The sequence below is a fragment of the Shewanella sp. CG12_big_fil_rev_8_21_14_0_65_47_15 genome (assembly GCF_002783505.1).
GTDB lineage: Bacteria > Pseudomonadota > Gammaproteobacteria > Enterobacterales > Shewanellaceae > Shewanella.
Genome location: NZ_PFGL01000045.1, coordinates 1 through 57,671, shown reverse-complemented (window position 1 = coordinate 57,671; position 57,671 = coordinate 1). Strand labels below are relative to the sequence as shown.

Below are 57,671 nucleotides of genomic sequence, written 5' to 3'. Positions count from 1 at the left end.
CGTTAACTGGTCTGGTGGGAGTTCTCGGCCTAAGTATTTTCAAATACGTGGCGTCGGCGAGCAGGAACAATACCAAGGCGCACCTAACTCCTCCGTGGGTTACATCATAGATGATATCGATTTATCCGGTATCGGCATGGTGTCGAGCATGTACGATCTGCAACAAGTCGAAGTGTTGCGTGGCCCGCAGGGCACACGTTATGGTGCGAATGCCTTAGCGGGGTTGATTTACCTAAAGAGCAATGACCCCACCGATGTATTTGAACACGGCGCCGAGGTCTCCCTCGGGGATGATGATTTACGTACCTTTAGTGGTTATAGCTCGGGCCCATTAACGGATTCGGGTAAGCTGCTGTACCGAGTCTCTTTGCAGCAACATCAACAAAATGGTTACCGCGATAATCTGTACCTAGAGCGTGATGACACGAATGGTCGCGATGAGTTTACTGGCCGCGCTAAGCTGCGTTGGTACGCGACGGACGAGCTGCAATTGGATTTAACCCTGCTGCACGCCGATTTTGATAATGGCTATGATGTGTGGAGTCTAACCAATAATCCTAAACAAACTCTCTCGGATGAGCCCGGTGTCGATAGTCAACGCACCACAGGCGCAGGCTTTAAAGCGACCTATTCTGGCGCAGAGCACTTTGAGCTAACGTCGTTAACTTCCTTCGCTAATACCGATCACCATTACAGTTACGATGGCGATTGGGCCAACCCTGATTATTGGGCATCCAAACAATGTGAAGATGAAGGCAGCGTTGCCCCCTGTCAGTACGATTATTTTTGGGATAAAACAGGCCAGCGTAAAACCCTATCCCAAGAGTTTCGTGTAAGTTCCACGGATCAAGGCCGTATTTTTGCCGATAGCACAGACTGGCTCATTGGCGTGTATGCCATGAATTTGAAAGAAGATAACCAATTATATTCCGAGTATAACGCTTGGCCCGATGAGGTTTTAGACTCAGAGTATGAAGCCACCAATTATGCGCTCTTTGGTCAGCTCGATACGGATCTGGGCTCGGATTACGCTTTGTCCGTGGGGCTGCGTGTAGAACAGCGCAATAGCCATTACTCGGATACCAATCAGGATAACTTTGACCCGAGCGAAACCATGTGGGGGGGCCATATTGCGTTGAGTAAAGTGCTGAATGAGTCCCATAATGTGTACGTTAGAGTGGCTCGTGGCTATAAGGCGGGAGGTTTTAACATGACCTTGCCAGTCGAATTGAACGATAAAAAAGAGTTTGATACTGAGACACTATATAACTATGAAATTGGTCTGAAATCCCATTGGCTAGAAGGGCTTATCGATACGAATCTCGCATTGTTTTATATGGATAGGCAAGATCAACAGGTGGCGGCTTCCCAGCAAGATCCTGATAAACCGCAGCGCTTTATCCTCTACACCGAAAATGCCGGTAGCTCGAATAACTATGGTGCGGAACTGGATGCGACTTGGTATGCCACCGACAATCTGCAACTGTACTCCAGCCTAGGTTGGCTAGAAACCGCCTACGGTGACTATCAGTATCAGGATAAATACGGCACAGAGGTGGATCTCACCGGTCGAGATTTGGCCCATTCGCCCCATTTTACCTACAGTCTTGGCGGAACTTTCCGTGGGAACTCGGGTTGGTTTGCTAACCTTAACCTCAGCGGTAAGAGTGAATTCTATTACTCTGATAGCAATGACTCTCGCTCCGAACCCTACACTATCGTCAATGCCCGTGTGGGTTATGAGGCCAATGCTTGGTCCGCTTACCTCTGGGGTCGTAACTTATTCGACGAGCAATACGGTGTGCGTGGCTTCTATTTTGGTAACGAACCCGATAATGGCTGGGCGGAAAAGCAATATATCCGCTACGGCGATCCCCGCCAACTCGGCGTGACTGTCAACGTCAAGTTTATGTAATCGCAACAATCACCTGCGCTGTGGTGCTATAGGCGCCACAGCGTCAATGTTGAGTAGTATAAGGAACCGAAATGAAACTGACCGCAGAAATTAGCATGTACCCCTTTAATGAAAATTACCTCGATCCGATCAAATGGTTTATTGGCCGAGTGGACAGTTATGCCAATATTGAGCGCGTCACTAATGCCATGGCCACCCAAGTGTGTGGTGAATATCAAGACGTGATGGCCATGCTCACCATTGAGATGCAAGCCGCCCATGAAAAGTGGGGCAAGGCGGTGTTTGTGTGTAAGTTTATCGGTGGCGAATTGAATTTAGCCCATAGTGAATAACCCATGACAGATTTATGGTTTACATTGGTCGATAGTGTTTATGCGGCCTTAGGTGAAGTCCATGTGATGACAGCGTGGGAAGCCTTGGCCGTATGCTTGGCTATGGCCTATTTGCTACTGGCGATAAAGGCCAGCGTTTGGTGCTGGGCGGCGGCGTTTGCCAGTACGGCCATTTATACTGTGCTGTTTTGGAAGGTGGCATTGCTGATGGAGTCTGTGCTTAATGTCTATTATATGGCGATGGCGCTCTATGGCTATTGGTTATGGACACAGGGCGGTGATAAGCATCGGGGAGTCAAAGTCACGACTTGGTCGTTGAAAACCCACCTGAAATTGATTGGCATAACAACCTTGATCTCATTATTTATTGGTTATGGTATGGCGACTTACACCCAAGCGGCATTTCCCTATCTGGATGCGGCGACAACCTGCTTTGCGGTGATGACGACCTATTTAGTGGCAAAAAAAGTGCTTGAGAATTGGCTCTATTGGGTGGTAATCGACCTAGTGTCAATCTATCTGTATCTCAGTAAGGGATTGATGCTGACGTCACTGCTCTTTGTGCTCTATGTGGGCCTCGCTGTGGTGGGATATTTCCTATGGCGCACGGCATTAGCCGATGCGCGTGAGGCCAATGCACTAAGCTAATGATCGTAAAACAAGCCCAGCCCACGGATTGAGTATAGGACTTCGCGTATGGAACAAACATTGAGTGAGCCATTTCAAAAACTGTTGCCTATATTAAAAGCTGCTGGGCTGGATAAGATCACTCATATCAGTGAATTATCGGGCGGCTTGAGTAATCACAACTATAAAATTTCAACGCCTACAGCAGATTATGTTTTTCGCCTCAATGCCGATGCGGCGGACAGTTTTTGCTCCAGAGCGCAGGAGCGCTTCTATTGGCGACATTTAGCCAACGCCAGATTGGCTCCCGAGCTGCTGTGGGTGAGTGAAGATGAACGTTATTACCTCAGTGCGTTTATTGAGAGTGATACCATTGAAGGCAACATTATCGACGCTAATATTGACAACTATGGTCAGTCACACAAGCATTCCCTGCCTTGGCAAGCTCTGGAGGGGTTGTGCAGTGCGGCGGATTTTTTACAGGGCCAAGATTCACTTCACCACTTGCCATTAGCACTTGAGCATGACCCTCTAACTGACTCACATCCTAATCAAGCCCATAGGTTGTTACTGACGTTATTGCTGCAATTACGGGATATACCTAAGGGGCCCTATGGGATCAGCATTACCGAGCAGTGGCAGGAATATCACCAGCAGATGTTAACCTTTATGGCGTCATCTCTTATCGAGGGCGAGTTAAGCCAAATCGGGGGCGACTGGCACCGGCGGGTAACTCAATTGCTAGGGATCCAAGCTGATATTCAGCGCTGGACAGGCACCTTGGCGAACTGTTTACTCCAAGCGCAGTTTTGCCATAGAGATCTTAATCCCCATAATTTGCTGCTTAAAGATAAGCGTTTATATTGCATCGATTTTGAGTATGCGACGGCTTCACATCCACTGTGTGAGCTTGCGACTGTGCTGGCCACCCATGCCTTAACCCCTTTGCAGCAACATTTTTTGGTGCAGCAATATCTGGCTAAGCATCCTTATTTAACGGAGGAGGCGATATTTGCCGTGCCCGCTGCCATTGAAATGTATTGGGTATTGGCCTGTTACTGGGCGCTCTTAATGGCGGCGCAGCAAACTGAGCCAAGCTGCCATGGTGAGTATATTGCTTGGTTCGATTTTTTTTGGCCGCAAATCTCATAGCGATTTATTGTCACGCTTATTTACAAAAACAATGGAATATCCCCAAGCTACTTCAAGATACGAGTTTCAGCATCCTGAGATTTTTTGGGTATACTCAAGCAACTTTTATATCAGTGCCAACGTCTTCAGGCTGTTTGGGTATAAATCTAGGATGGATTATTCAATATGAAAAAAAGCCTGTTGTTACTGCTGTTATTGTTAGGGCTAACGGCGTGTTCGACTAAACTCAGTTATCATTTTATCGACTGGGCCATCGGCTGGGAGCAGGAGGACTATGTTACCTTAGACGATCCCCAGCAAGAGGCATTCGATGCGCTGATCGAAAAGTTTGTTCTATGGCATCAATCCAAAGAATTATCCCACTATGTCGTTCAGTTAACTGAAATCGAAACGCTCATTAAAACCAATACCTTAACGCCACCACTATGGGCCGAGCATGTGGATATCGCTAAACGGCATTGGTTTCGATTGTTTGAATTTGCGCTGCCAGAGTTGCTACCTATCGTCATGTCGTTGAGTGATGCTCAGGTGAAGCAAATCCTCACTAAATTGCGTCAAGATGAGCAGGAGTTAATCAAAGAATTTGCGGGTAAATCCCAGCAACAATTGCAACAAGAGGCGGATGAAAACCTTCAAGGACAGTTTAAAGACTGGCTAGGCAGTGTCAGCACAGAACAAAAGGCACTGATCCACCAATATAATCAACAGCGTTTGTCCACCTTAGATATGTGGCTCGAGTATCGCCACGAGTGGCTACGCCAGTTTGAAGTCGCCCTAGGGCAACGCGGCGATAGGGCGCTGTTAACCGAGCGTTTGACATTATTAATGACGCGACCCGATGAGCTTAAGTCTGAGAAACATAGAAGATTATTACGCAAAAATACCGAATCATTCGGGACTCTGATGCTGACGATAAACACCAGTCTATCGGAAAAACAGTCCAAACATTTCTATAAAAAACTCAATCAGCTTATTCAAGATCTCACCGAGTTAAATCAAGAGGCACTCGAAAAAGAATCCTAGGCATTGAAAGATTTATCGATATTAAGGGGTCTTATCTGCAACAAAACAATTTAAGAGGTAACGACCTTGAAAAACACTATGCCGCTCGCCGCCCTCTATCAGAAGCTACTCAATTTAAGCCGCTATTTTGAGGGGGTTGCTCCCTTAGCCCTGAGGCTTTATCTTGCCCCAGTGTTGCTACAAGCTGGGTATAACAAGCTGTCACATTTTGAAGACACAGTCGCCTGGTTTGCCAATCCAGATTGGGGTTTAGGCTTGCCAATGCCCGCGTTAATGGCCGGCCTCGCCGCCGGGACCGAGTTTTTTGGGGCCATCTTATTGCTGCTTGGACTCGCGACTAGGCTGATTGCGATTCCCTTAATGGTCACTATGTTAGTCGCCGCTTTTACTGTGCATTGGCCAAACGGCTGGTTAGCCATAGCCGATGGCAGTTCTTGGCTCGCCAATGAAAGAGTGTTTGAGGCGGGGGATAAACTCGCTAAGGCAAAGGATATTTTGCAAGAGCATGGCAATTACGACTGGTTAACGAGTTCGGGTAATTTGGTGGTTCTCAACAATGGGATCGAGTTTGCTATCACCTATTTTATTATGCTGCTTGCCCTCTTTACCTTGGGTGGTGGCCGTTACACTAGCCTAGATTATGTGATAGCTAAACGCTTTGGCGTTAAATAACGCTAAACGCTGATATAAAGGCGTATTATCCGTCGACTCAAGGCATAGAATCCTACCCAAGCGGTGGGATTTTTTTATACCCCTTTACGCACAATTTGCTATGCTTTATCCCAATTTATATCGAATTAGGATAATAACTTGGACGCTATCGAACTCTTACTCACCCGTCAGTCAACGCCACGACTCACTGCCCCAGCCCCAGATGCAGACCAATTGAAAGTTATCTTAGATGCCGCAATCCGTGTGCCGGATCACGGTGCCTTAGCGCCATGGGAGTTTATTATCGCCACCGGCGAGGGGCTTGAAACCTTAGCCGATATTTTTGTTAATGCGGCAAAAGCGAGTGGCGCCGATGAGGATTTTGTTCATAAAGCCAAGGGAATGCCGATGCGCGCACCTATGGTGATCACTGTGGTGACGAAAACCCAGGCGCACCCTAAAGTACCAGTGCTAGAGCAGCAAATTGCTGCGGGCTGCGCAACGATGGCAATGCAGCAGGCGGCCTTTGCCTTAGGATTGGGCGCGGTGTGGCGCACCGGTGATTTTGCCTTCGATACGAACGTGAATACGGCATTAGGCTTAAAGGCCGAAGATCAAATCGTCGGGTTTTTATATATAGGCACACCAGCCGTTGCGGCGCCTAAAAAACCACAGAGGGATGGCAGTCAGTACGCCCGTTACCTATAAAACCGTTACTCTTTAGTGGAGAAATCCTATGCAAGTTGCCCGCACCCCAAGGTTAATCCTACGGCAGTTAGCGCCAGAGGATGCTTCTTTCATCCTAGTGTTACTCAATAGCCAAGGGTTTATCGATAATATCGGGGATAAAGGTGTCCGTACCTTGAATGATGCTAAGGCATATATCGCCAACGGTCCGATGAACAGCTATGCCGAGCAGGGCTTTGGCTTGTATGCGGTGGTACTTGCGGAGAATGGATTTCAAATAGGGATCTGTGGCTTAATCAAAAGACCCACACTCGAGCATGTGGATTTAGGTTATGCCTTTTTGCCACAATATTGGGGTAAAGGTTACGCCTTCGAGGCGGCGCAGGCGGCCCTCGCGCTGGGTAAGCAATTGGGCATTGAGCCTATTGTTGCTATCGTCAGTTCGCATAATGAGGCATCTAAGGCGCTGTTGAATAAATTAGGGCTCAAATTTGAGTCCCAGTTACAACTGACCCCCGAAGATGCGCCGGTAGAGTTATTTTGCTGATTTAGACGGCAGAGCAGGGCGAGCATTCCCTATAAATAAACAGCCCAGAAGTCTTCTCTGGGCTGTTGCATGATTTGTTACATGTGACCTAATACACGACCTATTGCACGGCCTAGGCTTTGCCGTTAGAAGGTCATTTCTGGCACATGTTCAGGTACGACTAACTTACCTGCGGTTTTGCTAATGATTTCTTCAACGCTCACACCGGGGGCGCGCTCTAAGAGGTGGAAGGCACCGTCTTTAATCTCGATAAAGGCTAAATCTGTCACTACGCGTTTAATGCAGCCATAACCTGTCAAAGGCAATTCGCATACGGGTAGCAGCTTAGAATTACCGTATTTATCGGCGTGCATCATAGTCACGATAATATTCTCGGCGCCGGCCACTAAATCCATCGCGCCGCCCATGCCTTTGATAAGCTTACCTGGGATCATCCATGAGGCGATTGAGCCGTTGACGTCGACTTCAAAGGCGCCCAGAACCGTTAAATCCACGTGACCGCCACGGATCATGGCAAAGCTTTCCGCCGAGGAGAAAAATGACGCCCCTTTAACTGCGGTGACCGTTTGTTTGCCCGCGTTTATTAAATCGGGATCTATGGTGTCTTCGGTGGGAAATTCGCCCATGCCGAGTAGGCCGTTTTCCGATTGCAGCATCACTTCCATTCCTTCAGGAATGTAGTTTGCGACCAGTGTTGGAATACCAATGCCAAGGTTGACGTAATAGCCGTCTTTTAATTCTTTGGCGACGCGCTGAGCCAGTTGTTCTCTTGATAATGCCATGATATCTATCCTTTACCTTTTGGCCTTTACTCTTGGGATCTCAGTGTCCCTTGCGTTAATTCTATGGTCGGTTGCGCTTATTTCGCGGCTTTTACCGTGCGCTGCTCGATACGTTTCTCGAACGTGCCTTGAATAACGCGGTCAACATAGATGCCCGGCGTGTGGATATGATCGGGGTCTAGCTCGCCCGGCTCGACAATAAACTCGGCTTCGACCACTGTGATTTTGCCCGCGGTCGCCATCATAGGGTTAAAGTTGGCGGCGGTTTTACGGAACACCAGATTACCCATAGTATCGGCTTTCCAGGCTCGCACTAAGGCAAAATCGGCGGTCAGGGATTCTTCTAACACATAATGGCGTCCCTTAATTTCACGGGTTTCCTTGCCATCAGCAACGGGCGTGCCGTAGCCAGTTGCGGTGAAAAATGCCGGAATGCCTGCGCCGCCCGCGCGGATTTTTTCCGCCAGCGTGCCTTGGGGCGTTAAAATCACGTTCAGTTCACCCGAGAGCATTTGCTGTTCGAAGGTCGCATTTTCGCCCACATAGGAGGCGATCATAGTGGCAATTTGGCGATGCTTTAACAGTAAGCCTAGGCCGAAATCGTCAACGCCAGCATTGTTCGAAATCGCCGTTAATCCTTTAACGCCCATCTTAACCATTTGATTGATTAAGCCTTCTGGAATACCGCATAGGCCGAAGCCGCCGACCATAATGGTCATGTCGTTTGATAAGCCTGCTAACGCTTCTTCATAGCTGCTGACGACTTTATTGAGTCCTGCCATTGTGATTTCCTCTTATTGTTATTCGAGCCCAATAATCTCTAGATTTTAGATGCTTGTAATATTGCGTTCGCGACTTTTGAGCCATTTTTACGCTGCAACTGTGTGCTGATCTCTTGCCCCGCCAGCGCTAACTTGTGCAGATCGATACCCGTCTCTAATCCCATGCCGTGCAACATATAGACTAAGTCTTCGGTGGCGAGATTACCCGAGGCGCCCTTAGCATAGGGACAGCCGCCAAGACCCGCTACCGAGGAATCAAATACCCGCACACCTAAGTCTAAGCAGGCCAAAATATTGGCTAATGCTTGGCCATAGGTGTCGTGAAAGTGTAGCGCCAGTTTATCAACGGGGACACGTTCACTGACAGTTTGCAGCATTCTACGGGCTTTTTGCGGCGTGCCTACACCGATAGTGTCGCCGAGTGATATTTCGTAACAGCCCATTTTGTAAAGGATTTCAGACACTCGGGCCACTTCACTCACGGCAATCTCACCCTCATAGGGGCAACCGAGCACACATGAGACATAACCCCGAACGGGGATATTGTGTGTTTTTGCTAATTCTATCAAAGGGATAAAGCGTTCAATCGACTCTTCTATCGAGCAATTGATATTGCGTTGGCTAAAGCTTTGGGAGGCGGCGCCAAATATTGCCACCTCACTCGCTTTTGCATCCAGCGCCAGCTCAAAGCCTTTAACATTGGGCGTGAGTGCACTATACACCACACCGCTTTGACGCTGTATTTGCTTGAGCACATCGGCAGAATCGGCCATTTGTGGCACCCATTTCGGTGACACAAAGCTGCCCGCTTCGATGCGCTTGAGCCCCGCTTCGGCCAACGACTCAATCAAGGCGATTTTAGCCGCGGTTGGCACCACCACTTCGTTTTGCAGGCCGTCGCGCGGCCCCATCTCGAAGATGCTGACCTTGTCCGATGTTGAGTGGGTGTCAATGCTGAACAATGACATGTTACACTTCCTTCGCCGTTGGTGATTCAGTGTCAGACGCCTGCGGTGCGGCCTCTAACGGCTCAACATTGAGTAAGGTTGCACCATCGGTCACTAGCTCGCCCGCCTTAAAGTAGAACTCACTCACTATGCCATCGAAGGGCGCTTCTATGGTGTATTCCATCTTCATGGCTTCCATCACTAGCAACCCTTGGCCCGCTTTCACTTGGGCGCCGACATCGACTAGATGGGTGACTACAGTACCGTTCATCGGGGCCTTTAATTTGTCGGCATTGCTCACTTGTTCTTCCACTACCAGGGTTTGCACCGCCTTAAAGTGATAGCTGCCTGAAGGTAAAAACAGTGTAAAGTCATCACCTTGCGAACTAACTGGGATTTTACTCTTATGGCCGTTGATTTCAGCGAGCAGTAAGTCTTGTTTCAATTCACCGCCGAGTAACCAGGTTTGCCCGTGCAGGGGTAATTGATACGTGTCGCCTAAATCGAGCATCACCAGTTGCTGTAATTCATGGGCGTCATTGAGCAGGGCGATACTGTGCTGACTGCAGCTATTGAGCCTAAAACCGCTGACTTGGCCCCAAGGCGAATAGGGATCGGCACTGTTGAGTGCCTGGGCTTTGGCGGCTTGTTTACGGGCAAGTACTTGATACAGCGCGGCAAAGGCCATGGCGTTGTCGGCTTCACTCGATGGGCTGCCGATCAGGGCATCGCCGTAACGACCGATAAAGTCGGTGCTAAAGTCGGCATTGGCAAAGGCAGGGTGTTCGGCAATGTTCGCCAAAAACTCGATATTGTGCTTAAGACCGCTGATTTGATACGACTCTAAAGCATGCACTAAACGCTGCAGGGCGCGTGGGCGCGATTCATCCCACACAATCAGTTTGGCGATCATAGGATCGTAGAAGTTACTGATCACATCGTTTTCACGAATGCCCGAATCGATACGCACGTGCTTGCTTTGCTCGGGCTCACGCAAAAAGTTGAGTTTACCGCTGGCGGGTAAAAACTCATTTTGTGGATCTTCGGCGTAAATACGCACCTCAAAGGAGTGGCCATGAACGCGCACTTCCTCTTGTTTTAACGGCAGTGGTTGACCGCTGGCGACCAGCAATTGCCATTTGACTAAATCCTGGCATGTGACCATTTCGGTGACGGGATGCTCAACCTGCAGACGAGTATTCATCTCCATAAAATAGAAGCTATTGTCGGTATCGAGCAGGAACTCCACAGTCCCCGCGCCGACATAATCGATGGCCTTGGCGGCGGCGACGGCGGCTTCACCCATCTGAGCGCGTAGCTCATCGCTTAATCCTGGGGCGGGCGCTTCTTCGACCACTTTTTGATGGCGACGTTGAATTGAGCAGTCGCGATCCGATAAGTAAATCGCATTGCCAAAGGTGTCGGCAAACACTTGCACTTCGACGTGGCGTGGCTTAAGTAAATAACGCTCCATCAATAACTTATCGTTACCAAAAGAGGAGGCGGCTTCACGGCGCGCCGAGTTAACGGCCTCCATGATTTCGCCTTCATTTTCGACGATACGCATGCCTTTACCGCCGCCGCCGTAAGCCGCTTTAATTAGCATTGGGAAGCCGATTTTTAATGCCTCGGCTTTTAAGGTGGCATCGCTTTGGTCATCACCGTGGTAACCCGGTACTAAGGGCACATTTGCGGCCGTCATGATGGCTTTAGCGGCACTCTTACTGCCCATGGCATCGATGGCGTCGCTACCCGGGCCAACAAAGACAATGCCTGCGGCTTCACATTGGCGGGCGAAGCCGGCGTTTTCAGACAAAAAACCGTAGCCAGGGTGAATGGCCTGTGCACCGGATTTTTTCGCTATGTCGATGATCAAATCACCCTTTAAATAGGAGTCCGCTGGCGCGCTGCCACCTAAATAGAAAGACTCGTCGGCCATGGCCACATGGCGGGCGTTTTTATCGGCATCGGAATATAAGGCAACGGTGCGAACGCCCATGGCCTGAGCGGTTTTGATGATGCGACAGGCGATTTCACCCCGGTTAGCAATCAATAGCTTAGTAAACATTTAATGTGCTCCTTGGGTATCATTTGGCGTTGACTTGGTTGAGTGTGCTTGTTGCCAGTTTGGCTGACGTTTCTCAAAGAAGGCATTTAAGCCTTCCTGGCCTTCGGTCGATACCCGAATGCGGGCGATACGCTCGCTGGTGTAATCAATAGTGTCTTGATCTATCACACCATCTTCGAGGCGTGACAGCAGTGTTTTGACCCATGCCATGCCCTGGGGGCTATTGGCGAGCAGGGCTTCGATAATCGGTTTTGCGGCGGCGTCTAAGTCGTCGCTTATCTCATGGATAACATTGAGTTTGAGTGCCGTTTGTGCATCGAAACGCTCTGCGGTGAGCATATAGCGGCGCGATGCGTGGTTACCCATAGCGCGGACAACGTAGGGGCTAATGACGGCGGGAATTAATCCGAGTTTCACTTCACTTAAGCAGAAGCTTGCGCGCTCGGTGGCGATGGCGATATCGCTGGCGCAAATCAGCCCTAGGGCGCCGCCAAAGGCTGCACCTTGCACTAAGGCAATGGTGGGCTTAGGGAATCGATCTAAATTCTGCATCAATTTAGCTAAGGCTTTGGCATCATTTAAATTTTGTTCAAAGTCCATCTTAGCTTGCTTGCGCATCCAATTGAGATCGGCGCCGGCGCTGAAGTTTTTACCATTTGCTTTGAGTACCAGCACTTGGCAATCCTTGTGCGTGGCAAAATAGCCAAGCACGCTAATCATCTCGCTAATCATCACTTCGTCGAAGGCATTGTGCACATCGGCGCGATCTAAAATCAGCTCGGCAACGCCGTTATTAAGCGCATAGCTTACGTGTTGCAACTGGCTTAAGTCATGCGTTGTCGTTTGTGTATCAGTTATCATTATTTTACCTATCTTATTGTGAGACATATGTTTTCACATGTGCCTTTTACATACGGAACACGCCAAAGCGGGTGTCTTCGATAGGAGCATTTAATGCTGCCGATAGGGCCAGACCAACGACATCACGGGTTTGCGCTGGGTCGATAATGCCGTCATCCCATAAACGGGCGCTGGCATGGTATGGATGACCCTCTTTATCGTACTGGGCAATAATCGGCGCTTTAAAGGCTTTTTCATCCTCAACTGACCACTCTTCACCCTTACGGGCTAAACCGTCGCGACGCACTGTGGCGAGAACGCCAGCCGCCTGCTCGCCGCCCATCACGGAAATACGAGCATTAGGCCACATCCACATCATGGTCGGTTCGAACGCACGGCCACACATGCCGTAGTTGCCCGCGCCGTAGCTGCCGCCGATAATCACAGTGAATTTAGGCACATTGGCGCAGGAAACCGCGGTCACCATCTTAGCGCCGTGTTTGGCTATGCCTTCGTGTTCGTACTTTTTACCCACCATAAAGCCAGTGATATTTTGCAGGAACAGCAGCGGAATTTTGCGCTGGCAGCACAGTTCGATAAAATGCGCGCCTTTTTGCGCCGACTCCGAGAACAGAATGCCGTTATTGGCGACGATACCGACGGGATAGCCGTGAATACGGGCAAAACCGCAAACTAAAGTCGCGCCATAGTTGGCTTTAAATTCATCAAAATCGGAGTCATCGACGATACGGGCGATCACTTCTTTGACATCGAAGGGCTTTTTCAAGTCGGTGCCGACAATGCCGTACAGTTCGCTGATATCGAACTTTGGCGGTTTGACAGGGCTCAGCAGACTGTTGATTTCTTTTTGATGATTTAGGCGTGATACCGCGCGGCGGGCAAGCTCTAACGCGTGCTCATCGTTTTGGGCTAAATGATCGGCCACGCCAGAAATTTTAGTGTGCACTTCGGCGCCGCCAAGCTCCTCGGCGCTGACTTCTTCCCCCGTGGCCGCTTTGACTAATGGCGGACCCGCTAAGAAGATAGTGCCTTGATCTTTTACGATAATAGATTCATCCGCCATCGCCGGTACATAGGCGCCGCCTGCGGTACATAGGCCCATGACCACGGCAATTTGTGGGATGCCCTTGGCGGACATTTGCGCTTGATTGTAAAAGATGCGGCCGAAATGATCGCGGTCGGGGAAGACTTCATCCTGGCGGGGCAGGTTAGCGCCGCCCGAGTCGACTAAATAGATGCAGGGCAAGTGGCAACGGCTGGCAATATCTTGGGCGCGAAGGTGTTTTTTAACGGTAATCGGGTAGTAAGTGCCGCCTTTAACCGTGGCGTCGTTGGCGATGATCATGCATTCCACGCCACTCACTCGACCGATACCGGCGATAATACCGGCGGCGGGCACTTCCTCGTCATAGACTTCAAACGCCGCGAATTGCGATAGCTCTAAAAAGGGTGAGCCGGCGTCGAGCAGTTTTTCAACTCGTTGACGTGGCAGTAATTTTCCCCGGGATAAATGACGCTCCAGTGCGATTGTGCCACCGCCGAGTTCAATTTTGGCTAGTTTAGTTTTAAGATCGGCCACGAGGGCGGCCATATCAGCGGATTTCGCTTTAAATTCATCGCTACGGGCGTTAATACGACTGCTTAATTGCGTCACTTTGGTTGTCCTTCTCAAGCGGAAATTCGGTGTGTAGAGCTATCGATATTGAGTGTTTATCGATGCTTAGGGCCAATGACGCGACACCGCCACTAGCCCTATGGCGACTATTTAGTCTCGTTAAATAGCTCGCGGCCAATCAGCATGCGGCGAATTTCAGAGGTGCCAGCACCGATTTCATACAGCTTGGCATCACGCAGTAAACGGCCGGTGGCGTATTCGTTGACATAACCGTTACCGCCAAGGAGTTGAATCGCATCCAGTGCCATTTTGGTGGCGAGTTCTGCGCTATACAGAATGGCGCCAGCGGCATCTTTACGGGTGGTTTCACCGCGGTCGCAGGATTTTGCGACGGCATATACGTAGGATTTGGCGGCGTTCATGCCAGTGTACATATCGGCGAGTTTGCCTTGGACTAATTGGAATTCACCGATGGATTTACCAAACTGTTCACGTTCGTGGATATAAGGCACAACGATATCCATGCAGGCGCTCATGATCCCCAGTGGGCCGCCAGACAACACGACGCGCTCGTAATCTAGGCCGCTCATCAGCACTTTTACGCCGTTGTTTAGGCCGCCTAAAATGTTTTCCTCTGGCACTTCCACATCTTCAAACACCAGTTCGCAGGTGTTCGAGCCGCGCATGCCGAGTTTGTCGAGTTTTTGTGCTTGACTAAAGCCCTTAAAACCGCGCTCGACGATGAAGGCGGTGATCCCGTGTGCGCCTTTAGTTAAGTCGGTTTTAGCGTAAATCACATAGGTGTGCGCATCGGGACCGTTAGTGATCCACATCTTATTGCCGTTGAGAATATAGCGGTCGCCTTCTTTACGGGCATGCAGCTTCATCGACACTACGTCTGAACCCGCGTTTGGCTCACTCATGGCCAGCGCGCCAATATGTTCACCGCTGACCAGTTTTGGCAGGTACTTGGCTTTTTGCGCCGCATTACCGTTACGGTTGATTTGATTTACACATAGGTTGGAATGGGCGCCGTAGCTTAGGCCGATTGAGGCCGATGCGCGGGAAATTTCTTCCATGGCGACGACGTGGGCAAGGTAGCCCATATTGGCACCGCCAAACTCTTCTGGTACTGTCACGCCCAGCAGTCCCATACCGCCTAGGACTGACCAGATTTCATTGGGGAAGGCGTTGTCGTGATCGACTTTCGCGGCGATGGGGGCGATTTCGTTTTTGGCAAAATCCTGTACTGCATCACGGAGCATATCGACGTCTTCGCCAAGGCCGAAATTGAGACTAGTGTAGAGTGAGTTCATTGCTTGTGTCCTATCTGAGGTGCTAATTTATAATTTTTATGATTAGGTGCTTGAGTCGTTGTTTAGTCTTACTGGGTCAATTTCCTACCCTTATACCTTGGCCTTGCGCGGCAGCTATGCCGTGTTTATCATCCCTAGGCTTTAACGGCCTGACTCTCTTCCAAGGCGAGGCGACATTGCTGCTCGGCGGAGTTAAGCTCCATTAACACGACTTTGATATCGTCCATTTGCTGCTGCAGCGCCGATTTTTTCTCTTCGACTAGGGCCAACATAGTGTTGAGCTGGGTCGTGCTGCTTTTGTCGGCATCGTATAATTCGAACAGCCGGCGGGTTTCGGCCAGGGAGAAACCTAAGCGTTTACCACGTAAGATAAGCTTGAGGCGAACCCTGTCTTTGAGGCTATAAATTCGGGTTTGGCCGCGACGTTTAGGTTTAAGTAAACCTTGGTCTTCGTAGAAACGAATGCTTCGCGTGGTGATATCAAACTCTTTGGAGAGATCACTTATCGAATAAGTCGTTTGGGCTGTGGTAGTTGCGCTCATTGATACACCTTGGTTAATCATTTTTAAGCAAGATATATGAAGTTTACGTAAAGGTAAAGATTGCGATAAAGTCAGTTCAGTTTTTTTGTCAATTCTACTTGCCACTGCGAGTGGGTTAAATGATTTAATTCGATGATTAGATAAGGGTTTTATTATGATTTGCGACGGTGGGCTATCACTGCGCCGCCCGCTACCGCAGCTGACGCAGTTAAAAGCCGCTCTTGGGATAAAGGCGCGGCCTATTCAATAATATTGAGCAAACCATCCTTGGCGAGTACGGCATCATAGGTCGGACGATTAAGGGCCTCAATCAATACCGGATCGCGCTGGTAAATATCGTTATAGAACCTGAGTTTTCCTTCCCTGGTGCTGACAGTCCAATACATGATAAGGATATCCAGTGGTTCATCGAGGAAGATATTTTCAGTTTTACCCTCGGCGAGCTTTTCACTCAGTGATGCCGGTGTCCAGTTGCCATTGGCGCTGAGGAGTTTATCCGCGAGCACCAGCGGATCTTTAACCCGAATACAACCATGGCTAAAGGCTCTATCCGTACGCTCAAATAGTTTTTTTGACGGTGTATCATGCAGATAGATTGCATATTGGTTTGGGAAGATAAATTTTACTTGGCCAAGAGAATTGTCATTCCCGGGTTGCTGCACAAACCAATAGGGGAAATTTTTTGGGCTCGTCGTTTGCCAGTCGATATGATCGACGTTAACTGGCGTGCCTGAGCCTTCGACCACATTAAAGTGTTTCTTCTTTAGGTAATCCGGATCTTTCCTTACATGGCCGATGATCTCGGGAAAAATACTGCGTGGAACTGTCCAAGTGGGGTTCACGACGAGGTATTTAAGTTTTGATTTAAAAAGCGGTGTTTTAGTATTTACTTTTCCAATAATGATGTCGGTGCGCCAGCTCAGAGCGTTGTCCTTAAAGAGTAAGAGTTCGTAGCCCGCTAAGTTAATAATCAAATAGTTTTCTGTTAAGTCGGCAGATAGCCAACGGGCGCGTTCTAAGTTAATGCGGATCTGTTCCACTCGGCGTGCATAGGGCACATTCAGCGCCGCCATGGTTCCAGCACCAATGATGCCATCGGCTGTTAGACTATGGTCGGTTTGAAAGCGCCTGATCCTATTTTCTAGCGCGTTATCATAGGTTGTGATAACCGCATTATCTGTGGTGGTTTCATCGGAATAACCCAGCTCGGAGAGTCTTTTGCCTATGGCGGCGAGGCTGGGGTGACTCGCCCCGGGTTTAATCACCTCTGTATAAGGGATAGCCTCGAAGGGATAACGCTTGGCGAGATCTCGATAATGGGCAAGGTAGCGTTTTAATTCATGGTAGGGGGCGATGTTCGGCGCTAGCCCCGCAATGGCATCTGCAATCGTATGTGATTGAATATGTGTTTCAAGCTGCTTCAAGGTCGTGTCAAAATCGAGCTGAGTCTCGTCGTAATTCCATGTTTTACCAAGCATACTGGGGTTGATTTTGCCATTCAGCAAATGGATGGCATAGGTGATGATCCCATCGGTTAGCAGGATTTCAAATACTTTACTCTGTTGTTCATCGTGCCAGTTTGTTGCTGTGAGTTGGCTGTACAACTCCATGAGTCGTGGGTAGTGGTAGTCTTCCTTAGCTAAGCCTTCATCATCGGCATTTTTAAGCACATTCAGCAGAGTGCCAGCATAGTCTCTGTCATTCCAGAGGGGCTCATATTGACGGACTTGATAGATCCGTGACACCAACTTGGCACTGATGATTTGAGTGTTGTCGATTTGGGCCCTCTCGCCAATGGCAATGGGCTCGAGGAGTGCTTCAAGTTGTAGGGATGATGCCAGACTTGGGGACGCCAATAAGCTGCACAGCAAACAGAGATAGAGTTTAAGTGGGTGGTATTTCGCCATAATACGTATTTCTTTCCGTGAAAAAATCCATTTAAGACATAAGATTAGGTGGATGCCCTAGGTTCAGCAAGGCCCATTTCTACTATTTGTTGCCCCTATATGGCTAAATAGTGTCTGGTTATATCCCTTAGTCTAATGGGGGAATAGTGCGTTGCGAGTCATAATCAGCCACGGGAAGGAAGGGGAGAATATCATCTATGCTGACATAGATGAGCGTCATGATGGGAGGCCTTATGACAGATGTCGCACAACAATTACATCAAGCATCGATAGAAAATAAATCCGAATTTTGGCAACAAGCAGCCAAGGCACTCGATTGGATAACACCCAGTAAACACATATTAGATGAAAGCCATGCGCCATTTTATCGCTGGTTTAGTGATGGTGAATTAAACACTTGTTACAACGCTATCGATAGGCACATTTTAGCGGGGAGTGGGGAGCATATCGCCATCCATTATGTCAGCCCTGTGACTGAAACCGAATACAGCATTACCTACACCGAATTGTTAGCACAGGTATCGCGGCTTGCCGGATATTTAACGCGTATCGGTGTGACTAAGGGTGACCGGGTGGTGATTTACATGCCTATGGTGCCAGAAACAGTCTATGCCATGTTGGCCTGTGCCCGCATTGGTGCCATTCACTCGGTGGTTTTTGGTGGTTTTGCCGCCAATGAACTCGCCACACGTATTAATGATGCCAAGCCTAAGTTAGTCATGTCGGCCTCCTGTGGTATCGAGCCATCTGGGGTTGTGCCCTACAAGCCTTTGTTAGATAAAGCATTGAATGAGGCAGAGCATAAAGTTAGCCATTGCTTGATTTTAAATCGACCTCAATATGAGGCGCAGATGCAAGCGGGGCGGGATCAAGATTGGCAATCTGCGGTTGTTGGGTGTGACAGCGTCGATTGTGTGGCCGTAAAGGCGACCGATCCGCTTTATGTGCTCTATACCTCGGGTACGACGGGGCAACCTAAAGGTGTCGTTAGGGATAATGGCGGCCATGCCGTGGCGTTGGCTTGGTCAATGACCCATATCTATGACATTGGTCGAGGTGATGTGTTTTGGGCCGCATCCGATGTGGGTTGGGTTGTCGGTCACTCCTATATTGTTTACGGGCCCTTATTGGTCGGTGCGACCACCTTACTATACGAAGGTAAACCCGTTGGAACCCCTGATCCGGGGGCTTTTTGGCGGACGATTGCGAAATATAAAGTCAAAAGTTTTTTTACTGCGCCCACGGCTATTCGAGCCATTAAGCGCGAAGACCCCGATGGTGAATATCTGCAAGGTGTGGATTTAACCTGCTTGAAAAACGTGTTTTTAGCCGGGGAGCGCTGTGATCCCGATACCTTACATTGGGCCGAGGCCAAGTTGAATAAACCCGTTATCGACCACTGGTGGCAAACGGAAACCGGCTGGCCTGTGGCCGCCAATTTGATGGGCACAGCGCCTATTGCCGTTAAGGCGGGATCGCCAGGTCGTCCCGTTCCCGGATATCAAGTCGATGTGGTCGATGAATTAGGTGAAAAGGTTGCCGCCAATGTATCGGGTAATGTGGTGATCAAATTGCCACTCCCTCCCGGCACTCTGACAACCCTTTGGCAAAATGATCAACGCTATCAAGATAGTTACTTGTCTATGTATCCAGGTTATTACTTAACTGGCGATGCGGGTTATATGGATGAGGATGGCTATTTGTACATTATGAGTCGTATCGATGACATCATTAATGTGGCAGGCCATCGATTATCGACGGGGCGCTTTGAAGAGGTCCTGTGTCAACATCCCGATGTGGCCGAGGCTGCAGTGATTGGGGTTGATGATAAACTCAAAGGCCAAGTTCCCTTAGGCTTAGTGGTGCTGAAAAAGGGCGTGACGATTAGTGATGAAGAGCTGCATAAACAGTTAATTGCTCTGGTACGGCAAGAGATTGGCCCCGTCGCATCCTTTAGGTTAGTCAGTGCGATTCAGAAATTACCTAAAACACGCTCTGGCAAGATTTTACGCGGTACTATGCGAAAAATTGCCGATAATCAGCAATATACTGCACCTGCGACCATAGAAGATCCACAGACCTTAGAGCTAGTGCGCACAGCGCTCACTCGCATGGGTTATGCCGACGCCCTAGTGTAAACGCCTTTATAGAAAGAGTGTAAAAGAGTTGAAATATCAAGGCGATAGTAAGCTTATCAAGCTTGCTATCGCCTTTTTGTTCGTTGCATGTATTTTTCGGTAAAATCAACGATTGAAGTTTCTACCTTAAATTTGCTAGTCTTGCAATCTCATCGCGAACAGCTATCACGAACAGCTATATCACCTACAGTTTTTACTGTAATCAAATGGCTTAGGGACGACCCTAAATACGCCTAATCTAACATGGGGACGACCCCTTTAATGGGAGTTCGCTATGAGCTGGTTTTTATTAATACTTGCTGGACTTTTTGAAATTGGTTGGGCTATTGGGCTTAAATATACCGAAGGTTTCACGCGTTTGTGGCCAAGTATCTTTACAGTGGCGTCGATGGCCGTGAGTGTGTTGTTACTCGGACTCGCGGTTAAGCAGCTACCTATAGGTACGGCCTATGGCGTGTGGGTCGGCATTGGCGCCATGGGCACGGCTATTGCGGGAATTATCCTGTTAGGAGAAGGCGTTAGCTTACTTAAAATCGCCAGTTTGCTACTGATATTACTGGGTGTTTTAGGGCTTAAACTGGCTCACTAGTTAACTTTTTTCGGCGTTAAGTGATTGGCTCTTTCAATACAATCGACATTGCCAATCCTATGTCTATGGTAATTAAGTTACAAAAGTCGGTATAATTGCATCTCAAAATTGGTTAGTTCTAACCTCTGTGACCCGTGGAAATTATATAATGCAAAACCACAGCAATCTTAGTGATATCGGCGTCATTGGCCTTGGCGTTATGGGTAAAAACCTCGCGCTAAACATCGCAGATAATCAATATCACGTCAGCGCATTCGATCTCGATCCTGTTAAAGTTAATGCAGTTTTACAGCAGGAAAAACAAGAACGTATCGGACTCGAACCTCGTATTTTGGGCTGTGCTAATCTTACCGAAATGTTAGCCAGCCTCACAAAACCCCGTATTCTTGTGCTTTCTGTGCCCGCTGGCGCTCCCGTTGACGGTGTCTGTAGTGCCTTGATTTCGGCGGGCATTGAAGTTGACGATATCGTCATTGATACGGGTAACAGCCTATGGACCGATACCGTTGAACGTGAAGCGCGCTACCAAGATCAGTTTATTTTCTTCAGCTCCGCGGTTTCGGGGGGGGAAGTCGGCGCGCGTTTTGGTCCATCTTTAATGCCTAGCGGCAATATTGATGCGTGGCACCATGTTGCACCTATTTGGAAAGCGATTGCCGCTAAAGTCGATGGCAGCACAGGTTTACCCATAGAGCGTTTCGAGCAAGGAAACCCGGTGACCGAGGGTGAGCCATGCACGACATATATTGGTCCTGCGGGCGCTGGGCACTATGTGAAGATGGTACATAACGGTATCGAATACGCCGATATGCAGTTGATTTGCGAAGCGTATCAAATATTGCATAACGGTTTAGGCATGAGCGCTGCAGAAGTGGGCGAGGTGTTTGAACGCTGGAATAAGGGCAGTTTAAACAGTTACCTCATGGGGATCAGTAGTGAGGTCTTAAAACAGGCCGATCCATTAACGGGTAAACCGTTGGTGGAAATGATCTTAGATAAAGCGGGCCAAAAGGGAACGGGTTTATGGACCGCGGTGAGCAGTTTACAAATAGGTTGCCCTGCACCGACTATTGCCGAGGCTGTATATGCTCGGGCGGTGAGCACTCAAAAATCTTTACGGTTGCAACTCAGTCACAAATTAGCTGGGCCAAATGCACCTGTTATCGATGATGCGCAAAAAACGCTATTGATTGCAGCCCTCGAAAGCGCCTTATATTGTGCCAAAGTGTGTTGTTACGCCCAAGGTTTCCAGTTAATGGCGATGACGGCCCATGAGCAAAAATGGCAGTTAGACTTTGCGCAAATTGCAAAAATTTGGCGCGCGGGTTGTATTATTCGGGCGACTTTTTTGCAATCCATTACCCAAGCCTATGAAGACAATGCTGATCTTAGCAATCTGTTGATGGCGGACAGCTTTGCAACGGCCCTATCTGGAAAGCAAGGTCAATGGCGTACCGCGGTTGCAACCGCGGTGATGCAGGGTATTCCTGCGCCTTGTATTAGCTCAGCACTAGCCTATTACGACAGTTACCGCTGCGAAACCTTACCCGCGAACTTGCTTCAAGGTCAGCGGGATTTTTTCGGCGCCCATACCTTTGAGCGTATCGATGCACCAGCGGGTGAAAAATATCACTTAGATTGGAGTGCAAAAGAGCGCACTTTAACAAAGCTTTAACGCCGAATAAATCAACTTATGAAGAAAAGGGCCGAAAGGCCCTTTTCTTATTGTAGGACTATAGATTTTGCGCGAAGTTAATTGATGTTTTATGCTAACTTTCGCCAAACGTAGATCTTAAAGGCAAATTCAACGGAGTGATAATGTGCAAGAAAATCCCATAAAATCTGCTGTCGCGACAAGCCAAAATGGTGTGGCACGGGCAGATGGAAAGCTGATTGTGACTAAAAAACTAATCCGTTTTTCACCCTACAATAAAGCATTGGGGCTTGGTCCATACGAGTTTGAAAGAAGCGATATTGCTAAGGTTGAGCAATGTTGGGGCAAGGGGGGTGGCATTTTACCTGTCACTTCGGACGCGATAAAAATTACCCTTGTGGATGGTTGCGTGTATCAATTTATTTTGGCGAATCCCCAGGAGTGGATAAGTCTGCTCAGTCATTAATCTGCTACCAACCTGACAAGTGAACAGGCTTAAGCCTGCAAAGATTGCTGTTATTGCTTAGTAGATGAGATTAGTTACTGATTTTAAAGTACAAAATATTACCTAGTTCTTGTTGATTGGTTGCTATATTTGTGTAGCCGCAAGCTGCACTAAATTTTCCCACAGCGCCTGCGCGACGGGGCCTAAGGGTGAGTGGGGGAGCCGCATCACATAGTAATCGAGTTGGATCAGGTTTTGTCTTTCCCGCAGTTCAAGCGGTTGTAAGCTTCCATCGGCGAGAGCGTCTTCAACCAGATAGTGAGGTAGTTTTCCCCAGCCCATACCACTCTGAATGAGCATTTTCTTAGTATAAAAATCATTGACATACCAACGGCGTTGCCCCGCCTGAACCCCAAATTCAATATTGGCGGTTCCCGTTCCTGTATCTTGAATAACAATTTGGTATTCGTTCACTAACTCCCGTACATGACCTAAGTTGGGATAACGGCCGAGTAAACGGGGTGAGGCGACATCTAGCAGACCGCCCGAAAATAAATAGCCCAGCTCAAAATGGCTTGAGCGTATGGGCTCAATGCCGCCGGCGGAAATCGCAATGTCGGCTTTACCTCGATTTAAGGCTTCGAGTGCACCCGTTAAATACTCTTGTTTAAGAATGATTTGTGTATGTGGAAACTCATTTTGTGTCCGCTCGAGAATAGGCAAGATGCGGGCAAGATTAAAGGAGGCCTCAAAGGCTAAGGTGATGCTGGCTTCATTACCTTTGGCTAAATGTTTGGCAACTTGACGCATCTCCTGCGCTTCGTTGAGTACGCGCTGGGCGTATTGCAGGAGTTTATGTCCTTCGGGTGTTAGCGCTAGCCGATAGCCTTGGCGATCGAACAGGACTACATCTAATTGGGATTCAAGCTGTTTAATGCTCTGGCTGATCGCGGGCTGCGTTTTGTGTAACTTGTCACTGGCCGCTTTGAGTGAACCGGCGAGGGCGACAGTATTAAACATCAATAGCTGCTCTAAGGTCACGGTAAAATCCCTAAACAAATAAAGAATTATTTTAGGAGATGTTAGATATTATTCCATATTTATTTATTTTTTGCTGGCGCATAATCCTGCCATCTGCCCGAAGTGGGGATGACAGTGGCCTAAATGCGAGTACTGCTACTGTGTGCTTTGGTGCGTAATTTTGTGAGTCGTTAACGTACAAATTGCGTGTAGAACTTTGATAGTCATGGGGTAAATGTATGGCGATAAATCAGTTATGTTTAGCGAAAGGTGATGGGGGGCAAAACGCTGTCGATACCGATCCTCAACAACTCTTTGTCTGTGCAAAGACCTTAAACCGTGCAGCGGTTGCGGTGACGCTGGCGATGAGCATAGTGTTTTTGTTTTCGGGTATGGGCAAGTTGCTCAGTGTGCCATTTTTCCATGTGCCTTTTACCTTGATGAACTTACCGACTGGCTTTGGTTACTTTATTGGCGTTATCGAAGTCTTGGGCGCCATTGGCATAGGTTGGCGTGAATATCGAGTATTGTCGGCAGCGGCATTGCTGTCGGTGATGATGGGCGCGATTTATTACCACTTTAACTATGAAACTACCTTTAGCGCGCTGCCTGCATTATTTTTATCAGCCCTGTTGTTTTTAACCATCAAATTAGACGAAAGCGTCGAGAGGTTAATGCGCTTTCAACGTCAATTGATGGATATGAAAGCGATTTTCTAACCTGGGCTCCGAATAACCCCAAGGTTAATCAGTGACAACCAAGAGTTTTATCAAGAGATAGTGACTATGACGCACGCGAATGACAGCCTGATGCCGGTATTATTTGTCCCCCATGGTGGCGGGCCTTTACCACTACTCAATGATACCAATCACCATGAATTACGGGCATTTTTATCCTCTGTCGCAGTAAACATTCCAACGCCTAAGGCCATTGTATTGATCACCGCTCACTGGGAAGAAGCGCAGGTAACATTGTCGAGCCACCCCCATCCCGGCATGTTATTCGACTATTATGGGTTTCCTCCTGAGGCTTATCAACTCAGTTATCCCGCGTCCGGCGAGCCTGCATTGGCCGAGAAGATCGCTAGCTTATTAACGGCAAATGGAATTGCGGTAAAACTCGATGATCAGCGTGCCTTTGACCACGGCACCTTTGTGCCACTTACATTGATGTACCCAGAAGCCAATATCCCTGTGGTGCAAATGTCATTAGTACAACACCTCGATCCTAACGCTCATATTGCTATCGGTGAGGCGCTTGCGTCCCTACGGGAACAAGGGGTGTTGATTGTGGGGTCGGGAATGTCGTTTCACAATATGCGGGCATTTTTCTCAAGCGATCCTAAGGTGTTACCCCGTAGCCAAGCATTTGATGATTGGTTAACTCAGGTGCTGACAGTAGAACAAAGTGATGCCAAGTCGCAGTTAATGCATTGGCAATCGGCACCAGAGGCGCGTTTTAGTCATCCAAGGGAAGAGCATTTATTGCCTTTGCATGTGTGTTTTGGGGCGGGTCAGTTCCATTCATCTCAAGCAAAACATCAATTTAGCGGCGTGTTATTTAACACCGCGATATCGGGCTATCTCTGGCAATAATGGGCAGGAAACGTCCGTTATTGGCTTAAACAAATAAAAAGGTGCGTATCAAAAAATACGCACCTTTTTACTTTCGACGGATTTAATGGTTACGCAGTAAAGACTAAACCCACACTGAAGAGGGTGCTGAAAATCATCGTGAGTTTGGCGGTGCGTCCGAGTAGCGGATTGAGCGCCTCGCCCGAGACGGCATAGAAATCGCTGCTAAGCTTACGGGCGATAAGTAAAGATAACCCCGCGAGTAACACAGGTAACCCCGGTAAAATTCCCAATAAAAAGCCGGCGATCACTAAGCCAAAGGGCAAGTAAATTAAGGCTTGGTAAAGCACTTTAGCCTGAGCTTCTCCAATTCTCACCGCTAGGGTATGTTTGCCCGCCTGGATGTCGGTACGAATGTCTCGGGTATTGTTGACCAACATAATCGCGGCATTAAATAGCCCAATCGCGCAGCCAAGTAACCATGCATTGATAGTGGTATCTCCTGCCTGCAGATAATAGCTGCCCACCACGGCAACTAAGCCGAAAAAGATAAAGGCGGCGACTTCACCTAAACCATGGGAGGCGAGTGGATAGGGACCACCACTGTAACCCAGAGCACCTAAAATAGCGGCCGCGGCCAGAATAGCGATAGGCCAGCCACCATGCCAAATCAAATAAGAGCCTACAGCTAGCGCCATTAGCAGGCAAAATACCATGGCATTACGCACTCTGTTCGGCGGGATCATGCCACTTTGACTGACGCGCACCGGGCCGATACGTTCGGCGGTATCTATGCCATTTTTAAAATCAAAGTAGTCGTTGGCAAGATTGACCGCTATCTGCAATAAAATCGCACACAACATAGATATAGCGGCGATTAACCAACTGAAACGCTCAAGGTGTAAGGCAAGAATATTACCGATTAATAGGGGACCAATAGCCGCAGGTAAGGTGCGGGGTCTTATGGCTAAAATCCAAGGATTCATGGTATCCAGTCGTTATTAAGGAAAAGAAATGGGTATTGAACAGTGTCATAGCATAACAAGATTTAATCCGAAAGTGAGCACTATCTAATAAACGCATGTGAGAGAGTTTGAATTGGCGCACATATGTTTATCTCTGTGGGTTGAGATTTGTCGTCAAGTTCAAAGAAAAGCATCAATGTCTGTGTTTTTATAGCGACATATGGATGGGTTTGCTTGGAATGTCATGCAGTTGTGGCTAAGCGCGCTAGGGTGCAGGGCTATACGAGCTTAGCATCATACCAATAAGGATACCTTAGGATGCGTTTCGATAACAAAGTGGCATTGATCACGGGGGCGGGCTCAGGTCTTGGTCGAGCCTATGCCATTATGCTGGCTGAGCGGGGTGCAAGGGTGGTATTGATTGACCGGCCAATATCGGATAACTGCAATGCGAATCTAACCCAAACCTATGACAATATTATAAAACTGGGTTGTGATTGCCTTTCATATACCTTAGATGTGAGTCGGCAGGCTGAGGTGAACGCTATGGTGGCTGATGTTGTTACACGCTGGCATCGCATCGATATCTTGATCAATAACGCGGGTATTTATGGTGAGTGTCAGTTCGAGCATATCACCCCGGCAATGTGGCAGCGTCAGTTTGATGTGGATGTGAATGGCAGTTTTTATTTAACCCAAGCGGTATGGCCCTTGATGAAGGCGCAGGAATATGGCCGCATTATGATGACCACCGGCGCTTCTGCGTTGTTTGGGGACCTGCATCAAGTGGGGTTTAGCGCGGCTAAAATGGCGTTAGTTGGCATAGTCAATAGCCTTTCACTTGAAGGTGAACAGTACAATATTCGCGTCAATAGCCTTTGTCCTCAAGCGGTAACGGCCATGACGACAAGGCACTTAGCCAACGCTATTCAGCCGCTATTTTCCTTTGAGACGTTAACGGCGACAACGGCATTTTTAGTGAGTCCATCGGCGCCCAATGGCCAACATATTTTGGCGGGGGCCGGCAGTGTCAGCCATGGTATGTTTGCCGAATTTCAGCCTATGTATTTTAGTGAGGGCTTATGCACGCCCGATAAACTGATGCAATATTGGCCCGAGCTTTATCAAGCGTTTCCCGTGAATTTACACTCTAGTGGGGAGGATAAAGTGCTGGCATGGTCAAAACAGAGCGCCCTGGAGCATCATATTAAAATCGACTAAGACCCAATGGGATGCCACGGGTTAACGGTTTAGGGTGAGTTGCAGCGTAATGAACTCAATACTGGTCAGCCCTAGTCGAACTGGGTTACTCTTTAGCATTATTTGCTAATTATTCAGCAGGATCCCATGAGTCAGGTATTAGACGATCTTCTATCATTACTATCCCTTGAGCAAATTGAAATTGGGCTATTTCGTGGTCAGAGCCAAGATCTGGGCTTTGGACATGTATTTGGTGGTCAAGTCATGGGGCAAGCCTTAAGTGCGGCAAAGCAGACCGTGCCCGTGGAGCGCAAAGTGCATTCTTTGCATTCGTATTTTTTACGGGCCGGGGATGAGAAATTGCCCATAGTGTATGAAGTGGAAAATATGCGCGATGGCGGCAGTTTTAGTGCTAGGCGCGTGAGCGCGATTCAAAAGGGGCGGCCCATTTTCCATATGACCTGCTCCTTCCAAGAGCCAGAGGACGGCTTTAGCCATCAAGCCACTATGCCACAAGTTCCTGGGCCTGAGGGCTTGTTAAACCAGCAGGAGCTGGCGATGACAATGCGGGATAAGGTGTCAGCCAAGATGCTTGAAAAATTTATGGCCGATGCCCCCATTGAAATGCGCTTAGTGAACCCGCTTCATCCCTTCGCGCCCAAAGAAACTGAGCCCTATCGCTATGTTTGGCTTAGGGCAAATGGCCCAATGCCGAGTGACGCGCATATCCATGAATACCTACTGGCTTATGCCTCTGATTTCAATTTCTTAGTGACAGCCGCCCAGCCCCATGGGGTTTCATTTTTAAGCCCAGGGGTGAGGATGGCGACGATCGATCATGCGATGTGGTTCCATCGTCCTATCAATATGGGAGAATGGTTGCTCTACAGCATCGATAGTCCCAATGCCAGTGGTGGCCGCGGTTATGTCAGGGGGCAATTTTTTAATCAACAGGGGGAATTGGTGGCTTCTTCTACCCAAGAAGGCCTTATTCGAATGGTAAAAGGAAATTAATATGTTGATGAAAATTAAATCGTTTATCGTATTTTTGCTACTGGCTTTATTCGTGAATGGTTGTGTGACAGTAGAGCCGGAACCGCCGGTTATCATCAATGGGGCGGCGGGTTATTTAGAGAAAATTCTCTTGCCACAGGGCTGTGAAATTACCATTGCCATTATTGATTTGAATACGCCCGGCGTGATTGTGGCGCAAAAGACATTCAATATTGCCCGTGCTCCCGTGCCATTTAAGTTTTCTTTGCCGGCCCAATCCATTGATAAAAGCATTCAGTATGGTGTTGTCGCTATGATCAAGTTTAAAGACCAAGTGATCTTCCAAACCTATGATCGTTTCCCTGTGATTAACAACGGTAAATTTACGACCGAAGTGTTGATGAAAGCGGTGAGGGCAAATTAACATTTTTCCATAATGATATTTGTGTTTTAACGATATTGATGCTCACAAGCCCTTTCAATTTATATTGGAAGGGTTTTTTTGTGGTAAATATTCAGACCCTCATACTGTAACTTTGTTATTGAGCATGAGCTTTTTATTCAGAACTAATAATATTAATGCATAAGTTATTCTCTGTTAATAATGGTGGCGTTCTGTAAAGTCATCATCCTTAGATGTGTTTTATGTAAATCAACCTTTGGTTGCGTAAGTGTTGATATTGTGGGGTTTGGTGTTTATTTTGTAACTGGTTTTGTATGTGGGAATAATGTTTTTACTGTGATTCGTTCTGTTTATGTTTACACTTATTCGGTGTTTAAATTGTTCGTTATTTTATTTAACTAGTTGATTTTTTAGTTGATTATTTTTGTGGATTTTCATTGTGATTATAATTTGCAAATCTTTCAGTTAATTAAATAATTGCCTTATTTTTTAATGAAAATAGAATTCGGCCTGTTATTTACTGGGTCACGTTCTGTTAATTTGATATTTTAATTTGCATCTGTGCGTGTTACAAGTTGTCGCGATAAAACTCAGTGAACATCATCACAGTAAATTGAATGGTTATTCATAAAAAATGTCAGTTACAGGTGACGTTCTTGGTTGTTGCAGTGTTTTCATGCTTCCAACCTGAGTTTTATAAATCATACAACTTATAAGAATTAGGGAAGTCACAATGAAAACTAAAATAGCACTAGCAGTGTCTATGGCGCTGTTATCGTCGGCGGCAAATGCGCAAACAGTTTTATCACCCACGGGTGAAACACTTCAGTTAGATATTCCAAGTGAACTACAAGCAATGTCATTACGCGGTAATGCTGCCGGAGCTGAAGTTAAATTCGTACCAGAAGTGGATTTAGGTGAGGGTGAATATACTTATATCGTTCGTTTACGTGACAGTTCTGTGGCTAATTATCAAGGAACGATCCCTGGGCTGAAAGCGACTAGCTCACAGAGAGTGCAGGCAAATGGCACTTCAAAAGTCGTTGTGAATGGTAAACTCGATGCTTCTAGGCCAGAAGTTAAAAGTTATGTTAGTTATTTGAAAGTAAAACAGAACCGATTTTTAGCTAACGCGAGTGCGGCTATTGGCACTAATCTGCAGCCATTAGCGACATATCAGTATGCATTAAACGGTGTGGCGGTTCGTATGACTCAAGCTCAAGCGAAGAAAATAGCTGAGTTACCTGAGGTCGTATTTGTTGAGCGCGAGCGCATGGAGCAAATGGAAACCGATGTCAGCCAAGGGCTTATCGGTTCGCCAAATGTATGGGATGGCAGCGCAACAGGCACTAAAGCCATGGGTGAAGGTGTGATTGTCGGTATTATCGACTCAGGTATTAACTCTGACCATGCTTCATTTGCTGATGTTGGCCAAGATGGCTATGACCACACTAACCCACTAGGTCAAGGTATCTATATTGGCGACTGTAAAACTGATTTCGTCGGTATGTGTAATGACAAATTAATTGGTGTTCACAGCTATCCAGAAATCACCAATAACTTTGATGATGTAAAAGTGTATGGTGATACCCCTCCGGCTAAAAATGGTGAGGATTACGGCGGACACGGTTCGCACGTCGCCAGTACTGCAGCGGGTAACATTTTAGTGAATGTGCCTTATGTGCAAGGTGAAACAGGTAAGTTAGAAAGCGATGGTATTGCGACGGGCCTTGAATTTGCGCAAATCTCAGGTGTTGCACCACACGCAAACATTATTGCCTATCAAATTTGTAATCCAGGCAATGCGGGTGACACTTATTCTGGTTGCCCGACGGCACCTATTTTGAAAGCGTTAGACGATGCCATCAAAGATGGTGTCGATGTGATCAACTTTTCGATCAGTGGTGGTGGAAATCCGTGGAATAGCGCAACAGAACAAGGTTTCTTAGCTGCGCGTAATGCGGGTATTTTTGCTGCTGTGGCTGCGGGGAACACACGTGCCGCGACAAACACGAGTCCTGCAATTAATCAAACGCCTTACTCTACACCTAAAAATGCGCCTTGGTATACTTCGGTCGCTAACTCTACTCATAACCGTGACATAGTACGTGCCGTTGAATTTAATGGTAAAAACTACAACTACACTGCAGGTTCTGGCCCAGTTCAAACTGAAGTGCTCAAAGGTATTCCTGTTTATGCTGGCGCAATTGATGCGACCAATTTTGAAGCCTGTAAACCATTTGCCGCCGATGCCTTTAAGGACAAGATCGCCGTTTTAAGACGTGGTACTTGCTCATTTGAAATTAAAGTGTCTGCGGCGATGGCTGCTGGCGCTAAGGGAGTGATTGTTTTCAATAGAGATGGTGAAAATAATGCGCGTCTGACTATGTCAGGGCTAGAGAAATTGGATATTCCCGCGGTATTTATTGGCGATATCGATGGCTTAGAACTGATTGGCGCTATGGCGGCAAATCCTGCGCTTGAAATCACACTATCTCCAACCCCTAAGGTTGCCAGCAAAGAAGCCGACGTCTTGGCTGGCAGTTCATTGATCGGGCCTAACTTAACTAACGATGTACTCGTACCTTATGTTGCTGCACCGGGCAGTGATATCTACGCTGCTTATTCGGATCAACAATTCGGCCATGATGAAACAGGGACAGATCCTGCTGATTTTACTTTAATGTCAGGTACTTCAATGGCGAGTCCTCACGTTGCCGGTGCTGGCGCGTTACTTAAATCGCTGCATAAGGATTGGACTCCAGATAATATTCGTTCTGCGCTAATGATGACGGCAACGACAGCTCAAGCCATGAAAAAAGCCGATGGTAAAACCGTTGCAGATCCGTTTGACGTAGGCGCAGGCCGTATTCGTGTGGATTTAGCGGCAAAATCTGGCTTAGTGATGGATGAAAGTGCCTTAAACTACGAGATTGCTAACCCTACAACAGGTGGCGATCCACGTAAGCTAAACATTCCAAGTATGGCTGATTCACGTTGTATCAATACTTGTACTTGGACACGTACTGTCACTGCAACGGCTGACGGTAGCTGGACTGCAAAAGGTGTTTCCGTAACGGATAAGTTCGCGTTAACTGTGACGCCAGAAAGCTTCAACCTGAAAAAAGGTGAGAGTCAAACTATTACAGTGACTGCGGATGTGACTGACGTCGGTGCAAGTTGGGGCTTTGGTAACTTGGTATTAGCTTCTGAAGCCTTCCCAACGGCTAACATGCCGATCGTGGCTAAGATTGCTAAACGCGATTTACCAAAGGTTGTCAATGTATCAGCCTCACGTGATGCCGATGAACGCAATTTGGCGCACTTGAAAGCGATCGATCTACCGGGTGTTGCGGCGACAGTGACTGCACTTAATTTAAGCGCAACTTATGAATCCAGTGTGAAACAGGATTCAAATACCGATAGTGCATTTGATGATTTGGCCGATGGTGTGAAAGTATTTAGCTTTAACGTTGAAGATAAAGCGTTATATTTCAATGCATCAATCGGTAATACCACCTCTCCTGACTTAGACATGTTTGTGATACTCGATAAGAAAGATGGTAGTCCACTTTCTATAGCGGCATCTTCTGCATTTGGTGGTTCAAAGGAAAGTGTGTCTATTAAGGACCCAGTGAAGGGTGAGTATATTGTCGTGATACAAAACTATCAGGCATCTGCAGCCGATGCGGATGATGCCTTTAGTTTAAAACAAGTGACCTTATACGATGAGGCGGGTGATAACTTAACAGCAACTCTTACCGGTGACCATAAAGATTTCAACGTCAACTTAGCATGGAAACAAGCGATGTTAGTGGGCGATGCAGGCTTGGCTATGCTGACTCTGACCACGACTGATGACAAAGTCGCTCCAGTTAAAGTTCCGGTAATATTTGAGCGTGTCAGTGATGATGTTTTACCCCCTCTAGGTAGCACGGTTTCTGGCGAGTTAATGCCAGGCGCCGCTAAAGTGATGAAGACCCGTATCGAAGCGAACAAAACGCAAGAAACCCGCGTTTACACCTTAGAGGCGTTATTACCAGAAGGTCACGAAGTGGCTAATATCAGCCATCAAGGTACACAAGTGGGCAATAAGATCACTTGGACTATCGAGATGGTTTCTGGTGCAGTGGCGCAAGATGTCACGTTTGACTTAGTGCCGCGTAAGGCAAGCCAAGACAACCTTGTGACTTTAACTAACAAAGTGAACAACGACTCGGCTGAAACCTTGAAGCAAGAATATCAATTCGATGTGCCAGAAGTCGCGCCAGTGGCAGTGATTGAAGCACCTGTGTCTGTTCAAGAAGGTAAACCACTGTTTATCGATGCGAGTAAGTCATCCGATGCCAACAATGACCCATTGACCTACAAATGGACTCAGTTAGGCGGCGCGAGCTTCAACTTTGACGCGAATGCAGCCAAGCTTAATCTCGTGGCACCAGAAGTGAGTGGTACTGCTCAGACCGTGTCTTTCCAACTCACTGTAGCGGACAACCATGGCAACAAGGATTCAAGTGTCGTGTCTGTGTCCGTGACTGAAACACCCACTAAGAAAGATGATGGTGGTTCATTAGGTTGGTTAAGCTTGTTATTGCTACCTTTTGCCTTTGGTCGTCGTAAACAAGGCTAATCGCTCAGGGTTAAATCGCAAGGTTTAACAGTGAGTTAATAGTAAAAAGAGAAGGGCTGATATTGATATCAGCCCTTTTTGTTTCAATCGATATAGGTCAGCGATTTGACATTAAAAAGTCGACAAAGGCACGATCGGCCTGACTCACGGGGCGCTGTTTTTTCCAAGCGATATGCAGGTTCAAAAACACCGGCGGATCTAAGGGCTTTGCCAGAATATCATCCTTAGGGCTTATCGCCATTTCGAGCACGCTGGTGATCCCAAATCCTTGGGAAACTATCTGTTTGATTAAATTTATTAGATTGGTTTCAAAGGCAATATTGGGCTTCTTACCCAGTTCTTTAGCTTGGGACAGTATCCACTCGCGGTGGAAATAGCCTGTCTTAAACATCACTAATTCATGGTCGAAAAAGTCATTGAGACTGACGGCACTGTATTCGGCTAGGGGGTGTTCGGCGCCCATAGCGATCACCATTTGTTCGCGGATCAACAGCTGACTATCGAATTCCGGCTGTAGATCTTGGGCGGTAATGATCGCAATATCCACTTCTTCCCGTTGCAGCATACGCAATGCATCGCGGGTTCCCCCTTCAAACAGGGATAATTTTAACTCCGGGTATTGATGCCGAAAGGCCATCAAGCGTGAGGGCAGATAGAAAGAACCCAGCATGCCCGGCACTGCGATACGGACTTCCCCCGAGGTGAGATTCGCCATGGCACGGATCTGCGCTTCGGCCTGCTTGACTTGTTTTAGGATCAAGGTGGCATGTTGATGCAAAACCAAACCTTCGGCCGTGAGGGCGAGCAGCTTGTCATTCTTATTGCTGGTACGGTTAATTAACGTGACCCCGAGGGATTGTTCGAGCCGCTTGATGCTTTGGCTGAGGGCGGGTTGCGCCATATTGAGCTTTTTGGCGGCGGCGGTAAAACTGCCAGCACTGGCGAGGGCGTCTAAGTGCTTGAGTTGGCGTATATCCATTTAATTAACCCATACTCTGGTATTGAAGCTTTTGGCTATAACAAAAATCAATAATTTCGATAGAAATTATCTATTATTGTTATGTTATGCCCAGTGATAACCTTTGTCTATCCCATGATTGATGTGTTATTGAGGCCAGAGTGCAAGCCGTGTTAGACACTATTATTGACAGTAAGCAACGAGATACTCGCTTGATGTGGGCTTTGTGTGTCGCCTCCGTTGTGGTGTATATCAATTTGTATTTAATGCAGGGGATGTTGCCCTTAATCGCAGAGCATTTTTCCGTATCAGGCTCGCGGGCAACGCTTATCCTGTCGGTGACCAGTTTTTCGTTAGCATTTTCATTGCTGATCTATGCCGTGGTTTCCGACCGCATTGGACGTCATCGCCCGATTGTGGTGAGTTTATGGTTGCTTGCGATGTCGAATCTATTGCTGATCTGGGCGCCGGACTTTAATGGCTTGATCTGGGTGCGCCTTCTCCAAGGTGTGCTGTTGGCGGCCGTGCCTGCGATTGCGATGGCGTATTTTAAAGAGCAATTATCCCCGAGCACTATGCTGAAAGCGGCGGGGATCTACATTATGGCGAACAGTATCGGTGGCATTGCAGGACGTTTATTGGGTGGGGTCATGTCGCAGTTTTTATCTTGGCAAGAATCCATGTGGCTGCTGTTTTTAGTCACCTTAGCGGGCGTGGCACTGACGAGTTATTTACTCCCTTCGGGGGCGGATGCCAACGCGGTGTCACATCTGCAGTCTGAAGCTAAATCCCCCTCGAATCGGGTGCGATTACTGCAGGATTTCCATGGCTTTAGCCATCATTTAACCGATCCCCAGATGCGCTTAGTCTACGCTATCGGTGGCCTGACCTTTATGATGATGGTGAATCAATTTAGTTTTATTCAGCTGCATTTGATGGCGGCGCCCTATGAATGGAGCCGCTTTCAGGCAACCTTGATTTTTCTGTGTTATTCCAGTGGGACTATTGCTTCGTATTTTACTGCGAAATGGCTCGTCCGCTTTGGCCAACACAAGTTATATCAGTGGTCCTGGTGCCTGATGTTATGTGGCAGTTTACTCACCTTATTCGATACGACATTGACCATTTGTGTGGGGTTTTTGATGACGGCCTGTGGATTCTTCCTCACCCATAGTTGCTGTAATTCCTTTGTGGCGATGCGTGCGAGTCGAGATCGTGCGAAGGCAACATCACTCTACTTATGCTGTTATTACTTAGGTGCTGCGATTGGCGGCCCTTATTTGATGATGTTCTGGCATGGGGCAGCGTGGCAAGGGGTGGTGATGGGATCGTTAACCTTGCTCGCCTTGATCGCCTTAGGGATAACCCGTTTGCATTATCATCAGATGCAAAATCGTCGGGTGCTTGTCTAGGGCTCCCCTTGGTGGAGAGCAGGCTTTTTGTTTAGTCCTTGACCTTGATACCAATTGATGATTATAAAAGCAAAGGCCAACAACTGAGTGTTGGCCTTTGCTTTTGCAATACATAAGGTAAACCAAGCGCATGACACAAGCCAAGTTCGTTGAGGGCTCGATACTTCGCCATATTCTCGTGATGAGTTCGACCGCGGCGGTGGGGATTTCCGCCCTATTTGTAGTCGATCTGCTCGATATCTTTTTCTTAAGTTTATTGGGAGAACATGAGCTTGCCGCGGCGGTCGGCTATGCGGGGAGTATTTCCTTTTTCACCACCTCGATAGGCATTGGCTTATCCATCGCCCTTGGCGCACTCGTGTCCCGTTCAGTTGGGGCGAAGGATCTGGTGCTCGCCAAACGCTTATTACTCCATAGCGCGGTTGTTACGACGTTGATTAGCGTGCTGGTGGCTGCAGTGGTCACCACCTTTATCCCTGAGTTGGTCGCACTCGTTGGTGCCAGCGGCCATACGGCGGAGCTGGCTGAAAGTTATTTGTATATTCTTGTCCCTTCATTACCTTTTATCTGCCTAGCGATGGCCCTTGGTGGTGCACTGCGCGCGGTGGGGGATGCCAAGTTGTCAATGCTGTCGACCCTAGCAGGTGGGGGCGTGAATGCCGTGCTCGACCCGATTTTTATCTTCCTGTTTGCGATGGGGATTGAAGGCGCGGCACTGGCCTCGGTATTGGCCCGTATTGCGGTGTTTATTATTGCTGGTCGTGGCATAGTCGTAAAACATCGGCTCTTAGGACAATTTGACTTATCTGATTTTCGCGCCGATCTAAAGCCCATTTTTGCCATCGCTGGCCCCGCGATGCTGACCAACATTGCGACCCCTATCGGCAATGCGTTTGTAACTAGGGCAATTGCCGATTTTGGTGACGCCTATGTGGCGGGTTGGGCCGTGTTAGGTCGGCTGATCCCTGTGGCCTTTGGAATGATCTTTGCGCTCTCGGGCGCGATTGGACCCATTGTTGGGCAAAATTTTGGGGCGGGGCAGTTTGAGCGGGTGCGGGAGAGTCTGACTAAGGCCATCCAGTTCTGTACCTTGTATGTTGTGCTGATGTCTTTGTTATTGTTCATCTTAAAATCACAGCTAATCAGTCTGTTTGATATGAAGGGGGATAGTGCGGCATTGATTGAATTTTTCTGCAGCTATATTGCCGTTTTCTTCACCTTTTCGGGCATTTTATTCGTGGCAAACGCTTCGTTTAATAACCTCGGCAAGGCGAAATATTCCACCCTTTTCAATGTGGGTAAAGCAACACTAGGAACGGTTCCCTTTGTGTATTTTGGGGGGCTCTGGGGCGGCGTATACGGTGTACTCATAGGCCAAGTAGTAGGTTCAATTCTATTTGGTGTGCTAGGAGTATGGGTGGCCTACCGTTTAGTCGATAAAGTGGCGGCGCAGGTACGGCTTGCGTCTATGGCGATTCCAGTAGCGACGAGTATCCCCAGCGGCGCAGGGGCCAATGAAGGGGAGGACATTGCCAACTACGTAGCACAAAATCTGCCGAGCGCGACTAATCCGCTTTCTTCATCCTGCGTGCAGATGGCGCAATTAACCGAGGAGCAAGAGAGTGAGCCCATATTACCGATACCTTACTTAGATGATGGCAAACCCTAATGAATGCTGAGCAAATAGGTGCGGCTTAAATCAAGAAATATTATGGTGAGCGGTGGCTGACATATTTAGGGGGTTAAAAACAAATGCCATAGGATAACCTGTGGCATTTGCGTTTAATGTCGGGTTTCAACGTGCCTATAGGTTAGCCAAATAAGAAGGTTCGTCTCCAGTGCAAAGCACTTTAGTGCACGCTAAACGGCATAAAACCTAGCAGAACCACAATTAGGCACGGATAACACTGCGACAATACGCCGATAGAATAAGGTTATTCGGCGGCGCTTGCTGTGTCTTGTTGCTCTTCGGTCCGATCCGTTGCCGCTTCTAATGCCGCCATTTTGGCGCGCTCGGCCTTGGAGATGTAACCCGATTTGATGGGCGCACCGATAGTGACAGGGTCGACTTTGTTCAGTCTCGCCTTAGCACGCTTGGCAATTTTTTTAATGATCTTTTGTTTCTTGTTCATAACATCTCTAATGTCGTTTCGTACCCGCGAGGCAGGCATATGAGGCCGAAGGCTCAATTGAGGGCGGATTCTAACTCAATATGGACGAACTGACCATGTTTTGCTGTGTGCTTGGGGTTCGTTATCCCCTGAGTGGACTATTTTTTAGTGCGAAAGTGGTAAATATTTCCCCTCGAGTGCTATTTGCATGGGCGGAGATCCGTTATCTTGCATTAAAAATAACATGTTGAACCTTAATGCTTTCTCCCCCGTTTATTGCGATACTGTCCGCGATCACTATGGGGCGGAAAACACTCGGGGCAGGAGAGAACAGTTGCTAACTAAAATGACTTTTTTTGAGCGTTTCGAACGGGATATCTTAAGCGGGGCTAAAACGATTACCCTGCGTGATGAGGCTGAATCCCATGTTACCGCGGGGCAGGTGTTGCCTGTGTCAACCTTTGAAACCGACCGCTGGTTTTGTGATATTCAAATCCTTGAGGTGAGCCCCATTGCATTATCTGATCTCAATCAAGCCCATGCCGAACAGGAAAATATGACTCTAGCACAGCTTCGCCTCGTGATTGCAGAGATTTACCCAGGACTTGAGCAGCTATTCATGATCCGTTTTAGAGTGCTTAACCCTGTAGGGGAAAGTGACACAGGTGCTTTTTAGCCACTTTTCTCGAGATAGTAAAAAGGCTGCATAGCAGCCTTTTTGTTTTCAATTAAATATTAAACAGTCCAAGGTAATAGTTTTTGAGCTAGCCTGTTGGACTCGCCTAAACGAATGGCAGCGCGGTGGCGCATCCGATAGAAGGCTTGATAGCACAGGGGCACTAAGTACAGACTCGTGATCGTTGAAAATGACAAGCCACCAATAATGGCGATTGCCATTGGGGAGTAAGGCGGGCCGCCGCCACCGATTTGGGTTTCACCCATAGCGAGTGGAACTAGCCCTAGTACTGTCGTGCCGACTGTCATTAACACTGGACGTAAACGTGTGATACACACTTCCCTTATGGTGTCGGACAATTTGTCGAGATCAGGCGTCATTTGGTTGATTTGATCCACCAGAACGATGCCGTTGTTCACCACTATGCCCATTAAAATCAAGATCCCTATCATGGCCATCACTGACATGGGGGTTCCTGTAATAAACAGCGCCCAGAATACCCCTGTGATGGAAAAGAGGATTGAGGTAATAATCGCCGTCGGTAACAACAGAGATTCAAACAGCGCCGCCATCACGATATAAATCATAGCGACAGCCAACAACATATTGGTGGCCATGACACTCTGATCTTCATCTTGGCGCTCGAATCCTCCGCGCAGTGAATAGTCATAACCATTGGGGAAATGGACATTCTCCATCACTTGTTTGATCTTCGTCTGCGCCTCTTCCGTGGTAAAGTTTTCTAAATTAGCACCAATCGATAGTGAGGTTTGGCGATTGTAATGTTTGATGGTATCGAAACGCGGCTGGATCTCGATGCTCGCCAAGTTATCTAAGGTGTACACCCGCTGATCGATACGTACTATGAGCAATTGCTTGAGTTTTTCGAGGGATTTTTGCCACTCTTTTTCGTAGGCCATTTCGATGCGTAGCTCACCATTAGGATCGTGGCGGAAGGATCTCAGTGGTGACCCCCTCAGCGCCATCGAAATACTCGAGGCCACTTCATTGAGTTTTAAATCTAAGCGCGCCGCCATTTGCCTGTCGATACGGATCACTACTTCCTGCTGTGCACCGTTCAGTTCAGAGCGCACATCTTGTAACCCTTTGATATTTTGCAGTAATGGGATGACCTGCTCACTCAAGTTGATAAGCTCTGTGGTTGAGCGGCCCGTGAGCGTCACCCGCACCCCAGAATTATCATCACCCCAACCAAATTGCGGTTTAGCGATAGAATATTTAGGAAAGCCACTACGGATTTTCTTTTTCAGCTCTTCGACGGGGATAGCTAAGTCTTTTTTCAACAGAACCACAGAGGAAGCATCGTCGGAGGCATAGTAGCTATATACAGAATCGATATGGAATTCCTCTTTATTTTTGTAGAGATACTCCTCCATCTGATTAATCATAGCTTCGGTGACATTCAGATTATGTCGACCTTCCACTTGGTAGTTGATGTAAATACGCTCCTTACTCTGACTGTCTTCTTGATCCTGTTTGACCAACGACAGCGGCAGGGCGGTTGAGGCGAGAATCGCCACAGCGATCACGCCCGAGCGCCAAGGTCTAATCAATACCCAGTTAAGCGTATTATTGTAGAAGCGCTGTAATTTACCGGCATCCTTCTCGGGGGCGATATCGAAGTGGAACTTAGTTAACATCAAAGGGATCAATGTCTTGGCGACCAGCAGTGATGCCGCCAGTGAGATGCAAATCGCAATCGCCACGTGCTCGAGGAAGATCGTCAGCTCAACTTTAACACCAAAAATATTGGGTAAAAATACGATGGCAGTGGTCATAGTACCCGCCAAGACGGCTAAGGCGACTTTATCGACTCCAGAGATCACTGATTCTTCATTGTCCTTGGGGCATTTGCCTTGTTTTTCCTGCAATACGCTCTCGGTCACCACCACAGCGTTATCAATCAACATACCAATGGCGAGCAATAGTCCCATCATCGACAGAATATTTAAGCTGTACCCCAATAAATACATGGCGGCGAGTGTCATACCGATGGAAATGGGTACAGACGACACGACCACTAAGGTCATTTTCAAATTGCGCAGGAATAAGTACAACACCACAAAGGACAGTAATGCACCTATCAAGCCTGAAAGTAACAGATCCGTCAGTGATGATTTAACGCCAGAGGCTTGATCTTCCATGATAAACAAACGGATACCTTGGAACTGCTGATCTTGTTTTGCCAGCTCGATAACCTTAAGGACGCGTTCCGACACTTCGACTAAGTTGGCGCCGGACTCCTTAAACACGTCTAATCCCACGGCATAATGCTTATCTAAGTGCCGGCCCTCGATCCGTTCTGGCAACGCAAACTGTACATCCGCAATATCCCCTAAGGTCAATCCAGGAGTGAGTACCAGTGCTTTGATATCTTCAAGGTTTCTAAATTCTCCCTTAGGCGAAACTTGATAAACAAGGTTGCTGGCCCTGAGCGTACCAGCACTGATGACAAAGTTTTCTCGGCCGAGGCGCGCTTGCAAATCGGTGGCCGAAAACCCGCTGGCGGCGAGTCGGTCAGCATCGATCCGCACTTCAATTTGTTTCTGTTCAACGCCGTACAAACTGACCTTGGATACACCTTCGACACGTTCAAGCGGACGCTTAAGCTGTTTATCCAGCAGATCAAATGCACCGGAAAGCTCCCGTTCGCTCGATATACGAATGGTCAGCACTGGCATATCGGCGGTAGAGAATTGATGGATAAAGACCCGCTCAACGTCCTTGGGCAGTAAATGCCGCACCGCATCAATTTTTTCCCGCGCTTCTAGACTCTTAGTGGCAACGTTCTCACCCCACTTCATGTTGATTTCGATTTCCGAACCCTCCTGGGAAGATTCTGATTCGAGTTTATCGATTCCGCCCATAGTGGCGAGGGATTCCTCCAGCACTTTAGTGATATCGCGCTCCACTTCGGCGGGGGTCGAGCCTTTGTAAGGCACTTCCACCACTATCTGTGGAATATCGATACCGGGGAACATTTCCAGCGGTAATAGGCGGCTCGAAGCGAGACCAAACAGCAAGATAGCAAAGAAGAACATGCTGGTGGTCACGGGGCGCTTAATGGCTAAACGGGTGAGGTTCATGGGCGAGCTTCCTCTGCGTTTACATGTGAGCCGATTACTGTATATTCTTTACGGTCGAACAGGGCGTAAAGCACTGGCAGTACAATTAAGGTCAGCAGTGTTGATAAACTGAGGCCAAAGATCACCGTTATCGCCATAGGTGCACGCACCTCTGAGCCATCACCTAGACCTAGTGCCATTGGCAGTAAACCTAAGGTCGTAGTCAGTGTGGTCATCATAATAGGGCGTAGGCGCGACTTAGCGGCGGCGCGAATGGCTTCGAGTTTTTCTACACCTTCACTACGCAGTTGGTTGATGCGATCCACCAGCACAATCGCGTTGTTCACTACTATCCCCGCTAACATGATAAGGCCGATAAATACCACCACACTCAAATGGGTTTGGGTGATATAGAGCCCCAGTACGCTACCTGCCAGCGCCATCGGCACGGCGAATAAAATCAGCAACGGATGCAGCAGTGACTCAAACTGACTCGCCATTACTAAATAGACTAAGAATACCGCTAGGATAAGGGCTATTTTGAGGGACTGGAATGAGTGCTCCATTTCCTCATTTTGACCACCGAAGCGAGCTTGCACCGATGCGGGTAGCACTTGTTGCGATAATATCTGCTGCGCCTCTGCCACCGCATCGCTTAAGTCACCGTAGGCGAGGTTCGCCGATACCAATGCCACACGTTGCTGGCTGATACGGTTAATCGCCGATGGGCCTAATTGCAATGACACTTCGGCAACCGCGCTTAAGGCAATGGGCTGGCTGCTGTTAGGGTTGATGATTAAGGCATCGATATCACTGATTTGATCGCGCTCGGCGAGTTCACTGCGCACCAGAATGTCAATCTTACGGTCACGTACCGTGTATTGGCTGGCAACGGTACCGCCGACGCGTTGGGCGATACGATTCGCCACCGTTGGTGCATCCATTCCCAGTGCCGCTAATCGGGCGTGGTCAAAACGGATACTCAGCTCAGGTTGACCATCACGCAGACTGGTATTGACGTCGGCAAAACGCTCTGAGGCTGATAGTGCTTTGGTTAGACTATCGGCGCTGCGCTTGAGCAAGTTCAAATCGTAGCCCGTTAGCTCTATCTCCAATGGTGTTTTAAAACTAAATAGCTCAGGTTGTTCAATTTTTGCTTCAAGCTCTGGGATGCGGCGCGCACTATCACGTAATATTTGAGTAACAGTGTTGTAGGCACTGTGGTCGTTAAGCACGACTTGTAAGCGACCCCAGTTTTCGCCACCGCGGGAGGTATCCGAAGTCATTAAACCACCACTGCCGGCTTGGCTATAGGCATGTTTGACTTCTGCTCTGTCCTTAATCGATAGTGCAAGCTGTTGTAATACCTTGTCGGTTTCGCCTACTGCCGTACCCGGTGGCAGTAAGATCTCCACATAGAACTCACCTTGATTCATCGGCGGAATGAGTTCCATACCTAGGCGAGGTAATAGGCTAATACATGCGCCCGTTATCGCAATGGTAAGCAGTAGTGTGGTCATCTGCCTGCGCAGTGCCGAGGCCAGTAGCTTGTGGTAAGCCTTCTCAATACTGTGGTAAACAAAGTTAAACCCTGAACTCAAAGGACGCATAATAAGACCGATGAGCCAGGAGAAGAAGCGGCCTAGAATCAACACTAAGGTCAGTAACGCACTCGGTAAGTAACTAAATATCAACAGAATAGGGAAGGAAAACACAGTCGCGCTATAGTGTTTAAACTTACCCATTTTAGTGGTGGGTTTATCCTTAGGTGTGGTGGTTATCAGCGCGGGTAGGGTTCTAAAGCCTTGGCGTGATGCCAGCATAGGGATAGAAGTTAAGGCGACTAATAACGAGGCCAACAGGGCAAAGGTGACTGTGAGGGCCTGATCGGAGAACAGGGCACCGGCAATGCCATCGACAAACACTAATGGCACAAACACCGCAAGTGTCGTCAGTGTGGAGGCGAAAATCGCGCCCGCCACTTCCTTAGTACCCGTCACCGCGGCATCTAACTTACTCATGCCTTCGCTGCGGCAACGGTCGATGTTTTCTAATACCACAATGGCGTTATCAACTAACAGACCGATGGCGAGTGCAATACCACCTAATGACATGATGTTTAAGCTGATATCGGCAAAATACATCATGTTAAAGGTGGCGATCACCGAGAAGGGGATCGAGATAGAAATAATCAAGGTCGGGATGATATTACGCAGGAACAGGTAAATCACTAGCATGGATAAGACACTGCCCATCAGTGCAGAAGAGGTGACTTCGCTAACCGCACTTTCGATAAACTCGGATTGATCGTAAATCACTTCGAGTTTGTTTTGCTTAGGATCTTGATTAATTTTGACGAGTTCATCGCGCAATTTTTTGGCGACGGCGACAGTGTTAGCATCACCTTCTTTATAAATCGCCAGCTCAATCGATTCTTGGCTACCGATGCGGGTGATGTCACTGCGCTCTTTATAGGCATCCGTAATAGTCGCGACTTCGAATAAACGCACTAAGGTTTGCTCATCGCGATAGACAATCACTTGGCTAAGTTCATCCAATGAATTGAATTGGTTAAGTGTGCGCACTAAGTATTCGCGATCACCTTGGATCACTTTACCCGCAGAGAGGTTAATATTCTCTTCGCTAATACGACGCTTAATGTCATCGGCATTAAGATTAAGCTGCGACAGCTTTTCTTGGTTAAGCTGAATGTGCACTTCTTGCTCTAGACCACCGGATAAACGCACCGCGGCGACCCCCGATAGCGCCTCTAAGCGGCGCTTAAGCTCTTCCTCCGCATAGGTGCGCATTTGCTTCAGTTCGGCTTCCGAGGCATTCGGTACCGACAGCGCGAGACGCATAATCGGGTCAAGGTTGGGGTTAAAACGCAGCAGTAATGGTTTTTTTACATCGAGTGGCAGTGCGATAGTGTCGAGTTTTTCGCGCACATCTAAGCTTGCCATATCCATAGTGGTGCCCCATTCAAACTCGAGCACTACATCTGACATGCCAGAGCGGGAAATAGAGCTGATTTTACGTAGCCCTTTGACCACGCCAACGGCTTCTTCAATCGGCTTAGAAACGAGCTGCTCAACTTCGACTGGGGCCGCGCCATCATACATAGTGCGAATAGTGAGCGTGGGGTAGCTTAGGTCTGGCAGTAACTTTACCGCTAAGCGGGAAAATCCCACCATACCGAATAAAATCACCGCCAGCATGAACATCCATACCGTGACTGGCCGTTTAACGGAAGTGCTGATAATTGACATGAAAGGCTCCTATCAGTTCTTAGCTGAGGCGAGATCGAGTGGGGTGATCACTTCGACTAAGGATTGGTCTTTCAAGTTTTGCTGGCCACGGGTAACCACTTGCTCACCGGGGTTTATACCGGAAACAATTTCAACCGAGTCGCCTTCACGGTAACCAATTTCGACTTCACGGCGATTGGCATTCGTACCATCAATGACATATAAGGCTTGTCTGTTATCCTGGTTGATAAGTGCACTGTAAGGCACAGTGATCACGTTTTCATGGGTGTCATATTTGAGTTCTACGCGGGTAAACATGCCGGCTTTTAGGCGTGCATCTTGATTCGGTACGGCTAATGTCACCTTAAAGGTACCACTTTGTGGGTCAACAATCGGGCTTATCCGCAGCACTTTGGCATGGATAGCATTCTTGCTTTGTTGATTGTTAAAGACCTGGGCTTCTTGGCCTAGTTTGAGGCTCGTAAGTTGTTGCTCTGGAAGATGGACTATACCGTGGAGTTCATCTTGGTTGACTATGTAGAACAAGTCGCCAAATTCTTGTGCCATATTGCCGGCTTTAACGTAGCGTTTGGCGATAATGCCATCGATGGGGGAAACCACATGACTCTCTTTGACTTGCAGTTCTGCAAGATCCTTTTTCGCGATAGCGGCTTGTAGGTTATATTCGAGTTTGGCCATCGAATCCGCGCTGATAAACTCTTTATTGTTCATCTTTTTTAAACGATTGAGTTCCTGCTCAATAATTTTGACTTCGGCTTCGGAGCGGTCTAAGTCGTATTGTTGTCTTTTTGAATCAATCACAGCGAGCACTTGACCCTTCTGAACGCGGTCACCTTCTTCAACGGCAATAGACTCAATGAGCCCGGATATACGGCTGACGACCTTGGCTTCTTGGGGGGCTTCCAAGGTGGCTGTGGTGCTGTAGAAAGAAGACACATTACCTTGCATCACTGTGGTGGTTTCAACGGGAATGGCATATTTTTCTTCTTTTTTAGCCACTTCTTCCTCACCACAGGCTGCCAGCATTGAGATCATGAGCAGTGGTAGAGTGAATTTAACCATTTTTGACTTTTCCATAAGAGTGTTACCTGTTGTCTTTATTGTGATGCCATTTGATAGCAGAAACTATGCCAACATTGAAAAGTGATTTATTTCAATATATTAATTCAATTTTATACTTTTATTGAGTAGGCAAACTAACTAAATGTAGCTAAAAAGTTTAAAAAGTGATGAGAATAACTAAAGGCGGTTAAGGAAAATTACTCAAGTAGGCAATTGCAACAAGGTATTTTTAGCGAAGGGAAACGCATAGGTTGGTCGTTTTGCGGGATAAAAAAAGCGCCCTAGGGCGCTTTTTAATGCTTAAGATAGTAAGCTTAGCGTTTGTCTTGCTTAACGAAATCACGCGCAGTTTCGCCAGTGTATAGCTGACGTGGACGGCTGATTTTGTGACCTGGTTGATCTAACATTTCTTTCCAGTGAGCAATCCAACCTACAGTACGTGCCAGTGCGAATAGCACAGTGAACATACTGGTTGGAATACCAATGGCTTTCATGATGATGCCAGAGTAGAAATCGACGTTTGGATAGAGCTTCTTAGAAATGAAATATTCATCTTCAAGGGCAATACGCTCGAGTTCCATGGCCACATCCAAGAGTGGATCTTTGACCTTCAGCTCTTTCAGTACTTCGTGACAGGTTTCACGCATGACTTTGGCTCGTGGGTCAAAGTTTTTGTAAACACGGTGTCCAAAGCCCATCAGACGGAATGGATCATTCTTGTCTTTCGCGCGTTCAATAAATTCAGGAATACGGTCTACAGAACCGATTTCTTCCAACATTTGCAAACAGGCTTCGTTAGCGCCGCCGTGTGCTGGGCCCCAAAGTGAAGCGATACCCGCTGCGATACACGCAAATGGATTTGCCCCAGAAGAACCCGCTAAACGCACGGTCGAAGTTGATGCGTTTTGCTCATGATCCGCATGTAAAATGAAGATCCTGTCCATCGCACGTTCAACGATTGGGTTAACTTTGTACTCTTCGCATGGCACAGCAAACATCATGCTTAAGAAGTTGCCCGCATAGCTCAAGTCATTGCGTGGATACACGAATGGTTGGCCTGAGGAATACTTGTAGCACATAGCGGCAATCGTTGGCATTTTGGAGACTAGGCGATAAGCGGCGATTTCGCGGTGGTGCGGATCGTTGACATCGAGTGAGTCTTGGTAAAATGCAGACAATGCACCAGTCACACCACATAACATCGCCATAGGATGAGCGTCACGACGGAAGCCTCTAAAGAAGAAGGCGAGTTGCTCATGGACCATAGTGTGGTTTTTAACTGTATGTACAAACTCAGCATATTGCTCTGTCGTCGGCAGTTCACCGTAAAGCAGCAGATAACACAGGTCTAGGTAATCGGAGTCAACGGCGAGTTGCTCAATCGGATAGCCACGGTGTAACAATATACCTTGATCGCCATCGATATAGGTAATTGCAGATTCACAGGAGGCTGTCGCGAGAAAACCTGGATCAAAAGTAAAGTAACCTTTGCTGCCAAGTTTACTGATGTCGATTACGTCAAAACCAGCGGTTCCCTGCTTTACTGGCAATTCTATCGAGTCGTTCCCTGGTAATTCTAATTTGGCTTTTAAATCAGCCATACCCCGTTCTCCTTACTTCATTCTTATCTGTGAGTGCGGCATGTCAAACCGCCATTACTTTACAGCTATTCTAGATCACATTTCAATTTAAATAAGCGTTTAAATTTGTTAGACCATGGTATAAAACGCTTTACTTTCCTTGCTGCAACTGGCACTTACGCCAAAAAGTCGTCAAAAAAACATAATTTGCATTCTGTGATGTTTGTATTTGACATTTGCCGCGAGTATACTTGCCTCCGCCCAATAAGGGCCACAAACAACGATTATAAAGTACCCTTAGTTTACATGTTAAATAAGAGCGTGCTCAGATAGTTAACTGTTTGTTTAAACTTTGCTTTTGTGTTTACTTTTGCCGTGATTTATCTCTCAGTTTAAAGTTTGTACAAAAGCGGTTCACATAACAAAAAAAATGCTCAATGGAGCTGAGTGAGCAGAACGTGAAAAAGCAAAGACCTGTCCATTTAGATCTGCAGACCATTCGCTTTCCTGCAACAGCGATTGTGTCAATTCTTCACCGTGTTTCCGGTGTCATCATGCTGTTTGCTGTTGGCATTCTTATTTGGTTGCTAAATTCATCTTTAGCCTCCGCTGAAAGTTTTGCTGGCGTACAATCCCTATTCGATAACTTCGTTGTGAAGTTCATCATGTGGGGCATTTTGACAGCACTGGCTTATCACTTATTCGGTGGCCTACGCCACTTAGTAATGGATACCGGTCGTTGGGAAGAGTTGGCTTCGGGTACCGCATCAGCGAAAGCTGTTTTTGTATTAACGGTAGCCTTTTCAATTTTAGCGGGGATGTGGGTATGGTAATCAATGCAGCAAGTTTTGGACGCAGTGGTGTTCATGACTTTATTCTACTACGCGCTAGTGCAGTGATCCTCGCCTGTTACACCATTTTCTTGGTTGGCTTTATTGCATGTAGTTCCCCTCTCACCTACGACGTTTGGCATGGCCTTTTTAGCGCTCTGCCGATGAAAGTGTTTACACTGCTTGCGCTGGTGGCATTGCTTATCCACGCCTGGATTGGTGTATGGCAAGTGCTGACGGATTACGTCAAGTGCACGTCGTTACGTGGTGTTTTACAGTTCACCTTTGTCGTTACCGTATTTTGTTATTTAGCGGCCGGCATTGTTATTGTGTGGGGTGTCTAAGTGAGTATTCCAGTACGCGAATTTGATGCTGTGGTGATCGGTGCCGGTGGTGCGGGTATGCGCGCAGCACTGCAGATCTCCAAAGAAGGTAAGAGCTGTGCGCTTTTATCAAAAGTATTCCCAACCCGTTCTCATACTGTGTCTGCGCAGGGTGGTATCACCGTTGCGTTGGGTAACGCCCATGAGGATCATTGGGAACAACATATGTACGATACCGTAAAAGGTTCCGATTTTATCGGTGACCAAGACGCTATCGAATTTATGTGCCAAACCGGTCCAGAAGCCATTATCGAACTTGAGCATATGGGTTTACCCTTTTCTCGTTTCGAAAACGGCAAAATTTATCAACGTCCTTTCGGTGGCCAATCTAGAAACTTTGGTGGCGAGCAAGCGGCACGTACTGCGGCAGCTGCCGACCGTACTGGTCATGCTTTACTCCACTGTTTATACCAACAAAACGTGAAGCACAAGACACAAGTCTTCTCAGAATGGTATGCATTAGATCTCGTTAAAAACGATGATGGCGTCGTTGTGGGTTGTACAGCGATTGAAATCGAAACCGGTGAAATCGTTTATTTCAAAGCCAAGGCGACTGTACTTGCGACAGGCGGTGCGGGTCGTATTTATGCGTCTACGACAAACGCACATATCAATACCGGTGACGGTGTCGGTATGGCAATGCGTGCTGGCGTGCAAATGCAGGATATGGAAATGTGGCAATTCCACCCAACGGGCATCGCCGGTGCGGGTGTACTTGTAACTGAAGGCTGTCGCGGTGAAGGTGGATATCTGCTGAACAAAGACGGCGAGCGCTTCATGGAACGTTATGCCCCTAACGCGAAGGATTTAGCATCCCGTGACGTGGTTGCCCGTTCTATGATGACCGAGATCCGTGAAGGTCGTGGTTTAGACGGTCCACTGGGCCCACACTGTTTACTGAAACTCGACCACTTAGGCAAAGAAACATTAGAAGCGCGTTTACCAGGCGTGTGTGAATTGTCTCGTACCTTTGCCCATATCGATCCGGCCGATGGTCCAATCCCAGTATTACCAACCTGTCATTATATGATGGGCGGTCTACCGACTAAGGTCAGCGGCCAAGTGGTTCGCAAGAACGAAGATGGTAGTGAGCAAGATGTGGTTGGTTTGTTTGCCGTGGGTGAAATTGCCTGTGTATCTGTACACGGTGCTAACCGTTTAGGCGGTAACTCATTGCTTGACTTAGTGGTATTTGGTCGTGCGGCGGGTCAACATTTAGGTAAGGCACTCGATGAGACCGCCGATCCTAAAGATGCTACCGATGCGGATATTCAAGCGTCACTTGCACGTCTGAACCGTTGGGAAAACAACAAAGACGGTGAAGATCCAACGCAAATCCGTAAGGATCTGCAACTTTGCATGCAATTAAACTTCTCTGTATTCCGTCGTGGCGATGCTATGGCTGAAGGTTTAGAGCAGTTGAAAGCGATCCGTAAACGTTTAGAAAATGCTAAGTTGTCTGATAACTCTCGTGAATTCAATACTCAACGTATTGAATGTTTAGAGTTAGATAACTTAATGGCAACGGCGATTGCGACCGCTTATGCCGCTAACTTCCGTACTGAGAGCCGCGGCGCTCATTCACGTGAAGATTATTTAGAGCGTGATGACGAAAACTGGTTATGCCACAGCTTGTTTGACCCTGTGAGCGAAACTATGGACCGTCGTGCTGTAAATATGGCGCCTAAGTTACGTGAAGCATTCCCGCCGAAGAAACGTACCTACTAGGAGTTGCAAAGATGAAATTGGAATTTGCAGTTTATCGTTACAATCCTGATGTAGATACTAAACCATACATGCAGGATTACAGCTTAGAAGTCGCTGAAGGCTCAGACATGATGGTGCTCGATGCACTGATCAAGTTAAAAGAGCAAGATCCAACCTTAGCGTTTCGTCGTTCATGCCGTGAAGGTGTGTGTGGTAGCGACGGCGTAAATATGAATGGTAAAAACGGCTTAGCTTGTATTACGCCAATCTCGACCTTTAAGGGTAAGAAATTGGAAATCCGCCCGCTGCCAGGTATGCCAGTGGTACGTGATTTAGTGGTTGATTTAACTCAATTCTACAAGCAGTACGAGAAGATCAAGCCTTATCTCATCAATGATGAGAAAGCTCCAGCCCGTGAACACTTACAGTCACCTGAAGAGCGTGCGCACTTAGATGGTCTGTACGAATGTATCATGTGTGCTTGTTGTTCTACGGCTTGCCCATCATTCTGGTGGAATCCTGATAAATTTATCGGTCCTAGCGGTCTGCTCCACGCCTACCGTTTCTTGATCGACAGTCGTGATACAGCAACAGAAGATCGTCTTTCTGAGCTGGACGACGCCTACAGTGTGTTCCGTTGCCATGGCATCATGAACTGCGTTGACGTCTGTCCAAAAGGACTTAATCCGACTAAAGCAATTGGTCATATTAAGTCTATGCTGCTTAAGCGAGCAGTGTAATGCGAGAACCCGAGCTGAAACCAATAATAATATAGCTCTTGAAGAGTCACTTTCTGGTAACAGAAGGTGACTCTTTTGCGTATGTAATGGAAGACAACGCGCCGTATATCTGGACATCTAGGGGCGGCAGAAATTATGCGTCGATGCTCATCGCAGCAGATCGCATATTCAATACTATGGCTAAGCACGTGTATAAAGTTTGAAAGGAATAGAAATGCACCAAGGCATCATGAAAGCCTGGCTCGAATCATCTCACTTAAGTGGTGCAAATTCGACCTACGTAGAAGAGATGTATGAAGCCTATCAAGAAGACCCACAGTCAGTCTCTGACGATTGGCGTGCGGTATTTGATAATCTCCCTCCGGTGAACGGTGCCTCTAAAGACGCGCCTGAAGCTGCTCACTCAAAAGTACGTGATTATTTCCGCAGTTTAGCCCTTGAAGGACGCCATAAGAGCTCGGCTCGTGTGACCGATCCTGAAATGGATGCTAAGCAAGTTAAAGTCCTGCAGCTGATCAATGCCCATCGTTTTCGTGGTCACCAAGGTGCTAACCTTGATCCCCTCGAACTGTGGAAACGTGAACCTGTCGCCGATTTAGATCCCGCATTCCACGGTCTGACTAAAGAAGACATGGAGCGCGAGTTCAATACAGGTTCTTTCGCCCATGGCGGCGAAACCATGAAACTGGCGGATCTAGTCAAGGCATTGAAAGCCACTTACTGTGGTTCTATCGGTGCCGAATACATGCATATTACCGACACCGATGAGAAGCGTTGGATCCAACAACGTCTCGAACCGTCCTTAGGTAAAGCTAATTACGATAAAAATGTTAAGACCCGTATTCTTGAAGGCTTAAACGCCGCCGAAGGCATCGAAAAATACCTAGGGGCCAAATTCCCTGGTGCAAAACGCTTCTCCTTAGAAGGCGGTGATGCGCTAGTGCCTATGATGCGCGAAATTATTTACCGTGCAGGCGAAGTTGGAACTAAAGAAATCGTCGTCGGTATGGCGCACCGTGGTCGTTTAAACGTATTGATTAACGTTTTAGGTAAGCGTCCCGCAGAGCTGTTCGATGAATTCGCGGGTAAGCACGCCGATACCCATGGTTCGGGTGACGTTAAGTACCACCAAGGTTTCTCTTCTGATTTTGAAACGCCGGGCGGCAACGTGCATTTAGCACTGGCCTTTAACCCGTCGCACCTTGAAATCGTGAACCCTGTGGTCATGGGTTCTGTACGTGCTCGCCAAGACCGTCGTGGTTGCAAAGATGGTTTACAGGTGATGCCAATCACTATCCATGGTGACTCGGCGATTACCGGGCAAGGCATTGTACAAGAGACATTTAACATGTCTCAAACCCGTGGCTTTAAAGTGGGCGGCAGCATTCGCATCGTAGTGAATAACCAAGTGGGCTTTACCACTTCTAATCACCACGATGTGCGTTCGACTGAATACTGTACCGATATCGCTAAGATGGTTCAGGCGCCGATTTTCCACGTTAACTCCGACGATCCTGAAGCTGTGGCCTTTGTGTCACAACTTGCCGTTGATTATCGCAACGAGTTTAAACGTGATGTGGTGATCGACTTAGTCTGTTACCGTCGCCATGGTCACAACGAGGCCGACGAGCCAAGTGCAACTCAGCCTTTGATGTATGCCAAGATCAAGAAACACCCAACGCCGCGTAAAATCTATGCTGATAAGCTGATCGCAGAAAACACTATCGCTGCTGACGAAGTGACAGGCCTGATCAACAACTACCGTGATGCCTTAGATCAAGGTGATTGCGTAGTGAAAGAATGGCGTCCAATGACGCTGCATTCCGTTGACTGGACACCTCATATTGGCCGTGAATGGGATGAAGCCTATCAGGCGTCAATGTCCATCGAGCGTTTACAAAACCTCGCCGATAAACTCAGCTATGTGCCTGAAAGCCATCCATTACAATCCCGTGTTGCCAAAATTTACGGTGACCGTGTTGCTATGGCCAAAGGTGAGAAGTTACTCGACTGGGGCTTTGCAGAAACCTTGGCCTATGCTTCGATTCTGGAAGACAACAAGCGTATTCGTATCACAGGGCAAGATTCCGGCCGTGGTACATTCTTCCATCGCCATGCTGTGCTGCATAATCAAAACGATGCGACCACCTATCTGCCGCTACGCAATATTGCCGATGAGCAAGGCCCAATCGATATTACTGACTCAGTACTGTCAGAAGCTTCGGTGCTGGCTTTTGAATATGGTTATGCCACGGCAGAGCCCGGTGGTTTAACGATTTGGGAAGCGCAGTTTGGTGACTTTGCGAACTGTGCCCAAGTGGTTATCGACCAATTCCTGTCATCGGGTGAGCAGAAGTGGGGCCGTTTATGTGGTCTGACTATGTTATTGCCCCATGGTTATGAAGGTCAAGGTCCTGAGCATTCAAGCGCCCGTTTAGAGCGTTTCTTGCAGATGTGTGCTAACCACAATATGCAAGTGTGTGTGCCTTCAACACCGGCACAGGTTTACCATATGCTGCGCCGCCAGGTAGTGCGTCCAATGCGTCGACCACTCATAGTGATGTCACCTAAGTCATTGCTACGTCATCCATTAGCGGTTTCAAGCTTGGAAGAGTTAGCCAATGGTAGTTTCCAAAACGTGATCGGTGAAATCGACACCTTGGAAGCGAGCAAGGTTGACAGAGTCGTCTTCTGTAGTGGTAAAGTTTACTTTGAGCTATTGGAAAAACGTCGTAAAGAAAATATCACTAATGTAGCGCTTATTCGTGTCGAGCAGTTATATCCGTTCCCACACGATGAAATGGTCGTTGCCTTGGCAGATTTCCAACATGTGAAAGATTTCGTTTGGTGTCAGGAAGAGCCGCAAAACCAAGGTGCTTGGTATTCTAGCCAACATCACTTCTGGGCTGCGATTCCTGCTAGTGCACAGTTAACCTACGCGGGTCGTGAAGCCTCGGCTGCACCTGCCTGTGGTTATCCAGAACTGCACGCACATCAGCAAGAATCTTTAGTGAACAGTGCCCTAAAACTCACAACCACACTGTAGTAATAGACATTTTATAAAAGGATAGTTTTTCATGAGTATCGAAATTAAGGTACCCGTACTACCAGAATCTGTTGCCGATGCCACGATTGCCACTTGGCATGTAAAAGTGGGTGAGCAAGTTTCTCGTGATCAAAATCTGGTTGATATTGAAACTGACAAAGTTGTACTCGAAGTGGTTGCGCCGGAAGATGGCCACATTGGTGAGTTTCTGTTCCACGAAGGCGACACCGTTCTTGGCGAGCAAGTGATTGCCAAATTCATCGCAGGTGCGGTTTCTGGTCAAGAAGTGACTAAAGCTCAAGCCGAAGCGGCTGCGCCCGTTGCGGTAAGTGAAGAAAGCAACGATGCCTTAAGCCCTTCAGTTCGTCGTTTACTGGCAGAACACAATGTGGATGCCAGCAAAGTGAAAGGCACGGGTGTGGGCGGTCGTATCACTAAAGAAGACGTTGAAGCCTATGTGAAGTCAGCACCAAAGGCTGCTGCGGTAGCGGCTGCGCCTGTAGTTGCACCTCTTGCTGCGGGCCGTAGCGAGAAGCGTGTGCCTATGACTCGCCTGCGTAAGACAATTGCTAATCGTCTATTAGAAGCGAAAAACTCTACCGCTATGCTCACAACGTTTAACGAAGTGAACATGAAGCCCATCATGGATATCCGTAAGCAATATCAAGATATCTTTGAAAAGCGCCACGGTATTCGTTTAGGTTTTATGTCTTTCTATGTGAAAGCCGTGACCGAAGCGCTGAAACGCTTCCCAGAAGTGAACGCATCAATCGACGGTGATGATATCGTTTATCACAACTATTTCGATGTGAGCATTGCGGTTTCTACACCACGTGGTCTGGTGACACCAGTGCTACGTGATACTGATACCATGAGCCTCGCTGAAATCGAAAAAGCCGTGCGCGATCTGGCCATCAAAGGCCGTGATGGCAAACTGACCGTTGCCGATATGACCGGCGGTAACTTCACCGTGACTAACGGTGGCGTTTTCGGTTCACTGATGTCTACACCGATTCTGAACCTGCCACAAAGCGCGATTTTAGGCATGCATGCCATTAAAGATCGCCCAATGGCAGTCAATGGTCAGGTTGAAATCCTGCCCATGATGTACCTAGCACTCTCATATGACCATCGTATTGTCGATGGCCGTGAGTCTGTTGGTTTCTTGGTTGCGATTAAAGACTTCCTAGAAGACCCAACACGTCTGCTGCTCGATCTATAAGAAAAAGCCAGACATACCCTCGTGACTGGCCCTGAGGGCCAGTTGGATTTGATTAGAAGTATACGGATAGATCATCATGAATTTGCATGAGTATCAGGCAAAATCCCTATTTGCCGAATATGGTTTACCAGTGTCAGAAGGTTTTGCATGTGATACAGCCCAAGAAGCTGTAGAAGCGGCAGGCCGTATTGGCGGAAATTTATGGGTTGTTAAGTGTCAAGTACACGCAGGCGGCCGCGGTAAAGCGGGTGGCGTTAAAGTCACTGGCGATAAAGAAGAAATCAGAGCCTTTGCCGAACACTGGTTAGGCAAAAATCTGGTGACTTATCAAACGGATGAGAAAGGTCAGCCAGTTGCTAAGATTTTAGTAGAAAGCTGCACCGATATCGCCAACGAACTGTACTTAGGCGCAGTCGTTGACCGTAGCACACGCCGCGTCGTGTTTATGGCGTCAACTGAAGGCGGTGTTGAGATTGAGAAAGTGGCAGAAGAAACGCCAGAACTCATTCACAAAGCGATTATCGATCCGTTGACTGGCCCACAGCCATATCAAGCCCGTGATCTTGGCTTCAAACTGGGCTTAAACCCAACTCAAATGAAGCAGTTCACTAAGATCTTCATGGGTCTGGCGACTATGTTCGTTGATCATGATTTCGCACTCCTGGAAATCAACCCACTGGTTATCACCACTGAAGGTAACCTGCACTGTCTAGACGGTAAAATTGGTATCGATGGTAACGCACTGTTCCGTCAGCCAAAAGTTAAAGCAATGCACGATCCATCACAGGATGACGCCCGTGAAGCCCACGCTGCTATGTTCGAACTGAACTACGTGGCATTAGACGGTAACGTTGGCTGTATGGTGAACGGTGCTGGCCTGGCTATGGGTACTATGGATATCGTTAACTTGCACGGTGGCAAGCCAGCGAACTTCCTCGACGTAGGTGGTGGCGCGACCAAAGAACGTGTTGCTGAAGCGTTCAAAATCATTCTGTCTGACAGCAATGTGAAAGCGGTTCTGGTTAACATCTTCGGCGGTATCGTACGTTGTGACATGATCGCAGAAGGTATCATTGGCGCCGTTAAAGAAGTGGGCGTTAAAGTACCTGTTGTGGTTCGTTTAGAAGGGACTAACGCTGAGCTTGGCCGTGAAGTATTAGCTAAATCGGGTCTAGATATCATTGCAGCTACCAGTCTGACTGATGCGGCTGAGCAAGTAGTTAAAGCTGCGGAGGGCAAATAATGTCTGTCTTAATCAATAAAGATACCAAGGTAATTTGCCAAGGCTTTACCGGTGGTCAAGGTACATTCCACTCACAGCAAGCTATCGATTACGGTACGCAAATGGTGGGCGGTGTGTCTCCTGGTAAAGGTGGTACTGAACACTTAGGTCTGCCAGTGTTTAATACTGTGAAAGACGCGGTTGCAGCAACTGGCGCAACAGCTTCTGTTATCTATGTTCCAGCACCTTTCTGTAAAGACGCCATCCTTGAAGCGATCGACGGTGGTATCGAGCTTATCGTTTGTATCACTGAAGGCATTCCTACTCTGGATATGCTGCAAGTGAAAGTGAAGCTTGAAGAAACTGGCGTGCGCATGATTGGCCCTAACTGCCCAGGTGTGATCACCCCTGGTGAATGTAAGATCGGCATTATGCCTGGTCACATCCACTTAAAAGGCAAAGTGGGTATCGTTTCACGTTCAGGTACGCTGACCTATGAAGCGGTTAAGCAAACGACTGATGAAGGTTTCGGCCAATCTACCTGCGTAGGTATTGGTGGTGACCCAATTCCTGGTACTAACTTCATCGACGTATTGGAAATGTTCCAAAACGATCCACAGACTGAAGCCATTGTAATGATCGGTGAAATCGGTGGAACTGCTGAAGAAGAAGCGGCGGCTTATATCAAAGCCCACGTGACTAAGCCTGTGGTTTCTTACATCGCTGGTGTCACTGCACCTGCGGGTAAGCGTATGGGCCATGCTGGTGCGATTATCGCTGGCGGTAAAGGTACTGCTGCTGACAAATTTGCTGCTTTAGAAGCTGCGGGTGTGACCACTGTCCGCTCGTTAGCGGATATCGGCAAAGCGCTACGTGCTAAAACGGGTTGGTAATCTAACCGTTAACACACTAAAAGGCGCCTAGGGCCTGTCTCTTGATCACATTTCGTACTCAAGAGACTGTGCCAATTCATAGCCTTCAAGGATGGTTTGCAGTTTGAAC

Annotated in this window: 46 protein-coding genes (1 of these 46 running past the window's edge); 29 read left to right on the top strand and 17 right to left on the bottom strand. The window is 47.8% G+C overall.

The features are described from left to right. From COW15_RS12625 to COW15_RS12590, 8 genes are all read left to right on the top strand, one after another. Positions 1 to 1,915, top strand: partial view of a TonB-dependent receptor gene (locus COW15_RS12625; protein WP_293632892.1) — the 3' portion only. 275 nt of this gene lie to the left of the window's left edge; the window shows 1,915 of its 2,190 coding nt (coding positions 276-2,190); the start codon falls outside the window, past its left edge; its stop codon occupies positions 1,913 to 1,915. A 71-nt stretch (positions 1,916 to 1,986) separates the two neighbouring features. Continuing rightward, positions 1,987 to 2,247 carry a hypothetical protein gene (locus COW15_RS12620; RefSeq protein ID WP_293632891.1) on the top strand — a complete coding sequence of 87 codons (261 nt, stop codon included), beginning with the start codon at positions 1,987 to 1,989 and terminating at the stop codon, positions 2,245 to 2,247. 3 nt (positions 2,248 to 2,250) lie between these two features. Then, positions 2,251 to 2,895, top strand: coding sequence for a nicotinamide riboside transporter PnuC (pnuC, locus tag COW15_RS12615; RefSeq protein WP_293632890.1), 645 nt, complete (start codon positions 2,251 to 2,253; stop codon positions 2,893 to 2,895). A gap of 48 nt (positions 2,896 to 2,943) precedes the next feature. Next, positions 2,944 to 4,026, top strand: coding sequence for a phosphotransferase (locus tag COW15_RS12610; protein WP_293632889.1), 1,083 nt, complete (start codon positions 2,944 to 2,946; stop codon positions 4,024 to 4,026). A gap of 165 nt (positions 4,027 to 4,191) precedes the next feature. Then, positions 4,192 to 5,049, top strand: a complete 858-nt coding sequence (locus tag COW15_RS12605) for a DUF6279 family lipoprotein (protein ID WP_293632888.1) — start codon at positions 4,192 to 4,194, stop codon at positions 5,047 to 5,049. A 78-nt stretch (positions 5,050 to 5,127) separates the two neighbouring features. Further along, positions 5,128 to 5,721 (top strand): DoxX family protein, encoded by a 594-nt coding sequence (locus COW15_RS12600; protein WP_293632950.1) that lies wholly within the window; start codon positions 5,128 to 5,130, stop codon positions 5,719 to 5,721. A 138-nt stretch (positions 5,722 to 5,859) separates the two neighbouring features. Beyond that, positions 5,860 to 6,408 (top strand): NAD(P)H nitroreductase, encoded by a 549-nt coding sequence (locus COW15_RS12595; protein ID WP_293632887.1) that lies wholly within the window; start codon positions 5,860 to 5,862, stop codon positions 6,406 to 6,408. Positions 6,409 to 6,436: 28 nt separating this feature from the next. Beyond that, positions 6,437 to 6,934, top strand: a complete 498-nt coding sequence (locus tag COW15_RS12590; RefSeq protein WP_293632886.1) for a GNAT family N-acetyltransferase — start codon at positions 6,437 to 6,439, stop codon at positions 6,932 to 6,934. A 125-nt stretch (positions 6,935 to 7,059) separates the two neighbouring features. On the opposite strand, the gene COW15_RS12585 is transcribed toward COW15_RS12590, so the two are convergent. From COW15_RS12585 to COW15_RS12545, 9 genes are all read right to left on the bottom strand, one after another. Beyond that, positions 7,060 to 7,716, bottom strand: coding sequence for a CoA transferase subunit B (locus tag COW15_RS12585; RefSeq protein ID WP_293632885.1), 657 nt, complete (start codon positions 7,714 to 7,716; stop codon positions 7,060 to 7,062). Between the two features lie 77 nt (positions 7,717 to 7,793). Then, complete coding sequence (locus COW15_RS12580; protein WP_293632884.1) at positions 7,794 to 8,498, bottom strand: CoA transferase subunit A; 705 nt, start codon at positions 8,496 to 8,498, stop codon at positions 7,794 to 7,796. 38 nt (positions 8,499 to 8,536) lie between these two features. Further along, positions 8,537 to 9,466 carry a hydroxymethylglutaryl-CoA lyase gene (locus tag COW15_RS12575; protein ID WP_293632883.1) on the bottom strand — a complete coding sequence of 310 codons (930 nt, stop codon included), beginning with the start codon at positions 9,464 to 9,466 and terminating at the stop codon, positions 8,537 to 8,539. A 1-nt stretch (position 9,467) separates the two neighbouring features. Next, complete coding sequence (locus tag COW15_RS12570; protein WP_293632882.1) at positions 9,468 to 11,513, bottom strand: acetyl/propionyl/methylcrotonyl-CoA carboxylase subunit alpha; 2,046 nt, start codon at positions 11,511 to 11,513, stop codon at positions 9,468 to 9,470. Next, the gene (locus COW15_RS12565; RefSeq protein ID WP_293632949.1) at positions 11,514 to 12,371 is read right to left on the bottom strand and encodes an enoyl-CoA hydratase-related protein; all 858 of its coding nucleotides are present in this window, start codon (positions 12,369 to 12,371) and stop codon (positions 11,514 to 11,516) included. A 49-nt stretch (positions 12,372 to 12,420) separates the two neighbouring features. Further along, complete coding sequence (locus COW15_RS12560) at positions 12,421 to 14,028, bottom strand: carboxyl transferase domain-containing protein (protein WP_293632881.1); 1,608 nt, start codon at positions 14,026 to 14,028, stop codon at positions 12,421 to 12,423. A 107-nt stretch (positions 14,029 to 14,135) separates the two neighbouring features. After that, positions 14,136 to 15,305: an isovaleryl-CoA dehydrogenase gene (locus tag COW15_RS12555; RefSeq protein WP_293632880.1), complete on the bottom strand. Its 1,170-nt coding sequence runs from the start codon at positions 15,303 to 15,305 to the stop codon at positions 14,136 to 14,138. Positions 15,306 to 15,439: 134 nt separating this feature from the next. Further along, the gene (locus tag COW15_RS12550) at positions 15,440 to 15,847 is read right to left on the bottom strand and encodes a MerR family DNA-binding transcriptional regulator (RefSeq protein WP_007649000.1); all 408 of its coding nucleotides are present in this window, start codon (positions 15,845 to 15,847) and stop codon (positions 15,440 to 15,442) included. A gap of 239 nt (positions 15,848 to 16,086) precedes the next feature. After that, positions 16,087 to 17,754, bottom strand: coding sequence for a L,D-transpeptidase family protein (locus COW15_RS12545; protein WP_293632879.1), 1,668 nt, complete (start codon positions 17,752 to 17,754; stop codon positions 16,087 to 16,089). 233 nt (positions 17,755 to 17,987) lie between these two features. On the opposite strand from COW15_RS12545, the gene COW15_RS12540 reads away from it, so the two are divergent. The 4 genes from COW15_RS12540 to COW15_RS12525 all read left to right on the top strand — a co-directional run bounded on the left by COW15_RS12540 (position 17,988) and on the right by COW15_RS12525 (position 22,601). After that, entirely contained in the window at positions 17,988 to 19,892 is a 1,905-nt protein-coding gene (locus tag COW15_RS12540) for a propionyl-CoA synthetase (RefSeq protein WP_293632878.1), read from the top strand. 274 nt (positions 19,893 to 20,166) lie between these two features. After that, on the top strand, positions 20,167 to 20,481 hold the full coding sequence (gene sugE, locus COW15_RS12535; protein WP_293632877.1) for a quaternary ammonium compound efflux SMR transporter SugE: 315 nt from the start codon (positions 20,167 to 20,169) through the stop codon (positions 20,479 to 20,481). A gap of 148 nt (positions 20,482 to 20,629) precedes the next feature. After that, positions 20,630 to 22,156 (top strand): NADP-dependent phosphogluconate dehydrogenase, encoded by a 1,527-nt coding sequence (gene gndA, locus COW15_RS12530; protein WP_293632876.1) that lies wholly within the window; start codon positions 20,630 to 20,632, stop codon positions 22,154 to 22,156. A 145-nt stretch (positions 22,157 to 22,301) separates the two neighbouring features. Continuing rightward, positions 22,302 to 22,601, top strand: a complete 300-nt coding sequence (locus tag COW15_RS12525; RefSeq protein WP_293632875.1) for a hypothetical protein — start codon at positions 22,302 to 22,304, stop codon at positions 22,599 to 22,601. Positions 22,602 to 22,724: 123 nt separating this feature from the next. Here COW15_RS12525 and COW15_RS12520 read toward each other — a convergent pair whose 3' ends face one another. After that, positions 22,725 to 23,621, bottom strand: coding sequence for a LysR family transcriptional regulator (locus COW15_RS12520; protein WP_293632874.1), 897 nt, complete (start codon positions 23,619 to 23,621; stop codon positions 22,725 to 22,727). Between the two features lie 218 nt (positions 23,622 to 23,839). Here COW15_RS12520 and COW15_RS12515 point away from each other — a divergent pair, with 218 nt between their 5' ends. Further along, positions 23,840 to 24,319 (top strand): DoxX family protein, encoded by a 480-nt coding sequence (locus COW15_RS12515; protein WP_293632873.1) that lies wholly within the window; start codon positions 23,840 to 23,842, stop codon positions 24,317 to 24,319. A 66-nt stretch (positions 24,320 to 24,385) separates the two neighbouring features. After that, positions 24,386 to 25,195 carry a class III extradiol ring-cleavage dioxygenase gene (locus COW15_RS12510; RefSeq protein ID WP_293632872.1) on the top strand — a complete coding sequence of 270 codons (810 nt, stop codon included), beginning with the start codon at positions 24,386 to 24,388 and terminating at the stop codon, positions 25,193 to 25,195. A gap of 89 nt (positions 25,196 to 25,284) precedes the next feature. Here the strand turns inward: COW15_RS12510 and COW15_RS12505 are convergent, their stop codons facing one another. Then, entirely contained in the window at positions 25,285 to 26,160 is an 876-nt protein-coding gene (locus tag COW15_RS12505) for a 1,4-dihydroxy-2-naphthoate polyprenyltransferase (RefSeq protein ID WP_293632871.1), read from the bottom strand. A gap of 297 nt (positions 26,161 to 26,457) precedes the next feature. On the opposite strand from COW15_RS12505, the gene COW15_RS12500 reads away from it, so the two are divergent. From COW15_RS12500 to COW15_RS12485, 4 genes are all read left to right on the top strand, one after another. After that, entirely contained in the window at positions 26,458 to 27,360 is a 903-nt protein-coding gene (locus tag COW15_RS12500; RefSeq protein ID WP_293632870.1) for an SDR family oxidoreductase, read from the top strand. 126 nt (positions 27,361 to 27,486) lie between these two features. Further along, positions 27,487 to 28,353 carry an acyl-CoA thioesterase II gene (gene tesB, locus COW15_RS12495; protein WP_293632869.1) on the top strand — a complete coding sequence of 289 codons (867 nt, stop codon included), beginning with the start codon at positions 27,487 to 27,489 and terminating at the stop codon, positions 28,351 to 28,353. Position 28,354: 1 nt separating this feature from the next. Continuing rightward, a complete protein-coding gene (locus COW15_RS12490) occupies positions 28,355 to 28,756 on the top strand; it encodes a YbaY family lipoprotein (RefSeq protein WP_293632868.1) in 402 nt (133 codons plus the stop codon). A 712-nt stretch (positions 28,757 to 29,468) separates the two neighbouring features. Further along, positions 29,469 to 33,365 carry a S8 family serine peptidase gene (locus COW15_RS12485; protein ID WP_293632867.1) on the top strand — a complete coding sequence of 1,299 codons (3,897 nt, stop codon included), beginning with the start codon at positions 29,469 to 29,471 and terminating at the stop codon, positions 33,363 to 33,365. A 97-nt stretch (positions 33,366 to 33,462) separates the two neighbouring features. Here COW15_RS12485 and COW15_RS12480 read toward each other — a convergent pair whose 3' ends face one another. Next, positions 33,463 to 34,344: a LysR family transcriptional regulator gene (locus tag COW15_RS12480; protein ID WP_293632866.1), complete on the bottom strand. Its 882-nt coding sequence runs from the start codon at positions 34,342 to 34,344 to the stop codon at positions 33,463 to 33,465. A gap of 140 nt (positions 34,345 to 34,484) precedes the next feature. Here COW15_RS12480 and COW15_RS12475 point away from each other — a divergent pair, with 140 nt between their 5' ends. After that, a complete protein-coding gene (locus COW15_RS12475) occupies positions 34,485 to 35,735 on the top strand; it encodes an MFS transporter (protein WP_293632865.1) in 1,251 nt (416 codons plus the stop codon). Between the two features lie 130 nt (positions 35,736 to 35,865). Then, positions 35,866 to 37,404: an MATE family efflux transporter gene (locus COW15_RS12470; protein ID WP_293632864.1), complete on the top strand. Its 1,539-nt coding sequence runs from the start codon at positions 35,866 to 35,868 to the stop codon at positions 37,402 to 37,404. A 265-nt stretch (positions 37,405 to 37,669) separates the two neighbouring features. On the opposite strand, the gene COW15_RS12465 is transcribed toward COW15_RS12470, so the two are convergent. Next, on the bottom strand, positions 37,670 to 37,867 hold the full coding sequence (locus COW15_RS12465; protein WP_293632863.1) for a DUF2986 domain-containing protein: 198 nt from the start codon (positions 37,865 to 37,867) through the stop codon (positions 37,670 to 37,672). Between the two features lie 325 nt (positions 37,868 to 38,192). Here COW15_RS12465 and yqfB point away from each other — a divergent pair, with 325 nt between their 5' ends. Next, positions 38,193 to 38,522 (top strand): N(4)-acetylcytidine aminohydrolase, encoded by a 330-nt coding sequence (gene yqfB, locus COW15_RS12460; protein ID WP_293632948.1) that lies wholly within the window; start codon positions 38,193 to 38,195, stop codon positions 38,520 to 38,522. A gap of 59 nt (positions 38,523 to 38,581) precedes the next feature. Here the strand turns inward: yqfB and COW15_RS12455 are convergent, their stop codons facing one another. From COW15_RS12455 to COW15_RS12440, 4 genes are all read right to left on the bottom strand, one after another. Next, positions 38,582 to 41,629 carry an efflux RND transporter permease subunit gene (locus COW15_RS12455; protein WP_293632862.1) on the bottom strand — a complete coding sequence of 1,016 codons (3,048 nt, stop codon included), beginning with the start codon at positions 41,627 to 41,629 and terminating at the stop codon, positions 38,582 to 38,584. Beyond that, positions 41,626 to 44,877, bottom strand: a complete 3,252-nt coding sequence (locus COW15_RS12450; RefSeq protein ID WP_293632861.1) for an efflux RND transporter permease subunit — start codon at positions 44,875 to 44,877, stop codon at positions 41,626 to 41,628. Before COW15_RS12450 ends, COW15_RS12455 begins: the two co-directional genes overlap by 4 nt. A 12-nt stretch (positions 44,878 to 44,889) precedes the next feature. Continuing rightward, positions 44,890 to 45,954, bottom strand: coding sequence for an efflux RND transporter periplasmic adaptor subunit (locus COW15_RS12445; RefSeq protein WP_293632860.1), 1,065 nt, complete (start codon positions 45,952 to 45,954; stop codon positions 44,890 to 44,892). 299 nt (positions 45,955 to 46,253) lie between these two features. Further along, a complete protein-coding gene (locus COW15_RS12440) occupies positions 46,254 to 47,540 on the bottom strand; it encodes a citrate synthase (RefSeq protein ID WP_007647504.1) in 1,287 nt (428 codons plus the stop codon). A gap of 416 nt (positions 47,541 to 47,956) precedes the next feature. Here COW15_RS12440 and sdhC point away from each other — a divergent pair, with 416 nt between their 5' ends. From sdhC to sucD, 8 genes are all read left to right on the top strand, one after another. Then, positions 47,957 to 48,352 carry a succinate dehydrogenase cytochrome b556 subunit gene (gene sdhC / locus COW15_RS12435; RefSeq protein WP_007647505.1) on the top strand — a complete coding sequence of 132 codons (396 nt, stop codon included), beginning with the start codon at positions 47,957 to 47,959 and terminating at the stop codon, positions 48,350 to 48,352. Beyond that, positions 48,346 to 48,693, top strand: a complete 348-nt coding sequence (gene sdhD, locus COW15_RS12430; RefSeq protein WP_293632859.1) for a succinate dehydrogenase, hydrophobic membrane anchor protein — start codon at positions 48,346 to 48,348, stop codon at positions 48,691 to 48,693. The genes sdhC and sdhD overlap by 7 nt, the downstream gene beginning before the upstream one ends. Continuing rightward, positions 48,694 to 50,460 (top strand): succinate dehydrogenase flavoprotein subunit, encoded by a 1,767-nt coding sequence (sdhA, locus tag COW15_RS12425; protein ID WP_007647508.1) that lies wholly within the window; start codon positions 48,694 to 48,696, stop codon positions 50,458 to 50,460. 11 nt (positions 50,461 to 50,471) lie between these two features. Continuing rightward, positions 50,472 to 51,179 carry a succinate dehydrogenase iron-sulfur subunit gene (locus tag COW15_RS12420; protein WP_293632858.1) on the top strand — a complete coding sequence of 236 codons (708 nt, stop codon included), beginning with the start codon at positions 50,472 to 50,474 and terminating at the stop codon, positions 51,177 to 51,179. 214 nt (positions 51,180 to 51,393) lie between these two features. Beyond that, positions 51,394 to 54,225 (top strand): 2-oxoglutarate dehydrogenase E1 component, encoded by a 2,832-nt coding sequence (locus COW15_RS12415; protein ID WP_293632857.1) that lies wholly within the window; start codon positions 51,394 to 51,396, stop codon positions 54,223 to 54,225. A 31-nt stretch (positions 54,226 to 54,256) separates the two neighbouring features. After that, a complete protein-coding gene (gene odhB / locus COW15_RS12410) occupies positions 54,257 to 55,447 on the top strand; it encodes a 2-oxoglutarate dehydrogenase complex dihydrolipoyllysine-residue succinyltransferase (RefSeq protein WP_293632856.1) in 1,191 nt (396 codons plus the stop codon). Positions 55,448 to 55,523: 76 nt separating this feature from the next. Further along, positions 55,524 to 56,690 (top strand): ADP-forming succinate--CoA ligase subunit beta, encoded by a 1,167-nt coding sequence (gene sucC, locus COW15_RS12405; protein ID WP_198780209.1) that lies wholly within the window; start codon positions 55,524 to 55,526, stop codon positions 56,688 to 56,690. After that, complete coding sequence (gene sucD / locus COW15_RS12400) at positions 56,690 to 57,562, top strand: succinate--CoA ligase subunit alpha (protein ID WP_011789076.1); 873 nt, start codon at positions 56,690 to 56,692, stop codon at positions 57,560 to 57,562. The genes sucC and sucD overlap by 1 nt, the downstream gene beginning before the upstream one ends. The last annotated feature ends 109 nt before the right edge of the window (positions 57,563 to 57,671 follow it).

Excerpts from the sequence above, each read along its gene's own strand:
- COW15_RS12480 (WP_293632866.1), bottom strand. The coding sequence starts at position 34,344 with ATGGATATACGCCAACTCAAGCACTTAGACGCCCTCGCCAGTGCTGGC.
- COW15_RS12600 (WP_293632950.1), top strand. The coding sequence starts at position 5,128 with ATGCCGCTCGCCGCCCTCTATCAGAAGCTACTCAATTTAAGCCGCTAT.
- COW15_RS12620 (WP_293632891.1), top strand. The coding sequence starts at position 1,987 with ATGAAACTGACCGCAGAAATTAGCATGTACCCCTTTAATGAAAATTAC.
- gndA (WP_293632876.1), top strand. The coding sequence starts at position 20,630 with ATGCAAAACCACAGCAATCTTAGTGATATCGGCGTCATTGGCCTTGGC.
- COW15_RS12545 (WP_293632879.1), bottom strand. The coding sequence starts at position 17,754 with ATGGCGAAATACCACCCACTTAAACTCTATCTCTGTTTGCTGTGCAGC.
- COW15_RS12500 (WP_293632870.1), top strand. The coding sequence starts at position 26,458 with ATGCGTTTCGATAACAAAGTGGCATTGATCACGGGGGCGGGCTCAGGT.
- COW15_RS12450 (WP_293632861.1), bottom strand. The coding sequence starts at position 44,877 with ATGTCAATTATCAGCACTTCCGTTAAACGGCCAGTCACGGTATGGATG.
- COW15_RS12580 (WP_293632884.1), bottom strand. The coding sequence starts at position 8,498 with ATGGCAGGACTCAATAAAGTCGTCAGCAGCTATGAAGAAGCGTTAGCA.
- COW15_RS12575 (WP_293632883.1), bottom strand. The coding sequence starts at position 9,466 with ATGTCATTGTTCAGCATTGACACCCACTCAACATCGGACAAGGTCAGC.
- COW15_RS12490 (WP_293632868.1), top strand. The coding sequence starts at position 28,355 with ATGTTGATGAAAATTAAATCGTTTATCGTATTTTTGCTACTGGCTTTA.
- pnuC (WP_293632890.1), top strand. The coding sequence starts at position 2,251 with ATGACAGATTTATGGTTTACATTGGTCGATAGTGTTTATGCGGCCTTA.
- COW15_RS12415 (WP_293632857.1), top strand. The coding sequence starts at position 51,394 with ATGCACCAAGGCATCATGAAAGCCTGGCTCGAATCATCTCACTTAAGT.
- sucD (WP_011789076.1), top strand. The coding sequence starts at position 56,690 with ATGTCTGTCTTAATCAATAAAGATACCAAGGTAATTTGCCAAGGCTTT.
- COW15_RS12470 (WP_293632864.1), top strand. The coding sequence starts at position 35,866 with ATGACACAAGCCAAGTTCGTTGAGGGCTCGATACTTCGCCATATTCTC.
- sucC (WP_198780209.1), top strand. The coding sequence starts at position 55,524 with ATGAATTTGCATGAGTATCAGGCAAAATCCCTATTTGCCGAATATGGT.
- COW15_RS12590 (WP_293632886.1), top strand. The coding sequence starts at position 6,437 with ATGCAAGTTGCCCGCACCCCAAGGTTAATCCTACGGCAGTTAGCGCCA.
- COW15_RS12465 (WP_293632863.1), bottom strand. The coding sequence starts at position 37,867 with ATGAACAAGAAACAAAAGATCATTAAAAAAATTGCCAAGCGTGCTAAG.
- tesB (WP_293632869.1), top strand. The coding sequence starts at position 27,487 with ATGAGTCAGGTATTAGACGATCTTCTATCATTACTATCCCTTGAGCAA.
- COW15_RS12555 (WP_293632880.1), bottom strand. The coding sequence starts at position 15,305 with ATGAACTCACTCTACACTAGTCTCAATTTCGGCCTTGGCGAAGACGTC.
- sugE (WP_293632877.1), top strand. The coding sequence starts at position 20,167 with ATGAGCTGGTTTTTATTAATACTTGCTGGACTTTTTGAAATTGGTTGG.
- sdhD (WP_293632859.1), top strand. The coding sequence starts at position 48,346 with ATGGTAATCAATGCAGCAAGTTTTGGACGCAGTGGTGTTCATGACTTT.
- COW15_RS12550 (WP_007649000.1), bottom strand. The coding sequence starts at position 15,847 with ATGAGCGCAACTACCACAGCCCAAACGACTTATTCGATAAGTGATCTC.
- COW15_RS12605 (WP_293632888.1), top strand. The coding sequence starts at position 4,192 with ATGAAAAAAAGCCTGTTGTTACTGCTGTTATTGTTAGGGCTAACGGCG.
- odhB (WP_293632856.1), top strand. The coding sequence starts at position 54,257 with ATGAGTATCGAAATTAAGGTACCCGTACTACCAGAATCTGTTGCCGAT.
- COW15_RS12440 (WP_007647504.1), bottom strand. The coding sequence starts at position 47,540 with ATGGCTGATTTAAAAGCCAAATTAGAATTACCAGGGAACGACTCGATA.
- COW15_RS12610 (WP_293632889.1), top strand. The coding sequence starts at position 2,944 with ATGGAACAAACATTGAGTGAGCCATTTCAAAAACTGTTGCCTATATTA.
- COW15_RS12515 (WP_293632873.1), top strand. The coding sequence starts at position 23,840 with ATGGCGATAAATCAGTTATGTTTAGCGAAAGGTGATGGGGGGCAAAAC.
- COW15_RS12570 (WP_293632882.1), bottom strand. The coding sequence starts at position 11,513 with ATGTTTACTAAGCTATTGATTGCTAACCGGGGTGAAATCGCCTGTCGC.
- COW15_RS12585 (WP_293632885.1), bottom strand. The coding sequence starts at position 7,716 with ATGGCATTATCAAGAGAACAACTGGCTCAGCGCGTCGCCAAAGAATTA.
- yqfB (WP_293632948.1), top strand. The coding sequence starts at position 38,193 with ATGACTTTTTTTGAGCGTTTCGAACGGGATATCTTAAGCGGGGCTAAA.
- sdhC (WP_007647505.1), top strand. The coding sequence starts at position 47,957 with ATGGAGCTGAGTGAGCAGAACGTGAAAAAGCAAAGACCTGTCCATTTA.
- COW15_RS12420 (WP_293632858.1), top strand. The coding sequence starts at position 50,472 with ATGAAATTGGAATTTGCAGTTTATCGTTACAATCCTGATGTAGATACT.
- COW15_RS12505 (WP_293632871.1), bottom strand. The coding sequence starts at position 26,160 with ATGAATCCTTGGATTTTAGCCATAAGACCCCGCACCTTACCTGCGGCT.
- COW15_RS12455 (WP_293632862.1), bottom strand. The coding sequence starts at position 41,629 with ATGAACCTCACCCGTTTAGCCATTAAGCGCCCCGTGACCACCAGCATG.
- COW15_RS12540 (WP_293632878.1), top strand. The coding sequence starts at position 17,988 with ATGACAGATGTCGCACAACAATTACATCAAGCATCGATAGAAAATAAA.
- COW15_RS12445 (WP_293632860.1), bottom strand. The coding sequence starts at position 45,954 with ATGGAAAAGTCAAAAATGGTTAAATTCACTCTACCACTGCTCATGATC.
- COW15_RS12510 (WP_293632872.1), top strand. The coding sequence starts at position 24,386 with ATGACGCACGCGAATGACAGCCTGATGCCGGTATTATTTGTCCCCCAT.
- COW15_RS12485 (WP_293632867.1), top strand. The coding sequence starts at position 29,469 with ATGAAAACTAAAATAGCACTAGCAGTGTCTATGGCGCTGTTATCGTCG.